We start from the raw sequence: 57,671 nt of genomic DNA, 5'->3' as shown, positions 1-57,671 counted from the left end.
GTCGAATCCGGTGGAGGCGAATTCGGTCAGGGTGGCCTGGAGTTCGGATTCGTCGATCGAGGCGACCGCGATGGCCAGGTTGATCTCGTCGTCGGGCACCACCTGCTGGTAGCCGCCGTCCCCGGATTCGGGGAAGACGGTGCGCAGCGATTCCTGGCGCGCCATCACATCGTCGAGCGCGGTCTTCAGCGCCGGGATGTCGACATGTCCGCGCAACCGCACCACGAACGGCAGGTTGTAGGTGGGCGCGGTCGGATCGAACTGGTTGATGAACCACATCCGCTGTTGCGCCAGCGACAGCGGCACCCGGGCGGGCAACTGCTGGGCGACCAGCGGCGGACGGGAACTGTCGGCGGGCGTCGCCTGCTCGGCGCGGGTCGCCAGGCCCGCGACGGTCGGCGTCTCGAACAGCGCGCGCACACCGATCTGGGTGCCGAACGCCGCGCCGATGCGCGACACGACCTGGGTGGCGACCAGCGAGTTACCGCCGAGATCGAAGAAGTTGTCGTCGATGCCGACCCGATCCTGGGACAGCACATCGGCGAAGATCCCCGCCACGATCTGCTCGGCCTGGGTGCGCGGCGCGCGGAAACCGGCCGCGTCCACGCTGAACACCGGCTCCGGCAGCGCCTTCCGGTCCAGCTTGCCGCTGGTGTTGAGCGGGAAACCATCCAGCACCATCACCGAGGCGGGCACCATGTAGCCGGGCAACTGCTCGGCGGCGAAACGCGTCAGCTCGACCGGATCGACGGACTGCCCCGGCGCGGAAACGACATAGGCCACCAATTGCTGACCGGTCGCGGTGTCGACCACGAGCACCGCGGACTGGCTCACCGACGGATGCGCCAGGGTGACGGTCTCGATCTCGCCCAACTCGATGCGCTGACCACGGAATTTCACCTGGAAATCGGTACGACCGATGTACTCGAGGACACCCGCCCCATTCCAGCGCACCAGGTCGCCCGTGCGGTACATGCGCTGCCCGCCGGTGCCGAACGGATTCGCGACGAACCGGTCCGAGGTCAGATCCTGGCGTCCGCGATACCCGCGCGCCAGCTGACGGCCGCCCAGATACAGCTCACCGGGAGCGCCGATCGCGGCCGGACGCAGCCGCGCGTCCAGCACGTAGACCTCGACATTCCACTCCGGAATACCGATCGGGACGGTGGCCGTGTCGGCGGCGGTGGCCTCCCAGTAGGTCACCGAGACCGCGGCCTCGGTCGGCCCGTACAGGTTGTGCAGACCGGCGGTGGAGATCGCGCGGAACCCCGCGGCGGTCTCCGGCGGCAACGCCTCGCCGATCACGAAGACCGCGCGCAACGTCGCGCACTGCGCTTCGGTGGCGTGGGTGACGAAAACCGTCAGCATGGACGGCACGAAATCGGTCACGGTCACGCCGTGCCGCTCGATCATGTCCGCCACGTACAGCGGATCGCGATGCCCGTCCGGGGCCGCGACGACGAGTTTCGCGCCCACCATCAACGGCAGGAAATATCCCCACAGCGACACGTCGAAGGTGGTGGCGGTCTTCTGTAGGTAGACGTCGTCCGCGCGCAACCGGTACTCGTCGAGCATCCACAGCTCTTGGTTGACGATCGCGTGATGGGTGACCGCGACACCCTTCGGGCGTCCGGTCGAGCCCGACGTGTAGATCACGTAGGCGGTGTTGTCCTCGCGCAGCGGCGCACCGCGCTGCGCGTCGGTGATCGGCGCGTCCGAGAACTCCGACACGTCGAGGGTGTCGATCTCCACCCGCCGCACCGACTCCGGCAGTTCCAGATCGTCGTGCGAGAGCGTCAGCACGCAGACCGGGTCCGCGGATTCGAGGATGTAGGCGGTGCGATCGGCCGGATGATCCGGATCGATCGGCACGTACGCGCCACCGGCCCGCAGCACCGCGTGCATGCCGACGACCAATTCCAGCGAACGCCGCATCCCCAGCGCGACCAGCGACTCCGGGCCGACCCCGTCGGCGATCAGGAACCGCGCCAGCCGGTTGACCCGCGCCCCGAACTCCGCGTACGTCAGCGTCGCGCCCTCGAAATCGAGCGCGATATTGTCCGGGGTCGCCTCGATCTGCGCGTCCAGCAGCGCGGGCAAGGTCGTGGTCGGAACAGCCTGCTCGGCGTCGTTCCACTCCAGCAGCGTCAGCTCGCGCTCGGCCTCGGTGGTGACCGGCAGATCCCACACCGCGATCCCGGCGTCGGCCGCCAGGAACCGCGCGAAGAATTCCATGAACCGCGCGTGATGGGTGCGCGCCTCGTCGTCGGTATAGAGGTTCGGGTTGGTCTCGAAATCGATGTGCGAGCCCGTGCCCGACTGGTAGAAGTTGACGCCGAGATCCTCGATGCTGCCGGTGGACAGCACGTTCAACCGGCCGACCATCGGGCCGAGCGTCATCTCGCTGTGGAACAGCATGATGTTGACCCAGGGGCCGAAGAACTCGGTGGTCACCACACCGTCGCCCGCGGCGTCGCGGCGGATGTCCTCGTGCCGGTACCGCTGATGACGCAGCGCCCCCGACACCTCGACCGTCACCGATTTCAGCAGGTCGGCGACAGTCGTGTCGTGCGCGACCGTCAAACGCAGCGGCACGATATTGGACACGACGCCACCCGAACGCCGCATCGCCGCGGTCGTGCGCGCGGTCACCGGCAGGCTCAGGATCACGTCCTGGGCGCCGGTGATCTGGGCCAGATACGCCGCGAAACCGGCGATCAGCAGACCGGCGGGCGAATTGTCGTGGCGTTCGACCGCGGCGCCGAGCAGATCGTTCTGCTCGGTCGACAGCGCGGCGCTGGCGATCCCGTTGACCGGCGACGGCGGCGCGGAACGCCCCTCGAGACTGGAACCCTCTTCCAGCCCCTCCACCCGCTCGGCCCAGTGCTGTCGGTCGGACACGAACCGCGAACTGTCGCGGTAGGCGATCTCCTGCTCGTAGAGCGTGCGCAGATCGGTGGCCTTGGCGGGTTTGGGCTCCTCGCCGTTCACCGCCGCCGTGTACAGCTCCGCGATCCGGTTCATGAAGGTCATGGCGCCGAAACCGTCGAGCACGATGTGATGCGCCCGCGAGTACCAGTACCAACGCGAATCGGCCAGGTGCAGCGCCGCCGCGCGGATCAGGCGATCACGGGAGATGTCGAGGGGTCGGCTGTACTCGGCCCGCATCCACTCGGCCGCCGCGGCCTCGGGATCGTCGGCCTCACGCAGGTCGACGTATTCCAGGGTCGAATCCAGCGACGGATCGATCGTCTGCACCGGTTCGCCGTCGCGTTCGACGATCTTCAGGAAGCCCGAACCGATGTCGGTCGCGGCATCGCGGCTCGCCTGTTCCAGCGCGCCTACGTCGAGATCACCGTCGATGTCGACATACTGTGCGATATTGATCGGCACCTGCGGATCGACGTGCTGGGCATACCAGATGCCCAGCTGCGCGGGCGACAGTGGGAAGTACTCGCCACCAGCTTCGCCGTTCCCGCCGAAATCCAGCCGGTCCAACCCAAACCTCGCTTCCGGAACACCACGCAAGCGCTCCCCGACGACACCCGGACAGGACGCTCACCGATCGAAAGGTGGCGCCTGCTCATCCAGGTTCAGTTCTCGTACAAATCAGGCAAAAATGTTCATTGGCACTATCTGTCCAAGACCGATCTTGTTACATGGGCCCGGCCGTGCCACTTACCCGCCGACCGGCCGAGCCGGGATCTTCAGTGCTGATCACCGGAACAATCTACCGTCGCCCCCCATGCCCGACCAACCAAGATCCATAGCTGTCCCACATTATGCCAGGCAGTAGACTCGAGGTCCGTTTGCTGGGATCCTGTCGGAGTTGTCACAGGGTGAATCCCGGGCGGTGCGTTCCTCGGGGGTGTAGAACGAGCCGACACCTCGCTCGCTCGGTGTCGACGTCCCCTTCGATCGCTCGACGTCGCCTCAGCCGAGCGGCATCATGGCCCGAGTAGCGCGAGAGGTACTACCGCCACACCGTCCGGGCGGCGGTAGGCATGCTGTCCGGTATAGACAACCATCGAATCGATCAGGTCGCTGCCGATACTGTCGCGCAGCCAATGCAGGTGCGTGACATCGACATCCGCGACACGGTTCGCGAGTTTTACTTCGATCGCGAGCAGTCTGCCGTCGGCCTGTTGCACGAGGAGATCCACCTCGTGATCGCCGTTGCGTGTGCGCAGGTGGCCGAGCCGAGCTTCGGCCGCCTCGGCATAGGTCGCGACGGACAGCGCGACAAGATGTTCGAACAGGGCTCCGAGGATCGTGCCCTCGAAGTGGCGGGTGCTGCCCGGCTTCGCCCTCAACAGTGCTTTCGAGTCCAATCCGAGCAGGCGAGCCGCCAGCGCCGGGTCGGCCAGTTGATGCTTGGGAGATTGCCCCAGACGTTCCAGATGGTTTCGGCTCGGGATCCAGGCGGGGATGGCGTCGAGCAACCACAGCGACGACAACGCGTCCCGGTAGGCGATCGTGGTTTCCTTGGCAGGCTTGTCGGTCTCCCCCGGCGTCGCCGCATGGAGGATCTTCGAGTAAGCCGTCGTTGTCGAAGTCGCGGCAGCGTAGGCGGCCAACCAGCCTCGCAGGATCTCGGGTTTGCGAACCGGATAGCCCTGCTCGGGGAACTCACGCTGGACGATATTCGCGAGGTAGGCATCGAGTTCGACCCGGCGGACCCGTGCGGGGAGCGGACGGATCGCGGGAAACCCCGAGGCGGTGATCTCCTCGACGTAATCGGCCAAGCCGAACGCCGTGGTACCTGCCACCTCCTGCTCGCCGTCCAGCAACGTCGACAGGCTGACAGTCGGAACTTCCAGGTCACGCTCGGCAAGACTCAAGGGCCGCATTCGCATGGGAACGATGCGGCCAGCCCCCGAGTGGACGACCGCACCGCGGGGTGCCGAACTACCCGCGATGATGAAATGGCCAGCCGGAGAGCCCGCGTCCACCGCGTTGCGGACGTAGTCCCAGACTTCGGGGAGCCGCTGCCATTCATCGATGAGGATCGGACCCGGCAACCGCGAGAATATCGAAGAGTCGGCCGATACCAGCTCGCGCTGCGACGGCAGGCTGAGATCGACGATCGAGCGGGCACGCTGCTGCGCGGTCGCCGTTTTTCCGACACCTTTCGGGCCGAATATCGCCAAGGCGCGAAGATGGGGCTGCAACTCATCAAGTGCCTGGTCAACGATACGACGACAGTACTGTGCCATGTATCCAGTCTACCGATCGCAGGCGTTCTACTCGACCATTCGCAGTCGATCTACTCGACCATTCGCAGGCGCTCACATGGTCTACCACCGCTGCGGGATCGGCGTATTCGAGACGATTCAGAGGGCTATCGGCCGGTACGCGAGCGCGGCGTCGACGATCTGCTCGGCGGTCGCGTCCCGCAGGTCTGCGGCTGGGTGATAGATCAGGTTTGTCGGGGCGGGGTGGGGCACGTTGGTCCGGAAGAGGAGCAGGTAGTAGTCGGCGTCCGGGCCTGCGGCGCGGATTCTGCGGACGATTTCGACGAGTTCGTCGCGGGTGACGTCGGGGACGCGTGGGTGGGCCGGACGGGCGGCTTCCTGAGCGAAGTCGAGCAGGTCGCGGTGGGAGCTGTATTCGGCGAAATCCGTGAAGTCGTAGTCCTGGCCGGTGTGCTGGTTGAACGCGGCGATGGCTTCGTCGGGGTCGCCGGTGACGATCAGTTGGGCGATGCGCTCTATTTCCCGGGCGAGGGCCGCGAGGTATTCGGGAGCGACGGAGGGCGGGAGTAGTTCCGGTCTGAGGTCCATGTGCTCTCCAGGTGCACCGAGGGTGGACGAATCAGCGTGGGACGGTGGAGGTTCCGCGGTCGCGGGCCGGGTCGTAGAGGTGCGAGGTGGTGCAGGTGATCGCGGGGGTGAGGGCGCGGCCGACGAGTATGACGGCGGCCTGACGCAGGGCGGCGGCCTCGACCTGATCGGCGATATCGGCGAGGGTGCCGCGCAGGATCAGTTGGTCGGGCTGGCTGGCCCGGTAGACGACGGCGACGGGACAGTCGGAGCCGTAGTCGGCGGCGAGTTCGTCGGCCAACGGGCGGACGCGGGTGATCGCCAAGTGGAGGACCAGGGTGGCGCCGGTGCGGGCGAAATTCGCCAGCTCCTCGGATTCGGGCATCGCCGTGGAGCGCGCCTGTGTACGCGTGAGGACCACCGATTGGACCACCTCGGGAACGGTCAGTTCGGTGCCGAGGAGGGCGGCGGCCGCGGCGTAGGCGGGCACGCCGGGGGTGATGTCCCACGGGACGCCGTGCGCGTCGAGACGGCGGGTCTGCTCGGTGAGGGCCGAATAGAGCGACGGGTCACCCGAGCACAGCCGGGCCACATCGCTGCCGGATTCGTGGGCCCGCACCAGATGGGCGGTGATCTGGTCGATGTCCAGGTGCTGGGTGTCGATCAGTTCGGCGTCCGGCGAGCAGTGCGCCAGGACTTCCGGGTCCAGGTAGGTGCCCGCGTAGAGGCAGACCGGGGAGGTCCGCAGAAGCTCGACCGCTCGTACGGTCAGCAGGTCCGCCGCTCCCGGCCCGGCCCCGATGAAGTGCACGGTCATGCGAGGGAGTCTAGGCGGCGGGTCGGCGACGATCGCCGACACCCGTGCGCCGTTGCCCCGCGACGGGCAGAACCCGAAGGCCTCACGCGGTGGCGTCGAAATGCGCGATGATCTTCGTGGGGTGCACGCGCACGACCAACTCCCCCGGTACGGCGTTGCGTTTGCCGAATTCCTCCGCGCGGTCCGCGCCCATGTACCGCCCACCGAGCGCGGTCGCGGTACGCAACAGTTCGTCGGAATCCTCGGACAGCGTGACCGTGCCCTGAATCTGCACGGAACCGTAGGGCGGTTCTTCCTGGTCGACGACGAGGGCGACGCGAGGATCCCTGGCGAAGGCCTTGCCCTTGCCGGTGTACTTGCCGGTGTTGAAGACGATCGTGTCGTCTTCGACGAGGAACCAGATCGGGGTGACCAGCGGTCGACCGTCGGCCGCGACGATGGCGACCTTGCCCGTTCGTGTTCCATGGGACAGGAATTCGCGCACCTGGGGATCGGACAGGGATGCCATATCCCCACACTAGGGTCCGTCCACACCCGCCCGCAGCAGCCGTGCCGCGTGTCCACATCCGGCGATCGGCTCGTGCACAGCTTTCTCCGGCAGCCTCGGTTCACATCCGCGTGCCGCGATCCCAACCCTCAGCCCAGCGCGGTCAGCGCCATCCGCCGCAGAATCGGCCGCGTGCGAGCCGCCGTCGCCGAGGTCGCGCTGTGCGGTGTCGAGTTGATCAGACCGAATGCCGCGTGCGCTTGAACGCGCGCGGTTTCCTCCGCGAGCCCCGGATGCAGTTGACGCAGGACCGATACCCAGATCTCGACGTATTGCCGCTGCATCCGGCGCAGATCCCGACGGGCGGAAGTGGGGACGTTGTCGAGGTCGCGGTCCTGGATGCGGATGAGTTCGGGTTCGCCGAGCGCGAAGTCGAGGTGGAAATCGACCAGGCCCGCGAGCGCGGCCTCGGGTGACGCGGTGTCGGCGGCGACGCGTTTGCCGCCGTCGAGCAGGCGCTGGCTGATGCCGAGGAGGAGTTCGGTGAGCAGCGCTTCCTTGCTCGGGAAGTGCCGGTAGACGGCGGGGCCGCTGATGCCGACGGCCGCGCCGAGGTCGTCGAGGCGCACGCCGAGGAAGCCGCGATCGGCGATGAGCCGGGCTCCGGCGTCGAGCAGTTGCCTGCGACGGTCTGCTTTGAGCTGCTCACGACGGGTGAGAGTGCCGGGTTCTGTGTCCGCCACCTGTGCCCCCTTTCCCGACTCTGGACAACTCGGTTAATCAAGATTAACCTGAATCTCAGTTATCGGCGACTAACTGGATGGCAGGACGGCGTGATGACGGTTACCCAAGAAGTCGACAATCGCAGTGCCCACCGGGTGCTGGTCGGCGACCTGCGGGATCGACTGGCAACGGCGGCGCTCGGCGGGCCCGCCAAGGCGCGTGAGCGGCATGTGGCGCGCGGCAAACTGCTTCCCAGGGAGCGGGTGGATCAACTTCTCGATCCGGGCAGCCCGTTCCTGGAGCTGTCCCCGCTGGCGGCGACCGGGATGTACGACGACGAATGTCCCGGCGCGGGGGTGATCACCGGGATCGGCCGGGTCTCGGGTCGCGAATGCGTGATCGTCGCCAACGACGCGACGGTCAAGGGCGGCACCTACTACCCGATGACGGTGAAGAAGCATCTGCGCGCCCAGGAAGTGGCGTTGCAGAACGAGCTGCCGTGCATCTACCTGGTCGACTCCGGCGGCGCGTTCCTGCCGCGCCAGGACGACGTGTTCCCGGACCGGGAGCATTTCGGGCGCATCTTCTTCAACCAGGCGACCATGAGCGCCAAGGGAATTCCGCAGATCGCGGCGGTCATGGGCTCGTGCACCGCGGGTGGCGCGTATGTGCCCGCCATGAGCGACGAGGCCGTGATCGTGCGCGATCAGGGCACGATCTTCCTCGGCGGACCGCCGCTGGTGAAGGCTGCGACGGGCGAGGTCGTCAGCGCGGAGGATCTCGGTGGCGGCGCTCTGCATTCGCGCACCTCCGGTGTCACCGACCATCTGGCCGACGACGACCGGGACGCGCTGCGCATCGTGCGACGCATCGTGGCCACGTTCGCCCCGCGCGCGGCGGTTCCGTGGGAGGTCCGGCCGAGCACGCCGCCCGCCGTGCCGGATTCCGATCTCTACGACGTGGTTCCCGTCGATCTGCGCACCCCCTACGACGTGCGCGAGGTCATCGCCCGCATCGTGGACGGCGGCGAGGGTTTCCACGAATTCAAGGCCGAGTACGGCAAGACCCTGGTGACCGGATTCGCGCGCATCCACGGTCATCCCGTCGGCATCATCGCCAACAACGGTGTCCTGTTCGGCGAATCCGCCATGAAGGGCGCGCATTTCATCGAACTGTGCGACAAGCGCAAGACACCGCTGCTGTTCTTGCAGAACATCACCGGATTCATGGTCGGGCGCGATTACGAAGCGGGCGGTATCGCCAAACACGGCGCGAAGATGGTGACGGCGGTCGCGTGCGCGCGGGTTCCGAAACTCACCGTCGTGATCGGCGGCTCCTACGGCGCGGGCAACTACTCCATGTGCGGGCGCGCGTATTCGCCGCGCTTCCTGTGGATGTGGCCCAATGCCAGGATCTCGGTGATGGGCGGTGAGCAGGCGGCCTCGGTGCTGTCGACCGTGCGCGGCGACCAGCTCGACAGCAGCGGCAACCCCTGGTCCGCCGAGGACGAGGAGGCGTTCAAGGCGCCGATCCGCGACCAGTACGAGCACCAGGGCAATCCGTATTACTCCACGGCGCGCCTGTGGGACGACGGCGTGATCGACCCCGCCGACACCAGAACCATTCTCGGCCTGTCCCTTTCGGTCTGCGCGCAAGCGCCGCTCGAACCCGTTTCCTACGGCGTCTTCCGGATGTGATCGCGATGCTGAGCTCACCCACCCCACAGGTTGCCCTCGCGGGCAACAAATCCCAGCCCGTCGAATTCGACACCGTGCTCGTCGCCAATCGCGGCGAGATCGCCGTGCGCGTCATTCGCACGTTGCGCGCCATGGGTATTCGGTCCGTCGCCGTCTACAGCGATGCCGACGCCCAGGCCCGCCACGTCCTGGAAGCCGACAGCGCGGTGCGCCTGGGCCCCGCGCCCGCGCGCGAGAGTTACCTCGACATCGCGAAGGTGGTCGACGCCGCGGTGCGCACCGGCGCGCAGGCGGTGCACCCGGGATACGGCTTCCTCTCCGAGAACGCCGCTTTCGCGACCGCGCTGGCCGAGGCCGGGATCGTCTTCCTCGGCCCGCCCGCCCGAGCGATCGAGGTGATGGGCGACAAGATCACCGCGAAGAACACCGTGTCGGCCTTCGATGTGCCGGTGGTGCCGGGTATCGCGAAGCCGGGACTGTCCGACGAGGATTTGATCGCCGCGGCCGTCGAGATCGGCTACCCGGTGCTGGTCAAGCCCTCCGCGGGCGGTGGCGGCAAGGGGATGCGCAGGGTCGAGGATCCGGCGCTGCTACCGGACGCGCTGGTCAGCGCCCGGCGCGAGGCGTCGGCCGCGTTCGGTGACGACACCCTGTTCCTGGAACGTTTCGTCACCAGGCCGCGCCATATCGAGGTGCAGATCCTGGCCGACCGGTTCGGCAATGTGGTGCACCTGGGCGAACGCGAGTGCAGTCTGCAACGCCGACACCAGAAGGTGATCGAGGAAGCTCCCTCGCCGCTGCTCGACGCGGAGACGCGGGCGCGGATCGGCGCGGCCGCCTGCAATACCGCGCGCAGCGTGAACTACGTCGGCGCGGGCACGGTGGAATTCATCGTCTCCGCGGATCGTCCGGACGAATTCTTCTTCATGGAGATGAACACCCGCCTACAGGTGGAACATCCGGTCACCGAGATGGTCACCGGGATCGACCTGGTGGAATGCCAGGTGCGGGTGGCGGCCGGGCAGAAGATCGGCGTGGCCCAGGACGATATCCGCATGGTCGGTCACGCCATCGAGGCCAGGGTGTACGCGGAGGATCCCGGTCGCGGCTTCTTGCCGACCGGCGGCACCGTGCTCGCGCTGAGCGAGCCCGACGGCTCCGGTGTCCGGGTGGATTCGGGACTGCGCGTGGGCACCGTCGTCGGCAGCGATTACGACCCGATGCTGTCCAAGGTCATCACCCATGCCGCCGACCGCACCGCCGCCATCGCGAAACTCGATCGGGCACTGGCCGATACGGTCTTGCTCGGCGTCACCAGCAATATCGAATTCCTGCGTTTCCTGCTCGCCGACACCGATGTCGCGGCCGGACGTCTCGACACCGCGCTGTTGGACCGCCGGGTCGCCGATTTCGTCCCCGCACCGGTGGGTGACGACGAATTCGTCGCCGCCGCCGCGTATCACTGGCTGCGGCGCTGGCCCGCGCCGTCGGGCGATCCGTGGGATATCCCGACCGGCTGGCGGCTCGGCGTGCCCGCGCCGACGGCCATCAGGCTGGCGGGCGGCGAGAAGATCCAGCACGTCTATCTGACCGGTTCGCCGGGTGCGGCGGTCGTTCGACTCGGCGACGACGAGAAGTCCGTCGCGGCAACGGAATCCACCCTGACGGCGTCCATCGACGACACCGGGACGCTCGTCGTCGCCCGTGACGGCGTGCGGCGGACCTATCGCGTGGCGGAATTCGACGGACAACTCTGGGTCGCCGGGCCGTCCGGCGTCTCGGTACTGCGCGAAGTCGCCGAGGTGAGTGTGCGCGGCGGCGCGGATCACGTGGGCGACGCCGAGATCCGCAGTCCCATGCCGGGTTCGGTGATCGCGGTCCCCGTCACCTCGGGCACCGTGGTCGCCGCGGGCGCGGCCGTGGTGGTGGTCGAGGCCATGAAGATGGAGCACACGCTCACCGCACCGGTGGCGGGCACGGTCGAGATCCTGGTCGAGGCGGGTGCGCAGGTCCGGCTGGATCAGCCGCTGGCCCGCATCGTCGCGGCCACCGAAATCACCGAACCAGCACCGAAATCCAGCGAGGAAGAAGGAACTCCCGCATGACCGACTATCTGTCCACCGGCACCCTGCCCGAGGATTATCGGGATCTCGCGCTGACGGTGCGGGATTTCGCGCAGACGGTCGTCGCCCCGGTGGCCGCCGAACACGACGCGAACCACACCTTCCCGTACAAGGTCGTCGCGGGCATGGCCGAGATGGGCCTGTTCGGACTGCCCTTCCCCGAGGAATTCGGCGGTATGGGCGGCGACTACTTCGCGCTGTGTCTCGCGCTGGAGGAACTCGGCAAGGTCGACCAGAGCGTGGCCATCACGCTGGAGGCGGGTGTCTCGCTCGGCGCCATGCCGATCTACCGTTTCGGCAATCGCAAGCAGCAGGAGGAATGGCTGCCGCAGCTGACCAGCGGCCGCTCGCTCGCCGCCTTCGGCCTCACCGAACCGGACGCGGGCAGCGACGCGGGCGGCACGCGGACCACCGCGACCGTCGACAGCGGTGAGTGGGTCGTCAACGGGCGCAAGCAGTTCATCACCAACTCCGGCACCGATATCACCACGCTGGTGACGGTGACCGCGGTGACGGGGCAGACGGGCACCAAGAAGGAGATCTCCACGATCCTCGTGCCCACCGAAACCCCCGGTTTCGTCGCCGAACCCGCCTACAACAAGGTCGGCTGGAATGCCTCCGACACCCATCCGCTGACGTTCACCGACGTCAGGGTGCCCGAGGAGAACCTGCTCGGCGAACGTGGGCGCGGCTACGCCAACTTCCTGCGGATCCTCGACGAGGGCCGCATCGCCATCGCGGCGCTGTCGGTCGGCGCGGCCCAGGGCTGCGTGGACGAGAGCGTCCGCTACGCCAAGGAGCGGCTGGCCTTCGGTCAGCCCATCGGCCGCAATCAGGCCATCGCGTTCAAGATCGCCAGGATGGAGGCGCGCGCCCACGCCGCGCGCACCGCCTACTACGACGCCGCCGCCCTCATGCTCTCGGGCAAACCGTTCAAGAAGGAAGCCTCCATCGCCAAGCTCGTGGCCAGCGAGGCCGCGATGGACAACTCCCGCGACGCCACCCAGATCTTCGGCGGCAACGGGTTCATGAACGAGTACGCGGTGGCGAGGCATTACCGTGACAGCAAGATCCTCGAAATCGGCGAGGGCACTACGGAGGTACAGCTGATGCTCATCGGTCGGGAGTTGGGACTGTGAAACGCGTTGTCCAGCGCGGACTCTGGTTCGAGGAGTTCGAGACCGATGTCGTGTACGAGCACCGGCCGGGACGCACCATCACCGAGGCCGACAACGTCCTGTTCACCACGCTGACGATGAATCCGCAGGCCCTGCACCTCGACGCCGCGTTCTCCGATCAGCAGCCGCCCTTCAACCAGCGCCTGGTGAATTCGATGTTCACCCTGTCCACGCTGATCGGGCTCTCGGTGGGACAGCTGACCCAGGGCACGCTGGTCGCCCAGCTCGGTTTCAGCGAGATCACCTTCCCGAAACCGCTGTTCCACGGTGACACCATGTACGTCGAGACGGTGGTCACCGAGAAGCGCGAATCCAAATCCCGCCCCGGCGAGGGCGTGGTGACACTGGCCCACACGGCCCGCAACCAACACGGCGATATCGTCGCGACCGCGACCCGCAACGCGCTGATCCGCAAGACACCGGAGGAATCATGAGTTGGGAGATCACCGGTCCGGGCTGGCTCTTCTGCCCCGCCGACCGTCCCGAGCGTTTCGAGAAGGCCGCCGCTGCCGCGGATGTCGTCATCCTCGACCTGGAGGACGGGGTCGCCGCGGGTGACAAACCCGCCGCTCGCGCCGCGATCGTCGAGACGCGCCTGGATCCCGAGACCACCGTCATCCGGGTCAACGCCGCGACCACCGACGATCACGCGCTCGACCTGGCCGCGCTCGCGCAGACCGGCTACCGCCGGATCATGCTGTCGAAGGCCGAATCCGCCGAGCAGGCGACCGCGCTCGCCGACTACGAGATCATCGCGCTGATCGAATCCCCGCTCGGCGCGGTCGCGGTGGAACGTATCGTGCAGGCGAGCAATGTGATCGGCGCCATGTGGGGCGCCGAGGATCTGGTCGCGGGTCTCGGCGGCAAGTCGAGCAGGCGCGCGGACGGCAGTTACCACGAGGTCGCCCGCCATCTCCAGTCCGCGACCCTGCTCGCGGCCAAGGCCTACGGCAAATTCGCCCTCGACGCGGTGTATCTGAACATCCGCGATCTCGACGGGCTGCGGGTCGAGACGGCCGATGCCGTCGCCGTCGGCTTCGACGCGAAGGTCGCCATCCACCCCAGCCAGGTCGCCGTGATCCGCGAGGGTTACGCGCCGTCCGAGGAGGAAGTCTCCTGGGCGCGCCGGGTACTGGCCGAAGTGCCCAACCACCGCGGCGTCTTCCAGTTCGAGGGTCGCATGGTCGACGGCCCCATCCTGCGCCAAGCCGAACAGATCGTGCGCAGGGCCGCCGTCACCGCGTAGTGACCGCCGCACCGTGACAGCGGATCCGACCGCTGTCACGGTGCCTGCGTCCTGCCGGAAGAGCTATTCCGGGTACGCCGCATCCCACGGATCGATGACCGTCACACCCGTCGGCTCGAAGTCGTTCACATTCCTGGTCACCACAGTCATACCGTGCTCTCCCGCCGTGGCGGCGATCATGGCATCGCGCTCGGGGCGAGGGTCGGGCACATGCCAGCGTGCCGCACGTCGTGCGACGGCGAGATCGATCGGGAGAATCCGTCCGTTGAACGCATCGAGCACGGTGTCCTCCAACCACGCTCGGAGTCGTTTGCCCTGGACCGAATCACGACGTTCGACCCGACCGATGCCGATATCGATCTCCATGATCGTGACAACGCTGAGATACAGCTCCGACGGTCGCCGCGCCGCGATCCACGCGCGCACCGAAGGATTCGCTGACCGCGACGATTTCCGCAGTTCGCTCAAGACATCCGTATCGAGGAGATAGCTCACAGCTCCGGGACCTTCAGATCGACAGCGAGCAGAGCCGGTTCGAAATCGATATCGTCACCATCGTCCATACTCAAACGGGCGACGAGATCTCGACTGTCGGCGCGTAGCCGTCGGTATTCCTCGATCGACAACAGCACGAATGCCTCCTCACCTCGGTCGGTGATCACCACCGGCCCCCGCAGCGCGGCACGTTTCGCCGCACTGACGTCACGGTTCAGCTCACGAGCGCTCATAGTCGACATGACATCCCCTCAAGGTAGGTACGTACCTACTATACCCCTCGATATCGGAGCGATGGCCACGCCGGAACAACGCGCACACCGCTGGGCCAGGACAAGAGAGCTGCCGGGGAAGCCCCCTTCCCCCTTGCCAGTACAGCGGGCGTTAGCGCGTTACTCCGAGGTTTACCCGCGTATGCGGTTGATCATGCTGCGCCACAGTAGTTTTCGTGCGCCGGATGCGGTTTCGGCGAGGGTTCCACCGGCGCGCAGGCCGCTCACCAGTCGCGCCTGATCGGCCAGTGCCGTCCGTCGTACGGCGGCGGTGGCCTTGGAGGGATGGCCGGAGTCGAACGGGGGGCGCGGGTCGTATTCGATATCGAGTTGGATGGCACGTGCGCGTTCGGGGCCCGCGGTTTCGCCGACGAGCCACAGCGCCATATCGATTCCGGCGGCGACACCGGCGGCGGTGACGATCTTGCCGGTGCGCACCACCCGCTCGTCGCGTCGGGGTCGGGCGCCGAGTAGGCCGAGGGCGCGCTGCGCGGCCCAGTGCGTCGTCGCGGGTTCGTCCTTCAGCAGGCCGGCCGCGGCCAGGACGAGGGCTCCGGTGCACACCGAGGTGGTCCAGTCGCTCGTTTCGTGCGCGGTACGCAGCCATGCGAGGACTTTCTCGTCGGCGGCGACGGCGGTCGCGGCGGGGCCGCCGGGGACCACGATGACGCTCGGGGCGGGCGTTTCGGCGAAGGTGTGCGTGACGCCGAGCGCCAGCACCCCGCTGTCGACGAGCACCGGACCGGGTTCGTGGCCGACGAATCGGATCCGCGCTCCGGGGACGAACCTCAGCACCTCGTACGGGCCGATGGCGTCGAGTGCCGTCATACCCGGATACAGGACGATCGCGATCTGACCGATGCCCACCGGTGAACCCCCTCCGTGAACCAGAACCGAAGTGAAAGATTATCACCGGCGAGCAAGCTTAAGTAATCAACAATTCTTTGGGTACTACTGCCTTTTCAGTGCCTCGTTACTACTGTAAGTTACCTCGTGTTCGGCGGAACCACGGATGATGTTCCCGGTGCCCTCCTACATCTTCCGTACCCGTACGCCGACATTCGGGCGCACCGGCGCGAGACAAACCCGCCTCGTCGTCACGCCGGTGCGTCCGGCCCCGTCACACCATCGGTGACGGACGAAACCGCGCGGCGCTCACCGCTGGTTACCATGTCGGATATGAGTGTCGACAATCGCCGAACGGCGCGTAAGGCGGTCACCGGCGACTCGGCACCCCGGGAGATCCGTCGGCGGCCGAAGAACCGTCGTGCCCAGATCGCCGCCGCGTCGGCGGCCGCCTTCGGGTCGCTGGGCTACCACGGCGTCAGCATGGAGGACATCGCCTCCGGACTCGGGATCAGTTCGGCCGCCCTCTACCGCCACTACCCCAGCAAATACGCGCTGTTCCGGGAGGAACTGCTGCGGGTCGGCCAGGCGATGACCGAATCGGTCGAGGTCGGTACCGAAGGCGAGCCGTCGGCGCCGCGCGAACGGTTGCGACAGGTCGTCGACGCCCTCGTCGGCGCGACCATCGAGAACCGCCCGAGCATCACCCTGGTCCGCTGGGAAGGCCGCTATCTCGACGAGGCGGATCGGCAGACCCTCGACGAACAGCAACTGAGTGTGCTCGACGCGCTCGGCGACCGGATCGGCGAACTGCGACCGGAACTGACCGAGAACGATCGCAGGGTACTGCGCGCCACGATGCTCAGCGTGATCACCAGCATCGCCGATCACCACGCCACGCTGCCGATCAAAGCGCTTGTCCGACTGCTCGGTTCGGCATGTCTCGCCATCGCCGACGCACCGCTGCCGCCCGCCGAGAAGACGGCCGAGGTGCCGATGGTGGTCGAGATTCCCGATTCGTTCAAACACGAACTGCTGCTCCGCAAAGCCGTCGAACTCTTCCACGATCGCGGGTATCCCAATGTGAGCGTGGAGGAGATCGCCACCGCCGCAGGGCTTTCCGCCGCGTCCGCGGTATACCGCTTCTACCGGGGCAAGAGTGATCTGCTCGCCGCCGCGTTCCGCCGGGCCGCCGAACGGGTGTCGGGCGCGATCGGGCCCGCGGTCGCCGCCGCGCCGACCCCCGAAGCGGCGCTGACCGACCTGATCAGCCACTATGTCGACGGCTCCTTCGCCGAACGCGCGCTGACCTTCGTGTATTACACCGAGTTCCAGCACGTTCCGGTCGAGGAGCGGACGGTGCTGCGCAATATCCAACGGCTCAGCGTCGAGGAATGGGCGCGCCTGCTGCGCGAGGTGCGCCCGGAACTCTCCCCCGCCGAGGCCAGGTTCCTCGTGCACGCGGCGTTCGCGCTCGTGGTCGATCTCGGGCGGTCCTTCGACTCGGCCCCCTTCGCCGCGCAGGCACGGGTGCGACTGCTGATGCAGGTGGTGCTCTTCGGGCGGCCCGCCGCCGAGTGAGCCATGCGGATCGAGAGACATTATGTTAGTAGATATTCTCCACCGTAATGGTTAGATCGCCCACGTTGATCGCAGTGTTACCGCATATTTGTGATCTTTCGTTCAAATAGTCTTCCGGGGCGCTGAACTCGGGTTTCCGGACGATGAGTCGGGTTACCATCGCTGGATGGATGCCCCGAAACGTCGCGCCCCGCGGCAGACGAAAACGGAGGACGGCACCGCCCAGCGTGTGGTCCGCCGTCGCCCGCGTGATCGCCGGGCGCAGATCGCGGCGGCCTCGGCCGAGGCGTTCGGCCTTTCGGGCTACCACGGCGTCAGCATGGAGGACATCGCCTCCCGTCTCGACATCAGCTCCACCGCGCTCTACCGCCACTACCCCAGCAAATACGCGCTGTTCCGAGAAGAGACGTTGCGCCTGAGCACACTCGGCGTCGAAACCGTGCGCATCCCCGACGAACTGGCGGGCACGCCCCCCGAACGACGGCTCGACTACGTCATCGACACCATGATCGCGCAATGCCTGGCCAATCGCCGCAGCGCCGCGCTGCTGCGCTGGCAGAGCCGCTACCTGGAACCCGAGGACAACCGCGTGCTCAGCGGCCAATTGATCCGGGTCCACACCGTGGTCCGGGATCTACTGGTCGAGTTGCGCCCGGAACTGCGGGGCGACGAGCGGGCGGTGCTGGCCGCCGCGGCACTGAGCGTCGTCGGCAGCGTGTCCGACCATCACGTGTCGGTGCCCGCGCGGGCGCTCACGACGCTGCTGCGGTCGGCGGGCCACGCGGTGATCGGCATGGATCTCCCCGGCCTCGACGCCGAAGCCGAGACTCCCGGCGCCACCGAGATTCCGCTCACCTTCAAACACGAACTGCTACTCAAACGGGCCATCGAACTCTTCCACGAGCACGGCTATCCCCAAGTGAGCGTGGAAGATATCGCGCACGCGGCCGGATTGCCCGCCTCCTCGGCGGTGTACCGGTTCTACCGAAGCAAGGGCGATATCCTGGCCGCCGCGTTCCGCCGTGCGGCGGAACGGGTCTCGGCCGCGATCGGGCCGGCGATCGCCGCCTCCGACGGCCCCGAGCAGGCGCTGACCACCCTCATCGAACTGTATGTGCGCGGCTCCTTCGCCGAGCGCGCGCTCACCTTCGTCTACTACGCCGAGATCAGCAATGTGCCGCCGGAGGATCGCACGGTCCTGCGCAATATCCAGCGGCTCAACGTCGAGGAATGGGCCAAGCTGGTCGGCGGGATCCGCCCCGAACTCTCCGCCGCCGAGGCCAGGGTGCTGGTGCACGCCGCGCTGGCACTGGTGGTCGACCTCGGCCGCTGGCACGGCGCGGACAATCCGATCTGCACACCCGCGCGCGTCATCCGGCTGATGCAGGTCATCCTGATCGGCAGGCCCGCCGCGGTGTGAGCGCGGGCCCGGCGGTCACTGCTGGGGTGTGGGAGCCAGCGGTGAATTCACCTTGTTGACGAGCCACTTGCCGTCCTTCTTCTCCATCCGCATCACCATCGACAGCTGACCGGGAGCCGGTTTGCCCTGCGTGCCGAGGCTGGTGATGGTCTGCCCGATGACCACGATCGCCTCGGCGGAGGTCTCGTCGCCGGATTTGATCGCGCACTGCACATCGTTGGCCTTCGAGACCACCTCCCCTTGGGAGAGGACCTCTTTCAGCTCACGACTGGTGTCGTCGAACTGCTTCTTCCAGTCGCCGGTCGCACCCGCGAGCACGGCGGTGAAGTAGCCGTCGAGGTTCTTGGCGTCGTAATTCGCGAGGACAGGGGCGTATTCGCACGCCGCGGCGCGCGCCTGCTCCTGGGCGGCCAGCAGTGCGTCTCCCTCGCGGTCCTGGAGGAAGAAGTAGACCGACGAGGCGAGGGAGGCGCCCAGCAGCACTGCCGCCGCCGCGCGCACCGCCACGGTGCCCCTCTTGCCCGGCCTGAGGCGGGCGAGCAGTCCGCCCGAACCCGACTCGGTATCGGCCGAAACACCGGTGTCCGGGTCTGCGGACGTGAGCACCGCCGCACCGGTGGCGCTCGTCATCCCAGCGGTCGTCGTCCCGGCGCTCGTCGTCTCAGCAGTCGTCCCCCCAGCGCTCGTCCCCCCAGCGCTCGTCCCGCCAGCAGCGGCCCCGCCTGCGGTACTCGGCACCGGTACGGGCTTTACTTCACCGTCCACGCTCGTCTGCGACGCGGCATCTGCAACTCCCGACGCGGTGGCCCGCGCGGCTTGCCCCTCGCCGACGACCGTGTCCCGTGCCGTATCGCTGTCCTTGTCGCTCATATCGTTCCTATCTGCCTGGTGCTGGTCGGGAGAGTTCGTCGCCGGTGACGCCGGGCGGCGGGCCGGAACCGTTGTCCGGGACGTTGGGCCGTGGCGCGTTCGCCGAGCCGCGCACCTGGAGCGCCGGATCGCTGGTGACGCAGTAGTTGTAGAGCCGGACCCTGGTATCGGTGGTTTCCAGCGTCGGGACCACGGGGATGGTGTCGTAGTCGCAGGTGGGCCGGGGCCAGGGGTCGACGAGGGTGTAGAAGGCACCGTCGTGGGCGGGGATGCCGATCGCCTCGACGCCCTCGCGCAGCGCGGGGAACAGCGCGGCGATCGCGGGGGCGCGCAGTTTCGCGGCCCTGGTGATGGCGACGAAATTGGTCACCAGGTTGGTGATGGGATCCGTTGTCTCCTGGACGAATCCACCGAGGGTGGCCAGCTGTCCCGGTGCGAGGTCGAGGAATCGACGCACCTCCTGGTCGGCGGCGGTCAACTGTTCGAACAGCACGCCCGCTCCGGTGGTGAGGGTGGTCAGGTCCGGCTGCGCGTGCGAGGTGGTCTCGGAGATCACGCCGAGGTTCTCGATGAGCTGACGGGTCTGCGGGAGCAGCCCTTCCAGACCGGCCATCGCTCTGCTGATACCGGAGATCATGTTGCGCAGGCGATCGGGACCGCCCGCCAGCGCCTTGTCCAGCTCGTCGATGATCACGGTGAGCCGTTGCGGATTCAGGCCCGCGATGAGTCCGCTGACATTGGTGAGCAGGGACTCGATCGTGACCGGAGCCTCGGTCCGCGCGCGCTCGACCACCGAGCCGTCGACCAGATACGGACCGGTGTCGGAATCGGGCCGGAAGTCCAGGTATTGCTCGCCCGCCGCCGAGAGTCTGCCGACGACGACCGTGCCGCCGACCGGAATCTTCGCGTCCGAGTCGATCTCGGCGACCGCGGTGATGCCGATCTCGTCCACTCGCACCTGGGCCACCTTGCCGACCCGGCTGCCACGGAAGGTCACGTCGTTATTCGACAGGAGCCCACCGGAGGTGGTGAGTTCGACGGTGACCCGGTAGGTGCTCGGCAGCAGATCGAGCCGAAGGACCGCGGCGCCGAGGTAGGCCGAGCCGAGTACCAGCACCACGATCAGGCCGAGATTCGCGACGGCGATCCGGCGCTCCACCAGGTAGTTCCACAACGGGATATTCATCGTCCGCCTCCCGGCCGCGGTGTCGACGGCGTGCTGTTCAATCGGCCGCCGACCTTCTCGATCACCTGTGTGAGGCTGCCGATGAAGGCGGGCACATCGCCGAGTTCGGGCGCCCTGCTGCCGTTCGGATCGGTCAGCGCGCCGATGCTCAGGAAGGAGATGGTCGCGGCGACGGCCAGCGTCGGACCCTCGAAGGACGCCATGACGTTCGGATACACCTGGTCGAAACGTTCCAGCGCCTGCCCGAGCTCATCCGATTGGGAGAAGCCGGACATGAGTTTCTGGACGCTGTCGAAGAGGCTGACGAATTCCGGCGAGGTGGTGTCGGTGAAATCACCGAGTGCGGCCATGGTCACCGAGACCTTCTGGATGAGTCCCGCGATATCCCTGTTGTTCTCCGCCACCAGCCCCAGCAGCCCGGGGAAGGTATCGGCGGCGACGCCGAGTTCGGCTTTGCGCCTGGCGAGTTCGCCGGTCAATACCGAGATGCCGTGCAACGTGCCGTCGATATCGGCGGTGCGCTGGTTGAGGGCCGCGATCGCACTCGACAATTCGTTGAGCACATGCGCCAATTGCGGTGCGCGCCCGGCGAACATGGAATCCATCTCGGAGGTGATCTTGGCCGCCTGGTTCAGGCCGCCGCCGTTGAGCAGCATGGAGATCGAGACCATCAACTGCTCGACGGACGCGCCCGCCGCGGTGTTCTCGACACCGATGGTGTCGCCCGGACCAAGCAGCTGCGCGTCGGGTGCGGCCGCGGGCAGGGTCATGGCGATGAAGATGTCGCCGAGCGGGGTGGCCTGACGTAATTCGGCCGTGGTGCCGCGCGGTAGTTGGATGTCGGTGCGGATCAGCATCTCGACATCGGCGATGAAATTGGTGGATTCGATCTCGGTCACCACACCGATATCGGTGCCGCCGATTTTCACGTGCGCGCGTTCGGGCAGGTTGAGCGCGTCGCGGAAGGCCGCGTGGATGACGTAGCCGTCACCGCCGATTCCCGGTTTGGGCATCGGCACGTTCTCCACCGTGATCGCGCAGCCGCTCGTCGCACCGGCGACGACCAGCGCCGCCAGCACGCGGGCCGCGTAATATCTTGTGCGCGCGCTCATTCGGTGATCCCGAGGAGTGCGGCGGTGAGACCGAAGTCGGGGCCCATGTCCTGAATCTTTCCGGTGCGACAGCCGTCGAGCCGCATCTGGACGCGTTCGCAGAACAGCGACAGCGCCTCGCCGTCGAGCACCGCCTTGTCCAGCAGGCCGTGCAGCCGCAGCGCACGGTGCTCGCGACTCACCGAGTTGGAGAAGTTCTGGAGGAAAAGTGGTGTCACATCGATGATTTCGGTCAGGCCGCGCGCGTTGGCGCGCATCTGCTCGGTGATGGTGACGAATCGGGTCAGCGCGCCTGCCAGCTGATCCCTGTTCTCCCCGACCACCATCGAGGTGTTGGCGACGAAGTCGTTGAGCTGGGAGAGGACCGCGTGCAGTCCGGGAGCCTGCTCACCCATCAGCTGCACCAATTCGGTCAGTCTGCCGCTGAAATCGCGCACGGTCTGATCGTTGGACGCGATCACCTGGGTGATGTCGTTGAGTTCGACGATGGTGTTGGCGATCTGGTCCTTGTTGGCCAGGGTCACCTCGAAGGCCGACGACAGCGAGTCCAGCGTCTGCCTGAGCCGGTCGCCGTTGCCGTCGAGCAGCGGGAACAACACCCGGCTCGCCATGGGGCCGCTCTCGTTGTCACCCGCGAGCGCCGCGCCGAGTTGGTCGAAATTCTCCAGGATCCGGTCGAGCTCGACCGGAGTTCTGGTGCGCGCCAGGGGGATATGGTCGCCGTCGGCCAAGGCCGGACCGTCGCCGGTGTAGGCGGGGGCCAGTTCGACGTGCCGATTGGTGATCAGCTGCGGGGAGATCAGCGCCGCCATCGCGTCGGCGGGGATCTTGACGTCCTTGTCGATCGACATGACGACTTCGACATAGCTGCCCCGCGCGGTCACCGTGTCCACCCGGCCGACCGGGACGCCGAGCACGGCGACCTCGTTACCCGCGTACAGACCGGCCACATTCTCGAAATCCGCGCTGACGCGCAGACGTTCGTCGAGGTATTCGCCCGGCAGCGAGGCGATGCTGTCCGGCAGCACCGAACACCCCGAGGCGAACGCCACGGCGGTGCACATCACCACGAGTTTCATCACCGTACGAATCTTCATCAGTTGCATCCCGGTACCGCCTGTGCGAAACAGAGCCAGTTGTCCGGCAGGATCCACGGCGCCCAGACGTCGCCGTACGGACCGTTGCCGAGCGCGTTGTTGAACTGCCGGAAAGCCACCGGCATGATCTCGTAGAGCCGATCCAGGTTCTCCCGGTTCTTCTCCAGCCCCTCGGTCATGGTGTTGAGATTCTCGATGAGCGGACCGAGCTGGCCGTTGTTCTCGATGCCCATCTGCTGGAGCAGCCCCGAGAGCGCGGCGACATTGTCGAGCAGGCTGCGCAGCATCGTCTGCCGCTGGGCCACGGCATTGCCGATCGCCTCGCCCCTGGTCAACAGCAACAGCACGCTGTTCTGGTTGTCCGCGACCAGTTCCGACACCTGATCCATGCTCTTCAGCAACGTGTCGACCTCGTCGCGACGCTCGTTGATGACCTTCGCCAGCGAACCGATGCTGTCCAGCGCCGCGACCGTCAGCTGCGGCGAATCCCCCATCTGGCGGTCGAGCAGGTCGAGCGATTGCCGCAATTTGTCGGGGTCGATGCGCTCGATCCGCTCGAACGAGGAGGTGTATTTCGGATCCTGGATCACCTTGGCCAGGTTGTAGGGCACCGCGGTGTTCTCCAGCCGGATGGTGTCGTCGGGCAGGGCGTCGCCCCGGCCCGGTGTCAACTCCACGTGCAATCTGCCGAGGATGGTCGACATCTTGATCGCCGCCCTGGCATTGCTGCCGAGCCGCAGGTCACCACGCACGCGCAGGTCGATGACGACCTTGTCCCCCACCAGGCGGACCGAACGGACCGCGCCGACCTCGATGCCGGAGACGTCCACGGTCGCGCCGGGACGCAACCCGGCGGCCTGCGCGAATTCGGCGTGGATCGTCTTGTCCGCCAGTCGCATCTCCGAGACCGCGCTCGACACGACCAGCAGCAGCGCGACCGCGGCCGCGGCCATCACACCGAGCCAGAGATATCGGTTCTTCGCATACCAGGACAGACGTGATGTCGTCATCGGCAGACCTCCGATTGCGAGTTGCCGCCGACCTGGGAGAACAGGCCGGGTGGCAGGAGCACGCCCCACAGCGAGACGTCGAGCCTGCAGATGTAGGCGTTGGCGTACCCGCCGTAGCTGGTGAAACGCGCCAGCCCGTTGAGCACCGTGGGGAACTGGACCGCGGCCCGGTCCAGTGCCGCGCCGTTGACCAGCAGCAGCGCGATACCGGTGGTCGCGTCGTTCTGCGCCCTGGCCAGATCGGGTCGCACCTGGGTGACGAGGCCGACGAGCGAGTCGGTCGCGGTCGCCACCTGATCGACCGAACTCTTGAGCGATTCGCCCTCCGCGTAGAGCGCTTCGACCAGCGAGCGGGCCTGGGTGATCAGGGTTTCGAGTTCGTGGCTGCGATTGGCCAGGCCGCCCAGCACACTGCTGAGGTTGGTGATGACATCGCCGAGGATCCGGTCGCGCTGGCCGAAGGTGCCCGCCAGTTCGGCGGCCTGGGTGATCAGCATGCTCAGCGAGACACCGTCCCCCTGCAAGGCCTGGATCAGCGTCTCCGACAGCGAATTCACCTGATCCGGTTGCAGAACCCCGAACAGCGGTTCGAATCCGGACAGCAGCGAGGAGACATCGAAGGAGGGCTCGGTGCGCTCGATCGGGATGTGAGCGCCGGGGCGCAGCACCTCGCCGTCGCCCTCGCCGGGAATCAACGCGATATAGCGCTGACCGATCAGGTTCTGGTAGCGGACGAGCGCTTTCGTCGTGGTGGTCAACCGCTGCCGGTCCTGGAGGCGGAATTCGATCTCGGCCATGTAGTCGTCGTCGAAGTCGATGCCGTCGACGCGACCGACCCGCACCCCCGCCATGCGGACGTCGTCGCCGACCCGCACCCCCATCACATCGGAGAAGGTCGCGGAGTAGGTCGCGGTATCGCCGGGCACCGAGCGTTGCAGTGTCGACCAGATGGTGTAGGTCAGCAGGATCGCCAGCACCGCGAAGAAGCTGAAGCCCGCGAGCGATTTACCGGATTTCACCGTCAGTTACCCCCTTCCTCGGTGTCGTACACGGTGACGGTTCCGCCCGCGATCAGCGGCGTGATCAGCAGCAACTGCGCGGCCGTCGGCGGACCACCGACCACGGCGGCGACGCCTGCGTATCCGCGTCCGGAGGCGATCGGCCGCGCACTCGGCGTCGCGCCGGTGTTGTTCGAGGCGGGCGCGGTGATTCCGGGAATCGCCGGAATACCGGGGATGCCGGGAAGTCCGGGGATCGCGGGAGTTCCGGCGGTCCCGGTGCCGGGCGCCCCCGGCACGATCGAGACCGGCGCGGGACCGGCGGCGTCGAGCCAGCGCGGCAGCATCTGGGGCGGATACACCTGTGCCGGAGCGACTTCGGGGATCGTCGGACCGCCGCAGCGCGGCCCGTACATGTCGCCGTAGCGCGGGCAGTCCGCGGCGGTGTACTGCTGGAACGGCGTGAGGCTCACATCCATCGCCCACACCATCTGGCGTTTCGGACCGAAGGTGAAGACCGAGCCGAGTTTGCCCAGCGTCGCGTTGAGGTTGCTCACGGTGAACGGGATCGCGTCCGGGTCGCGGGCGAGGTCGCCGAACACCTGATCGAGGCCAGGGACGAGTTCCTTCGCGGCATTCGGATTGGCCGCGAACAACGCGTTCACCGAGTCGATGGTGCTGCTCGCGTTCGCCAGCAGGGCGATCAGATTGTCGCGGCGTTCGGTGAGCGTGCGCGCCACCGTCACCGATTCGGTCAGCACGCCCACCAATTCGGGCGCGGACTTGCTCAATTCGGTGGTGGCGCGACCCAGGTCGCCGAGCAGATTCCCGATGCCGGGTGTCCCGTGGATCTGGGTCAGCCAGAGGTCGAGACGTTCGACGGTGGAACCGGGGGCGCGCGCACCGGGCTCGAGCGCCGCCGCCAGCGTCGCCAGCACCCGGCCGAGTTTCTCCGGCTGGATATTGTCGAGCACGTCGCGCAGCACGGTGAGGGTGGTCTGCAACTGCATGGCGCCCGCGCCGGTGTCCTCGGGAATGACCGCGCCCGCCGACAGCTTCGCGCCGCCCGATCCGCTGTCGACCAGTTCGATCGCGGTCACGCCGAACAGGTTGTTGGGTACCACCCGGGCCTTCACACCGGCCGGAATCGTATGGGCGACGTCGGGTTTCAAGCCGACATCGGCGCGCTGGCGCAAGCCCTTGCCGACCACCTCCACCTGTTCGACGGAACCGACGACCATGCCGCGGAATTTCACGTCGGCGTGGGAGGGTAGGCCGTCACCGGTGCTGGTGAGTTCGACCGTCACCGGCACCTTCTCCTCGAAATATCCGTTGTAGCGCAGCACGAGTAGTCCCGCCGCGACGGCGACGGCGACGATCATGGCGATGCCGGACACGGTGAGCTGACGGGCCGTCGGGCCGCGTCCGCTTGGATCGAGCAACATTCGCGGCCCCCTATCCCGAGATCCGGAATCCGGGGTCGATGCCCCAGATAGCGAGGGTCATGAACAGATTGGTGAAAACCATGACGACGATGACCATCTTGATCGCGCGGCCCGCCGCCACCCCGACCCCTTCGGGGCCGCCGGTCGCGGTGTAGCCGTAGTAGCACTGGATGAAGGTCGCGAGCAGTGTGAAGACCGCGACCTTGAGCAGGGAGTAGAAGACGTCGGGGCCGATGAGGAATTGGAAGAAGTAGTGGTCGTAGGTGCCGGCCGAGGTGCCGCCGAGGAACAGGACCGACAGTTTCGTGGCGAGGTAGGCGGTGGCCAGGCCGACCGTGTACAGCGGGATGATGGTCAGTGTCGACGCGATCATCCTGGTGGTGACCAGGTACGGCAGCGGGCGGATGGCGATGGATTCGAGTGCGTCGATCTCCTCGGAGATCCGCATCGAGCCGAGTTGCGCGGTGAAGCGGCAGCCCGCCTGGATGGCGAAGGCGAGAGTGGCCAGGATGGGCGCCAATTCCCTCGTGGTGGCGAAACCGGAGATGGCGCCGGTCAGCGGGCCCATCGTGAGCAGGTTCAGCGCCGAGTACGACTCCATGCCGACCGTGATGCCGCCGAAGGCGCACAGGATGATGACGACGCCGACCGTGCCGCCGCCGACCACCAGCGATCCGTTGCCCCAGCCGACGTCGGCGGTGAGCCGCAGCACCTCTTTGCGATAGTGCCGCATCGCCAGCGGAATCGCGGCTACCGCTTGGAAGAACGTGATGACCTGATGTCCGATGCGCTGATTCACCTGATACGGCACCGCCACCGCCGCGCCGACCGCGCGGAACGGTTTCAGCGCGGGTGGGGTGTATCGCGAGCCCACCTCAGATGACCTTCGTCGGGAACAGCGTGTTGTACAACTGCGTCAGGATGATGTTGGTCGCGAACAGCATCAGCGCCGAGGTGACCACGGCCGAGTTGACCGCGTTCGCGACACCGCCGGGTCCGCCCTTGGCGTGTAATCCGATGTCGCAGGCGATGATCGCGGTCAGCGCGCCGAATACCGCCGCCTTCACCAGCGCGATGCTCAGATCGTTGGCCACCGCGAAGGATGAGAACGAGCTGATGAACGAGCCGGGCGTCCCGGACTGGGCGTAGACGTTGAACATGTAGGCGGTCGCGAATCCGACGAAGACGACGAAACCGCACAGCAGCATGCTGACCAGCACCGCCGCCAGCAGTCTCGGCGCGACCAGCCGCCGCACCGGGTCGACGCCCATGACCATCATCGCGTCGATCTCCTCGCGAATGGTGCGTGAGCCGAGGTCGGCGCAGATCGCCGAGCCGACCGCGCCCGCGATCATCAACGAGGTGACCAGCGGTGCCCCTTGGCGGATGATCCCGAGGCCGGCGACCGCGCCGATGAAGGTGGTCGCGCCGACCTGATTCACCAAGGCGCCCACCTGGATCGACACCACGACCGCGATGGGGATCGCGACGAACACCGTCGGCGCGGCCGAGACGCTCGCCATGAACGCGCACTGCTTGATGAACTCGTGGTAGGGGAACCGGCGCGCGAAGAGGGCACGGAACAGCTCGATCACCGCGTCGCGGCCGAGCATCACTTGACGGCCGAGGGTTTCGAGCGAGCGCTGCGGATGCCGCTGCCACAGCCCTCTCAGGTCCTGTACCGCCGATTCCAGATCGCTCTGTCTCGGAGGTCTTTCGGTGGTGGTCACTGGTGCCCGAGTCCTTTCCCGGCTGTCCGTCGCTCACTCGCCGACCGATGTTCCGGTCTCCCCCGGCGAGGCGCGGAGCGTGTGCAGTGTCGCATGGATCCGACGTGAGACACAACACAGATGTGAATATGAATTCTCAGGATGAATGTTTGCCGATACGCGGCAGTATCGAGTCGCGTGGACGTAATTCACCAGTACTGCCGCCTAATTCGGGCAGCACTCATCGAATCAGCGACGGAAGATACCTCTTAAGTTTCCGTCGGATACTTCAGGTAATTGCGTTGTCCCGGACTAGGCCTGCTCGCTGAGCCGGTGTTGCAACAGCACCACGAGGTAGCCGAGGACACCGACGCCCGCCACGAGGGTGCTCAGCACCGCGAGCCACAGCCCATAACGCAGGACCGGATTAACCTTCGTCCGCCCACCGAGGATCTTGATACCGATCACCAGGATGTCGATGAGCCACACCAGCGCCATCATCAGGTCATGCACACATTCGAGAAGGTGAGCACCGGCCAGCACACGATGGAACCGAGGAAGGACATGACGACGTCGAGTCCGTGCATATCTTTCAGATGCGCGGTGTGCGTCAACGTCCAGATGAGACCGATCAGCCCATAAGGGATTCCGAGGATGATCAGGGTCCCGACGAACTCGGAAACCTTCATCTCGTAGCTGAATATTCGATCCAGCTTCTCGAGCATGTACGTGCGTCCTTTCCCGTGCCGGAACGAGTACCGAGGCGCCCCTGCCTCGACCCCGAGGGGATCGTCGCGACGCTGGAGCGAGCCCCACCGCGTGACCACCCGTCCGGTATGCGCCCATATGTTACGCACGATTCTCGAGTAAGTGGAAGCCCTACGAGCGAATCCGCCTCGCACTACCCGGATCTTCACGCGAAAAGGCCGAGTCAGCCCATCTCGCGGGATCTCTATGTTGCCATCAGTTCCGACAGTTGAGCGGGGGCGGACAGCGGGAATCCGCCAGGGACCGGACGACATCCGCGCCCCCGTCGCACGCGAGGGAACCCCGCGGAGTTGCCACCTATTCGATCACGAACCGGCCGATCTACCGATAACTACGCGCGAATCCGTCCCGCGCGGACACCGCGAGATACTCGAGGCGTGCGGTGTCTCATAATCCCCGTTTACGGCGTATTTATCGGGCGGCCATCACCTCACCGAGCCCCCGGATCGAATCCGGAACAAGCTCGCGAACTGATGAGAATATGCAGTAACATATTGCTGCGGGACCGACCCCGCGCCACCCGTCCGCCGGAGGTTCGATGACGTTTCACACGGTGCCGCACACCGCGGATATCGGGGTGCGCCGGATCCTCCGGAGTCCGGGTTCGGACGCGGGCAGCGGAACCGATGCTCACCGGCTTGTCGATGAACGAAAAATGAAGGTGCTCAACGGAATTCTCGGTACGGAAATGACGGTATTCGAATTCCTCGGCTGCCTGTTCCTCACCGCGGTTCTCGTCGCCACCGCACGGGCCGCCACGACGCTGTGCGTTCGTGCCGTCCGCAGCATCACGAAAGGAATGGCATGACCGCCGCCGCTCAGCCGAGAGATCACCGGGACACCACCGCCCCGAACGCGGACCGGACCCGCATTCACATCAGCACCGCGCATCGCCCGCTCACCAAGCGGCCGCTGAAACTGTCCGACGCCTTGGACTTCTGGTCCTTCGCGGGCGCGGCCGCCAATGTGGCGATGCAGATGGCGCGGCCAGGCGTCGGCTACGGGGTGGCCGAGAGCAAGGTCGAATCCGGATCCCTGATGAAACATCCGTGGAAGCGGGCCCGCACCACCACGCAGTACCTGGCCGTGGCCATCCTCGGGACGGACGAGGAGCGGGCGGCCTATCGCGAGGCCGTGAACGCGGTGCACCGGCACGTGCGCTCCCAGCCGGGCGCCCCGGTGAAGTACAACGCGTTCGACCGCGATCTCCAGATGTGGGTCGCCGCATGCCTCTACATCGGATTCGAGGACACCTACCAGCTGCTCCAGGGGCGCATGAGCGAGGAACAGGCCGAGGCCTTCTACGCGTCGTCGTCCACCCTCGGCACGACCCTCCAGGTCACCGAGGAGATGTGGCCCGCCACCCGCAAGGATTTCGACGAGTACTGGAACAAGGCCTGCGAGCAGGCGGTGCTGGACGACTACGTGCGTTCCTACGTCGATGATCTGCTCAATCTGCGAATGATCCACTGGTATCTACGGCTGCCGTTCCGGAAACTGTTGCAATTCCTCACGATCGGCTTCCTCGCGCCGCATTTCCGCGAGCAGATGCAGCTGAAATGGTCCGCGGCCGATCAGCGCCGTTTCGAGCACCTGTTCGTTTTCGTCGGATTCGTCAATCGCTTCATTCCGCGTCCGCTGCGCCACGGCGGCAGCCACGCGCTGATGGCCGATCTCCGGATTCGTCTGCGCAGGCAGAAGCAGTTGGTCTGAGGAAACGGCTCGGCCCGCCCGAAGGTTCGAAAACCCTCGGGCGGGCCGGTGTGCCGTTCGGTCGGGTCAGCCTTCGACCGTCTCGTCCATCACCTGATCGGCGGGGGGCGCGGTAGCCGGAGCGGCTTCGAGTGCGCGCGGCGGGGCGGCGAGAGCGGCGGTCATGCCCAAACCCGCGCCGATGCCCGCGCCGATCGCCGCGAGCGGGGCCGCCATCAGGCCGAAGCCGTAGGCCGCGCCGAGCGGAGCGGCGGCGAGACCGATCGGGGCGAACGGCAGACCGATGGCCAGCCCGATGCCGCCGCCGACGCCCGCGCCGATGAGCGCGAACGGACTCGCGAACGCGGCGCCCGCCGTGGCGCCGATCGCGGCGGAGCCGATGGTCTGGCTCGCGACCCGATCCGAGCGCGTCCGTTCCATACCGACCGAATCGAGGAACGTGGCGAGATTCGCCTCGGCCTGCGCCGACCCGTCGTTGATCTGGATGGCCTGTTCCCTCGGCAGCCATTCCGGCGATTCGACCTGGACATCACCGAAGCGCAGCATGCCCGGCGGCGGCGCGATCGGCGGCACCGGCGCGACCGCGACGGGTGCGTGCAGGGCTTCCAGCGGGGCCAGGTACTCGCCCTTCGGGATCGGGCGTGCCCACTGCAACGACGTCAACGTGTCTTCGGGAATCCGAGTGCCCTGGTAGGGCCGCACGTTGGGCACGTCGGCGGCAGGCCACTGCGGCGCCTCGTCCGCCACCGCGTCGGCGATCGCCGCGTCGCTCCGGCTCACGGGGACGAACTGCTCGGGCTCGGCATTCGCGGTACCGGTGCCCACCAGGGTCAGGACAACGGGGACCGCGCCCGCCACGACCATGGACCCTATTTTCTGTCGACGCGGGCTGGTCGCCCTGTGCTTGCCGGTGCCCATCTAACGCCTTTCATCCTGAAAGAACTTGTCGTTTCGCATTCGGACCCACGGGGACCACGGATTGCCGGACACGCGAAGTCAACCGCGAAAATATGCGGCCACCAGGTCTTTCAGAATTGTTCAGCCGACTTGATTGTCACCCTCGGCCACGCCGACGCGCGCGCCGAGGAACTCGCGAACCGCGTCGACGGCGAGCACCGCGCTCTCCGCGGCGGCTTCCATGGTCGACGGCAGGCCGGTGCGGGTCCAGTCCCCCGCGAGGAACAGTCCGTCGATCGGCGTGCGCTGCGGGAGCCGGAGCGCGTCGAAACCCGGCTGCGCCGAGAAGGTCGCCTGCGGCTGGTGGATGACGTGGGTGCGCAGCACCTGCGCGTCCCCGACCTCCGGATAGTGCTTCGCCAGCGATTCCAGTGCCGCCGCGGTGAATTCGGCGTTGGGCAGGTGCACCACATCCCAGGACGCGCTGACAGCGAGCGAATAGCAGTGCCCGGCCTCGGTCTCGACGCCGTGCATCCCGGTGGTGTCGAAAACCCACTCGATGGTGGTGTCGCGCAGATTCTCCGCGAGTCTGCGCATCCGCAGCGGACGGTCCAGCCACACGTACACGCTGGAAATCGGCGCGGGCTCGATCTTGCGCGCGGGCGAGAAATGGTCGTACTGCCCGAGGCGTCCGCGATCGAGCAGTGTCGTCAGCGACCAGGGCGGCAGCGTGAGCACCGCCGCGTCGACCTCGATCACCCGCCCGTCGGAGAGCCGGACACCGGTGAGTCCGTCGTCGGTGATCTCGATATCGGCGACACCGGTCCCGACCACCACCTCCGCACCGCGCGCCAGCAGGAAACGCTCGGCGGGCGCGACGAACAACTCGTGCAGACTCACCCGCGGCCAGACCGCGTCACCGGCACGCGGATTCCCCGAAAGCGCTCGCCCGCTGATGAATCGCAGCGTCTGGGCGAACATGTAGGCCGACACCCGGTCCGGCTTCTCGTTCAGCAGTCCGATGACGAATTGGTCGAGTACCAACGCGCGCAACGATTCCGGCACGCCGATCCGCCGGAACCAGCGGTCGACGGTCAGATCGTCGAGGGCGGGATCCGGACGACGCGCGGCGAGCGCGATCCTGGCCCAGCTGCGCACCGCGGCGGGCCGGTCGCGCAGCGGGATCGGCGGCCACGCCAGCCAGGACAGTCCGATCGCGCGGCGCAGTGTGTGCGGCAGCCACGCGGGGGCGCGCATCGTCAGCAGGCGATCCGGTCCGGTTCTGATCGCGAACGGTGGTGCGTCCCAGTGCAATCGATCGCGGGTGCCGATGGTGTCGACGTAGCGCAGCAGGGCGTCGTAGCAGCCCGCGAACAGATGCTGTCCGTTGTCGACCCTGCCCTCGATCCCCGGCACCTCGAAAGAGATCGTCCGCCCGCCGAGCCGCCCCCGCTTCTCCACCAACGTCACCCGGTGACCCGCCTCCGCGAGCCAGACCGCCGTGGCCAATCCGGCCAGGCCCGCGCCCGCCACCAGAATGTGCGCGGATTCCTGCTGCCTCATCGGCACCTCCGGTGTGCGTCGACTGAGCGATTGAATGAGAAGAAAACGCTGTCATCATCGCATCGCGGTGGCGGGTTGTATAGAGCGGAATCGGTGATCCCGAGCCGGGATCGGACATGGGGCCGCGGTGATCTCGCGTCAACCGACGAACTGCTGACCGCCATCGATGTCGTAGGTCGCACCGGTCAACGCGGTATTGGTCATCAGATGGACCGCGAGCGCGGCGACATCGGCGGGACCGACCACCCGCCCGATCGGAAGCGTGGCCTCCAGCTCGCGCCGACGCTCGTCGAGTCGATCCCCGAGCAGCGATGCCGACAGGGGCGTGTCCACGAATCCGGCGGCGATGAGGTTCACCCGCACGGGCGCGAGCTCCAGGGCGAGAGCCGCCGTGAACGGAGGCAGCGCGGCGGTGGCCGCCGAGACGATTCCGGCACTCTTGGATATGCGCCGTCCACCGGTGCCACCCATGAAAACCAACGAACCCCGGTCGTTCAGCTTGTTCGCCGCGTGGCGCGCCACCGCGAGATAGGTGGCCACATGACCGCTGAGAACCTCGCGCACCTGGGCCGAATCCATTTCCAGCAGCGGCGCGTAGCGGGGTCCGCCCGCGGTGACCATGACGTGGTCGATCTTCGCGGGCAGCTCACCGAAGAAGCCCGCCAGCGCGTCGTCGTCGGTGACATCGAACGCGGCGGTGCGCTGAGCTCCGACGTCGGCGGCGGCGCGCGTCAACCGATCGGGATCGCGGCCGGTGAGCACCACTTCCGCGCCTTCGGCACGTGCCCGCCTGGCTGTCTCCAACCCGATGCCCGCACTACCGCCGATCAGGACGACCGTGCGGCCGACCAGTTCCGATCCCGGTCGATTGGCTGTCGCGGTGGTCATATCGCTCATGGCTTCTCCGTGTATGTCGGGCGCGACCTACAGCTTACTTTCAGCAAATAGAATGCGCATCGGGAAATTCGCGCATTGCCCTCGGTATCGACACCGCTTTACAGTGGACGGCGACCCGGGTCGCCCCGAGATCGATATTGCTCGCCTACGGCCTCACCACCGGCAAGGGAGTATGCAGTCATGGCCACAGTTCTCTTCGTGATGACCGGCGCGGCGTATTGGACGTTGAAAGACGGCACCCGACATCCGACCGGCTATTGGGCCGAGGAATTCGCCGCGCCCTACAGCGCCCTCACCGGGGCCGACCACGATATCGTCGTCGCCACCCCCGGCGGCGTGATACCGCACGTCGACTCGATGAGCCTGCGGCCGTCGATGGCAGGCGGTGAGCGGATCGCTCTCGATCTGGAGGAAGTCCTACGCACCGCGGAGGAGTTGCGCCGACCGATCGAATTGGCCGCCGCTCGGCTCGCGGACTACGACGCCGTGTACTACCCCGGCGGCCACGGCCCCATGGAAGACCTGTGGAAGGACGCCGATTCCGGGAGGCTACTGACCGCCGCCCTCGCCTCAGGCAAACCACTCGCAATCGTGTGTCACGCGCCGGTGGCCATCCTGGCGACCAGACGCAACGGAGTGTCACCCTTCACCGGCTACCGCATGACGGCCTACACCAACGACGAGGAAGACGCCGTCGGGCTGCGTGAGAAGGCATTCTGGACCGTCGAGGACGGACTGGTCGAACTCGGCGTCGACTTCACCCGCGGGGAGATCTGGAAGCCCTACACCGTCGTCGACCGCAACCTGTTCACCGGCCAGAACCCCGCCTCGGCCGCGCCGCTCGCGGAACGGATTCTCGAAGTCCTCGGGTAGACCGTCGGCATCGCCGCCGCCGAAACTTGCGCCGCAGGCAGTGCAGGAACTGACAATCCCCCTCGGAATCCGCAACTCGGCGAAAACACGCTCGACCGGGGGATTCCGGTGTGTCGACGACTAGAAGATCGGTAGAGCACGATCATGAAGGAGTTGCTCATGCCGACCGATCAGATCCATGACGCCGTCACAGAGATGACGACTGAAACGACCCGATGCACCAGGTGCGGTTCACCGAATTGCCTTGCTCTCATACGAGCCGATATTCCGCCCGTCGGCCTTCTCGACTTCCTGGACCGCCAGTTCAAATTGGTGACGAGTGGGCACTGGGACTGGAGCACCGTTGGTTACTGCACAGCCCTGGTCGGGCTGATCCTCGCGGTGACAGCGCTGGTCGCGTCGACGGATTTCGTGGTGGTGGGACCGGCGCCCGGTGACACTGTCGGGATCGTTACCGGTATCGGTGTGCACGAGGCCGTCCGAGCATCGGAGGCTCATCGAGATCAAGCCGAATCCGCATGGTATTCAAGTGTGTCTCGACCTCTTCGGCAGGTAGTGGTCGTGCGATGAGGAATCCTTGGGCACGGTGGCAGCCGAGGGTGAGCAGGGTATGCGCGGCCGCCGTGGTTTCGACTCCTTCGCCGACGACTGCCAGTTCGAAGTCTCGCGCCAGGGTGATGATGGATTCGACGATGGCGCGGTTGTGTGGGTTGTCATCGAGGTATTTGACGAAGCTCCGATCGATCTTGACGATGTCCACCGGAAGCGCTTGGAGGTGGGTCAAAGTGTTGTAGCCGGTGCCGAAGTCATCGAGGGCGATCTGCACGCCCAGGCTTTTGAGTGCGCGCAGGGTCAGGTCGGTTCGGTTCAGATCCTGCACTGCCACATTCTCCGTGATCTCCAAACACACGGAATCGCCGGCGATTCCGTGCAGTTGCAGGGCTCGGGCGACGCGGTCGACGAAGTTCGGGTTGATCAGCTGCATCGGCGATGTGTTGATCCGCAGCACCACATCCGAGGCAAGGCCACGGCGATGCCAGTCGGAGAGCTGGGCACACGCGGCCCGGATCACCCAGTCGCCGAGTTCATCAGCGAGGTTGGAGGCTTCGGCTACTCCAATGAACGTGTCCGGCAGCAGCAGGCCTCTGGTGGGATGCTGCCAGCGGACGAGGGCCTCCACGGCGAGTACACGGCCGGTGCGCAGATCGACCTCGGGTTGGTAATGCAGCACCAGCGAATCGTCGGAAACGGCGCTGCGCAGATTCAGCGCGATGTCGTCTTCGAGTTCGAACCGCATACAGATGGTGTCGGTGTAGACAGCGACACCATTGCCGTCCTGTGTTTTCGCTGCCCGGAGGGCCAAGTCGGCCTGGCGTAGGACATCAGCGGCGTCCTCGCCGAGGACACCTACCGCGACCCCCACGCTTACACCGCAGCTTGTGGTTCCGTCATCGAGGATGGTCCTGCCGGTCAGTACCTGCTGGATGCGGCAGGCGAGAAGTTCCGCGGTGTAGGGGTCCATCGCCTTCTTCGGCACGATGACGAACTGATCCCCGCCGATCCGGGCGACCATGTCATCGTCTTCCAGTTGCTCCTCGAGTCGGCCGGCTGCGTTGCACAGCACTTGGTCACCAGCCTGGCGCCCGCGGTGGTGGTTGATCAGTTTCAGCCCGTCCAGGCTCACACACAACACCGCTACCGGGCCGGGCCGACTGCTACGAAGACGGCGCCCCATGAAGTCGAGTAGGGCGTGCTCGTTGGGCAGGCCGGTCAGCTTGTCGTGCGTCGACAGATACTCGGCCCTCGTCTCGGCGTCGACCCGTCTCTGCAGTTCGACCAGCAGAGAGGCGATCACCCTGAGCACGCCCACTTCTTGCTGGCTCCATACCCAGTCGCCGTGCTTGACGAAACTCAAAACTCCGATCGATTCACCGTCGCGCATCAACGGCACTACCGCGGAGGTCACCTGCTGACCGAAGTAGGAGTCCGCACAGGTGATCATCGGCTCGCTCACGTTCTCCACAGCGTGGAAAGGCGAGTACGCCTGGTCGAAATACACGACGCTGAGCGGATCCGGATCCGGCGCGGACCGACGCGGCCATTCGGCCACGAGAACAGTCGCTTTCCACTCACGATCGATACGTCGCAGGTGCGCGAAGTCGACATCCAAGTGCGCGATCAGATCGGCGAGCACACGTTCGACCGTGTCTCTCATCGTGGTCTCGTCGATCGCCGACTCGGATTCGAAACGGGTGAGGAAGGATTCGAGCAGCCCGGGTGACGTCGTCCGATCGCCGGCTACCGGCGGTGTGATCGGTTCGCCGTACCAGTCGTCGAAATGACGCGCCGAACCCTCGGAATCGGTGATTCTCGAGGACTGATCGAGCAGTGCGCGGATCTGGTTGATCTGTTTGCCAGAGGCTCGACGCCGCAGCAGACGAGGCCCCTCCGCACCGAGCGACGAACGCTCGAGAAGGTCGCGGGCATGGGCTGCCAGCCCCGCCGCGGTCGTGAAATCGTGTGAGTTCATCGGTACGTCCTCAGCTCGCGTGGCGCATTCTCACGGATCCGCCGTAGTCGGTGTTCGACAGCCTTGACAGTCACCGACGGGTCCAGGAACAGCTCCACGATCTCCTGCTGTTTATAGCCCTCAGCGACTTTCAACACGATGACCCGGTCTATATCCGACAGAGTCGCCAGATAGGCCTCGATCGCCAACCGCTCTGTCGCTACCGCGATCGGATCGCTGCCGGTCTGGTACCTCGACATAGCCTGAGCGTCCGCCAGTGCGGTGATTTCGTCGTACTCGGAGGCGAGTTGATGGGCACGCCGCCACCGCAGATCACTCTCGAAAACCGTCGGGAACACAAACAGACAGGTGTTGATGAAATACACCTTCAGCTGCAATCCCCGGCAAGGATCCCACCCCCTGCTCTCACGCATGCGCTCCTGAAATTTTTCCAGCGCCGCTACCACAGTCCGGTTGACGATCTCGATCCGGAAGCCCCGATCGACGGTCAAAGCCCGACGCTCGGCAGGACTGGCATTCAGTGTGAGATTCTTGCGGTGCAGTTGTTTGTAGATCTCGTTGGTCCAGATCCAGGGATTGAGGACCTGAGTGGCGTACTCGGCCAGCGTGGTAACCACACTGGCCCAGACCGGACCTTCGACGTTCTGAGCATGCAGCAACCTGAACAGATCACGCTCAGTGGCCGCCTCCAGGTCTTTGGCGTCCTGCTCGACAGGTCCGCGAGCCGAGAAGGCCGTGCATTTCGGACACTTCGTACAGGGTGAGGGCTCCGGCTGCGCCGCGCTGCCACCAACTACCGGAAGATCTTGCTGGAGCTGGTTGTCGCCTGGCGCCTTTCCGGAACTCTGCTCGGGATGACCGGTCCGATCACTGGGAGGGGGTCCAGCCCCCGGGCTCGATGTACTCATGCGGTTCCTCTCCGCCCACAAGCCATTCCCGGCAAATGGCCAGCGGCGTTCTTCCCCCAGCACGCAGGTCGCGCTGGTCATGAAGAGTTATAGGGCGGCGGACGCTACCTCCCCCGCAGCACGCGGAAATACTGGGAAACCGCACCGACGGCCCCTGCGATGCCGCAGGTTCCCAACCCGAGCAATGATCAGGAGCGGCGCATGAACGCCATTGTGTAGTAGACGTTCTCGATGTTGCGTTCGACCACGCTGACCAACTCCCACCCCTGGGATTCGAGCATCTCGATGCCGTTGACCAGGTGGACGACCGGCTCGAAGATCGCGCGCTGGTAGTCAGCCGCGCCGAAGATGAAACCGCCGGTCTGGGGTGAGCTGAGTACCAGGTTCCGGCGCGGATAGGACCTCAGGTCCACGACGCCGTTCAGGACGGCGAACACATCGAAAACCGGTCCGGGTACAGGAGGATTCATGTCCCCATCGTCGCGCACGCATGCCGCACCGCGACTACGTGACGTCGGACGCGATCCACCCCGGGTTCCGGGGCGATCGGCTCATAGGGAGTAGCGGTCGGCGCGGGCGTCGGGCACGATGCGTCCCGCTTCGACGAGGGCGCGGAACGCGGCGGCTTTGCGGGAGCAGTCGTCGGCGCGGCATCCGCAATGTGATTGCATCACGGTATGTGCTTGTTCGATGCTGAAAGGCGCTGCCGGTGAGTCGTGTTCGCGGGAGCCTTGGGTGCGGTCGAGCCAGCTGCCGACCACACCCGCCACGGCGACGAGCAGGCCGCATCCGAGCAGGATCGACCAGAGCGATCCCATGGGTTCAGTGGCCGGCGGCTTGCCGGGAACAGAAGGCCGACGCGGTTAGGTATTGGTGGCAGACGGCGCCGTGGCCCGCGTGCACCGAGAGGATGAATCGGGCACGGTCGTAGTCGAGGGATAATGGTTCCTGTGTGCAGTCACGGCTCTGAATCAGCCACAGTTCCCTGATATCCGAGTTCGGTACGTCCATCGTTCACCTCCGGGGTTCGTGTGCATCCGGCACCGGAAAGCGTCCCCGGATACCGCGCTCGAAGCGGCTGGATCGGACCGCTTCGGGACCGTGCGCCGGTAATTTTCCGGAGGGCGGACGCCTTCGAAAGGTCTGGGCACAACCCGGTGCCGGATGCACTTCCAGAGTGCGCGTTGCGATTCGGTGCATAACAGACCCGAAGACGGTAAATGCGAGTAATTTCCGATTGATCCAGCCTGGTGTAAGGAAGCAGGACCTATGCTCGAGATCGACTGGACGGGCGAGGACGTGATGGCCCTTCGCGCGGCGATGAGGCGAAGTCGCTACGAGTTCGCACGCTTGGTGGGCGTTACCCCGCGCACCGTGGTCTTGTGGGAGAAGGGCCGGACAACCCGGATGCATGCCGCAAGCCGGCGGCTACTCGACCGGGTGCTGTCCGAATCCGATTCAGTTGTCGTCGCCCGATTCGAACGGGCGATCTCGGCGGGCCACGACGCGGCCAGTGAAACCGGAGACGCGAGCTCGGTGCTCGTGCCGAACACCAAGCTCGGTAGGGATAACGCGCTGGAACACACGGCGATCCGTGCAGCGCCGATCGGGCTCGACAAGGAAGTCGAGGAAGACGACGTGAGACGTCGAGAGTTGCTGGCCTGCATCGGCGCGGGCCTGGCCGGCCAAGCGGCAGACCTCGTGGCGAACGAACCCGAGAAGATGCTGGCCACCCTGGACGCGGGTTCCATCAGCGAGCGCAGGCTCGGGTTGCTGGAAGAGGCCGCCGATACCCTCGGCAGCCAGGTGGTCCAGGTGCCGCCGCACGAATTGCTGCACACCACGCTGGAACAATTCCGCACCGTTCGTGGATGTCTCGCCGAAAGGCAGGCCACATTCCATCAGATTCGGCTGGTCCGCACCGCGGGACGGCTGGCGAATGTCGTCGGCGAAATACTCTTCAACGAAGGCCATTTCGGCCGGGCGCGGAACTGGTACACGACCGCGATTCACGCGGCGCAGGATATCGGCGATCGCTACTCCGAGGATATCGCCCTCGCGGGCCTGGCCTATCTGCCCACCTACAGCGACAAACCGCGGGAAGTGCTGGATCTGCTCACGCCGCGGCTGTCCGAGAACCCGCGCACGGGTGCGGCGGCGGCCTGGCTGTGGGGTATGGCGGCACGCGCGCACGCCGATCTCGGTGACGGTGACCAATTCGCGTACTGCATCGATCGATCGAGCGCGGCGCTCGACGGGCTGTCGAGCGCGGACCTCCCGGTCGGCATCTTCTCGTTCCGACCCGAGAAACTCGCCTTCTATCGGGCTATCGGCTATGCCAGGCTCGGCCGTCCCGACGAGACGGCGGCCGCCGCCGCGCACGCGATCTCGCTCTACGATCCGCGCGAGACGATGGAACCCGCGCTGGTCCGGTTCGAGCACGCCGCGGCGCTGCTCGGCTCGGGCGAGGTGGAGCAGGCGTGCGCGGTCGCGACCGCGGCCATCACCGACGGCCACACCTACGTGGGGCTGACGGTGACCAAACGCGCGAAACAGTTCGATTCCACCCTGTCCCGGTGGCAGGGGCGCGCGGTCTCGGACTGGCGTCAGCAGGCCCATCCGGTCATCGAATCGGCGCACGCCCGGGCCTGAGCCCGGCACCCGGGGCGGGACGCACCGGCCGGCAAGGGGGTTTTCACCGGTGCGTCCCGCGCATTCAGGTGGCTGGTGGGCTCATGGGGCTCATCGCGACGATGAGCCCTCCCGGCCCCGTCACGCGCGGTCCCAGACCGTGGTGAGGACGCGGCCGATGCGGGCCAGGGCGGAATCGGAGGTCATCCGCCAGTGGGTGGCCTGCACGGCGTGGTTGTGCACGGTTCCGTCGACGGCCTCCGACCAGCTCGTGGCTCCCGTCGCGCCGGAGACGTCGTCGAGCGCGGCGGTGAAATACACCAGGTCGCCCTTGTAGGGGCGCGGCCGGTAGCGACGCATGAGTTCGAGCGAACGCGTGCCCGCCGCGAGCAGGCGGGTCACTCGGTCGACGCCGAAGGAGGCGAAGGGTTCGGGCAGTTCCCCGATCCGGTCGGCCAGATGCTCGACGTCGAGTTCGACGTCGATATCGTCGGCTTGGTCACCGAGTAGGCCGCCGAGCAGATCGGCGATCGGCACGGTGGCCGATTCGCCGGGGTCGACGGTGCGCGGGCTGTCCATCATCGCCAGTACCGCCACGTGCTCGCCCTGTTCCTGGAGATGCACGGCGATGGCGTGCGCGAGTACGCCGCCCAGCGACCAGCCGAGCAGGTGGTACGGCCCCTCCGGCTGCACCGCGCGGATCTCCGTGACGTAGCGCAGGGCCCACTCCTCGATCGAATCCGGCAGCGGCGCCGTGGAATTCAGGACCGGTGACTGGAGTCCGTAGATGGCGCGGCCGGAGTCGATATGCGGGGCCAGTCCCGCGAAGGACCAGGCGACGCCGCCCGCCGGATGCACGCAGAACAGCGGATCGGCGCCGCCGCCGGTGCGCAGCGGCAGCAGGACGTCGAAGGCGGCCTCGGAGTCGACGTGGCCGTGGCCCGAACGCGACATCGCCAGCCGTTCGACCAGACCCGCCGGTGTCGGAGCCGAGAACAGCCACACCACCGGAATCCGCTCGGCCAGTTCGGCGCTCAGGTGGGTGGCGAGCCTGGTCGCGAGCATCGAGTTGCCGCCGTGGTCGAAGAAGCTGTCGTCCATGCCGACCCGTTCGACGCCGAGTATCTCGGCGAAGACCGCGCAGACGGTGCGTTCGAGCCCGGTCGCCGGTGCCACGAATTCCCGCGCGCGCGGTTCGGGACGCGGCAGTGCCGCGCGATCCACCTTGCCGTTGGCGTTGAGCGGTAGCGCGTCCATCGCGACCAGGGCCGCGGGCATCATGTAGCTCGGCAGCACCTGGGTCAGCGCCGTGCGCACGGCCTCGGTGTCCGGTGTCGCGTCGGTGGTGAAATAGCCGACGAGCATGGCGTTCTCGTCGTCGGCCCGGTAGGCGACGACGACGCCGTCGGTCACCGAGGGTGCCGAGCGCAGGGCGTGTTCGATCTCGGCGAGTTCGATGCGGTAGCCGCGCAACTTCACCTGGAAATCGCGGCGGCCGACGTAGTCGAGGGTGCCGTCGGCACTCCAGCGCACCATGTCTCCGGTGCGGTAGAGCCTGCTGCCCGCCGGGCCGAACGGGTCGGCGACGAAACGTTCGGCGCTGAGATCGGTTCGGCCGTGATAGCCGCGCGCGAGTTGCGCGCCGCCGAGATACAGCTCACCGGTGACACCGGCGGGTACCGGATGCAGACGGTCGTCGAGGACGTAGACCCGGTTGCCCGCCTCCACCCGGCCGATCGGCACCACCGAGCGCGTCCCGAGCGAATCCGCCTCGCCGACGCGGAAACTCGTCACCGAGACGGCAGCCTCGGTCGGCCCGTACAGATTGTCGACCCGCACGGTGTCGCCCGAACGGATGCGCGCGACCGTCGACGTGGGCAGCGGTTCACCGATGACGAGGCACCTGCGCAGCGAACGCGGCAGCCGACCGGCGCTGACCTCGGCCAGCATGGCCAGCAGCGAGGGCACCAGCGTGATCGTGGTGACCGAGGCCCGCCGGATCAGGTCGAGAACGCCCGCGGGATCGTGCTGGGCGTCGCGCGGTGCGAGCACCACCCTGGCTCCGGTGCGCAGCGCCCACCAGAATTCCCAGACCGAGAGGTCGAACGCGGCCGAGGTCATCAGCAGAGTGGCGTCGTCGCCGTCGAGCCGGTATTCGGATTGCATCCATTCCAATTGGTGGGTGACGGCCGCGTGCGACACGGCGACGCCCTTGGGCGCGCCGGTGGAACCCGAGGTGAAGATGACGTAGGCGGTATTGCCCGGCCGCAGCGGCGCACGCCGCTCGTCGTCACGGATCGGGGCGCTGTCGACGGTCGGGGCGATCGTCGAGATGTCGAGCAGCATGTCGTGAGCCGAACGCGTCGGCGGCAGCATCGGGACGCGCGCGGAGATCAGTACCAGCGCCGGATCGGCAGCGGCGAGGACGCCGGTGGTGCGTTCGAGCGGATGACTCGGGTCGAGCGGCACATACGCCCCGCCCGCCGCCGCCACCGCGTACATGGCGACGAGTAGATCGACGCTGCGCGGAATCGCCAGCGCCACCAGGGATTCCGGGCCGATACCGCGACCGGTGAGCACGCGCGCCAACCGATGGACGGCGGCGCCGAATTCGGCGTAGGACAGCGTGCGTTCCTCGTCGACGATCGCCACCGCGTCCGGGGTGCGGGCCAGCTGGGCCCGGAAACCGCTGTCGAGCGTGGTGTGGGCGAAGATCCGGTCGGCCCGGTTCCAGCCCTCGAGGATGCGGCGGGATTCGGTGGGGTCGAGCAGTGGAAGGTCGCCGACCGGGACCTGCGGGGTGGCGCACACGGCGGCGAGCAGTCGTCGCAACCGGTCCGCGAAACCCGCGACGGTGGATCGGTCGAACAGCGCTGTCGCGTAGGTGATCGACGCGGCGATGCCGAGGGGTTCGCCGTCGGCGTCGTAGCGGTCGGTGACCACCAGGTGCAGGTCGAACTGGGACACCTCGGACTCGAAATCGACGGCGGTGACCGTCAGGCCGTCCAGGTCGAATCGGGCCTCGGCCTGGTTGTGGAAGGAGAAACCGACCTGGAACAGCGGATGACGCGCGGTCGAGCGCGGCGGGTTCAGCACCTCCACCAGACGTTCGAAGGGCACGTCGGCGTGCGAGAACGCCGCGAGGTCGGCGTCGCGCACACGGTCGAGCAGTTCGCCGAAGGTGTCGTCGGCGACGACCTCGGTGCGCAGCACGAGGGTGTTGACGAACATGCCGACCACGTCGTCGAGCAGCGCGTCACCGCGTCCGGCGACCGGCGTGCCGACGGCGATATCGGTTCCGGCGGACAGTCTCGCCAGCAGCAGCGCGAAGGCGGCGTGCACGACCATGAACAGCGTCGCACCCGCCGAACGTCCCGTTTCGGCGAGCCCGGCGTGCAGTGCGGCGTCGACGGTGAAATCGACATGTCCGCCACGGGTGGAGGCGATGGCGGGCCGGACGCGGTCGGTGGGCAGATTCAGCTGGTCGGGCAGGCCCGCCAGGGTGCGGCTCCAGTAATCGGACTGCCGTGAGATCAGCGAATCCGGATCCTCCAGCGCGCCGAGCAGTTCGCGCTGCCACAGGCTGTAGTCGGTGTACTGCACGGGCAGTGGGAGCCAATTCGGCGCGTCGCCGCGGCTGCGGGCGGCGTAGGCGGCCATGACGTCGCGGGCCAGCGGCACCAGCGAGGTGCCGTCGGCGGCGATGTGATGCGCCACCACGACCAGGACGTGCTCCTGATCCGCCTGCCGCGCCGCGGCGGGGGCGAACAGGCGGGCACGCAGCGGCACCGTCTCGGTGACGTCGAAACCCGCGCCGACGAAATCGGCGACGGCGACGGCGAGATCATCGACCGGCACCGCGACGGGCGCGAGCACCGGCGTGCCCGCGGCGTCGGGGCTCAGCACCACCTGCACCGGACCGGATTCGCGCTGCGGATAGACGGTCCGCAGCACCTCGTGCCGCTGCACCACATCGGTGACGGCGGCGGCGAGCGCCGCGATATCGAGTGTGCCCGTCAGGCGCACCGCCAACGGGATGTTGTAGGCGGTGGACTGGTGATCGAGCTGGTTCAGGAACCACATGCGCTGCTGGGCCAGTGACAGCGGAACCGGACCGCCGTCGGCGTGCCTGACCAGCGCGGGACGGGCGGGGGCCGCGTCCTCGGTATCGAGTGCGGCGGCCAACGCGGCCACCGTCGAATTCTCGAAGACCGTGCGCACACCGACCGTGACGCCGAGCACGGCGCCCAAGCGGGCTCCCACCTGGATCGCGGTCAGGGAGTTCCCGCCGAGCGCGAAGAAATCGTCGGCGCGGCCGATCCGGTCGGCGCGGCCGAGTACCTCGGCGACGATCTGCGCTACCCGCTGTTCGAGTTCGGTCGCGGGCGCTTCGAAGGCGGCGGTGCGGAATTCCGGTGCGGGCAGCGCCTTTCGATCGAGTTTGCCGGTCGGGGTCAGCGGGATGTGGTCGAGCACGGTGATGGCGGCGGGCACCATGTAGACCGCGAGCGAGCGACCGGCGAAGGCCGCGAGTTCACCGGGGTCGATGGTGCGGCCGGTCGCGGCGATCACGTAGGACACGAGGCAGACGGTGTCGTCGGCGTCGGAATGTCCGAGGGTGACGGCGAATTCGACGGATTCGTGGGCGGTGAGTACCGCGTCGATCTCGCCGAGTTCTATGCGCAGGCCGCGCACCTTCACCTGGTGATCGGCACGGCCGACGTACTCGATCGCACCGGAGTCGTTCCAGCGCACCAGATCTCCGGTGCGGTATAGCCGTCCGCCCGCGACGCCGTGCGGGTCGGCGACGAACCGGTCCGCCGAAAGTCCCGGCCTGGCGTGGTATCCCCTGGCCAGTCCCGGGCCGCGCAGGTACAACTCACCGGTCACACCGACCGGGACCGGCTGCAATCGCCCGTCGAGCACGACGGCCGACATGCCGTGGATCGGCGTGCCGATGTCGAAACCGCCGTCGGGGTCCAGCGGGGCGCTGATCGTGGCGATGACGGTGGTCTCGGTCGGGCCGTAGGTGTTGTGGAAGGAACGCGCCGATACCCCCGATACCCCCGATACCCACTGCCGCACCAGATCCTGGCCGTAGGCTTCACCGCCGACGGTCAGGTGCGCGAGTTCGGGCAGTTCGTTCGGGTCGAGCGTGCGCAGCACCGCCGGGGTGAGGAAGGCATGGCTGACGTGCTGATCCCTGACGAGTGCCGTCAACGCGTGACCGCCGTAGACATCCGACGGCGCGACCACGAGCGCGGCTCCCGCGCCGACGGCGAGCAGGAATTCGAGCATGGAGGCGTCGAAACTCGGCGAGGCGACGTGCAGCACCCTGGAATCCGCGCCGACGACGTACCGATCACGTTGGGCGCGAGCGATTCCCGCGAGTCCGGCGTGGGTGGCGACGACACCCTTCGGTGTCCCGGTGGAGCCGGAGGTGTAGATCGTCCAGGCCGCGTGGTCGCCGCGCACCGGACAGAGGAGTTCCCCGACGCCGATCGTGGCCGCGCTGGTGTGGCGCATCCGTGCCGCGGTGGCTGTCGAATCGAGTACCAGCCACTCGGTGTCGTCGGGCAGCGCCGCGCGCTCGGAGGTGATCGTCAGGCCGACCGTCGCGCCGGAATCGGTGAGCATGTGCGCGATGCGATCGGCCGGGTAGTCGGGGTCGACGGGGACGAAGGCCGCGCCGGTCTTGGCGACGGCCCACACCGCGAGCACCGATTCCACCGAACGCGGGATCGCGACCGCGACCATGTCGTCGGGGCCGATATCGTGTCCGATCAGCATTCTGGCCAGCCGCGACGACTGTTCGTCCATCGCCAGGTAGGTGTGCGACACCGTGCCGTGGACCACGGCCGGACCGTCCGGATTCAGCGCGACGGCCTCGGCGATCAACTCCGCCAGCGTGCGCTGGGGCACGGGGGCGGGCCCACTGTGGGCCAGCAGTGCGGCGCGTTCGGCGGGGGCGAGCAGATCCACCGCGCCCACCGGGCGGTGCGGATCGGCGGTGAGCGTGCCGAGCACCCGGCCGAAACGGCGCAGCAGACCGGCGGCGGTCGCCGCGTCGAACAGATCGGTCGCGTAGGTCAGTTCGACGCCGAGGTGCCCGTGCTCGTCGGGTTCGGCCGCGACGGTGAATTGCAGGTCGAAACGTGCCACCGGCTCATCGAATTCGACAGGCGACAGGTCCAGTCCCGGTAGCGCGAAAGTGCGCGCGCCCGCGTCGAGGTAGCTCAGTGCCACGGTGAACAGGGGGTGGCGGGACTGATTCGACTCGACGCCGAGTTCCTCCGCCACCCGTTCGAAGGGGACGGTGGCGTTGCCGAACGCGGCCAGGTCGACCGTTCGCGTCTGCGCGAGCAGTTCGGCGAAAGTGCGACCCGGTTCCGGGGTGGTGCGCAGGACCAGCGTGTTCACGAACATGCCGACGAGATCGTCGAGCGCCGCCGCGCCGCGACCGGCCACCGGGGTCCCGACGGCGATATCGGTCGTCCCGGACAGCCGCGCCAGCAGTACCGACAGCGCGGCGTGCACGACCATGAACGGGGTCGCGCCGTGAGCGGCGGCGAGCGACCGCACCCCGGCCGCGATCTCGCCGCCGATCCTCGCGCGCACATTGCCGCCGCGTTTGGTGGCGACGGCCGGACGGCGACGGTCGGTGGGCAGCGCGAGTTCCTCGGGCAGATCGCGCAACGCCTCGCGCCAGTACGCGAGTTGCGCCACGGCCGCGGATTCGACCGTCTCGGCCTGCCACAGCGCGTAATCGGCGTACTGGGCGGCCAGTTCCGGCCAGACCGGCGCGGTGCCGACCGCGCGGGTCAGGTAGGCCGAGAGCAGGTCGCGCAGCAACGGGGTCATCGAGTAGCCGTCGGCGGCGATGTGGTGCACGACGGCGACCAGAACGTGGCTGTCGGGGGCCTCGCGCAGCAGGACCGCGCGCAACGGCACCTCGGAGGTGATATCGAAACCGGCGCGCAGGAATTCGGCGATCCGCTCGTCGAGCGTGGTGGCGTCGAGCGATTCCACCGTGAGCCGGACCGGGGCCGGGTCGGCGGGCAGGATCACCTGGTGTCCCGAGCCGTCGGCTCCGGTCGGGTAGACGGTGCGCAAGGTCTCGTGCCTGGCGACCACGTCGGCGAAGGCCGCGGCCAGCGCCACCTCGTCCAGTTCGCCCGTGAGCCGCAGCGCGACCGGGATGTTGTGCGCGGGCGAGGCCGGGTCGAGCCGGTTGAGCAGCCACATACCGCGTTGCACCGGTGCCAGCGGCACGATATCGGGCCGAGGGCCCGCGATCAGGGGAAGCACCCGTTCGCCCGCCTCGGCGTCCGCGGTGATCGCGGCGGCGAGCGCGCGCACGGTCGGTGTCTCGAACAGCATCCGGACCGGGACGCGGCGTCCGAGCCGCTCACCGAGTCGGGCGAGCACACGGGTGGCGTTGAGCGAGTTGCCGCCGAGGTCGAAGAAATTGTCGTCCGCGCCGATCCGGCCCGCCTCCAGTACCGCTTCGTAGGCCTCGGCGACCAGCCGCTCGGCCGGGGTGACCGGGGGCAGGTAGGCGACGCGGTCGAAGACCGGATCGGGCAGTGCGGCGCGGTCGAGCTTGCCGGAACTGTTGAGCGGGAACGTATCCAGGGTGACCAGTGCCGACGGCAGCATGTAGGACGGCAGCGCCGCCGCGGCCGTGCGCAGCACCTCGGCATCGGACACCCGCGCGCCCGGTGTCGGGGTCAGGTAGCCGACCAGATGGTCGCCGGTGGCCGTGTGGACCACCCGCGCGGCGGCCTGCGCGACGCCGGACACGGCAGCGAGCGCGGACTCGACTTCGCCGAGTTCGATGCGCTGACCGCGGAATTTGACCTGGAAGTCGGTGCGGCCCAGGTAGACCAGCTCGGCGACGGACCCGCCGGTCTCCCAGCGGACCAGGTCACCGGTGCGATACATACGCTCGCCCGGCTGCCCGAAGGGGTTGGCGACGAACCGGTCCGCGGTCAGGTCGGGACGGGCCTGATAGCCGCGCGCGAGCTGGGTGCCCGCGAGATACAGCTCTCCCGCCACCCCTGGCAGGGTCGGGCGCAGACGCGAATCCAGCACGTAGACCTTGCTGTTCCATTCGGGGTTGCCGATCGGCATGACGGTCCGCTCGGCCTCGCCGGTGACGTCGCGGAAGGTGATGCTGACCGCGGCCTCGGTGGGTCCGTAGAGATTGTGCACCCGCGCGTCGCTCACCGCGCCGAACGCGCGGACGGTCCGGGCGGGCAGCGCCTCGCCGATGACGAACACCGTGTGCAGTGCGGCCAGCGCGGCGCGCGCGCCGGTCGATTCGACGTGCCCGGCGAAGACCGACAGCATCGAGGGCACGAAATCGGTGACGGTGACGCCGTATTCGCCGATCACCTCGGTCAGGTAGCCGGGGTCGCGATGACCGTCCTTGGCCGCGAGCACCAGCGTCGCGCCGACGCGCAGCGGCAGGAAGTAGCCCCACAGCGACACGTCGAAGGTGGTCGCGGTCTTCTGGAGGTACACGTCCTCGGCCCGCAACCCGTATTGCGCCTGCATCCACGTCATCTGGTTGACGATCGCGGCGTGGGAGATGCTGACGCCCTTCGGTTTTCCGGTCGAGCCGGAGGTGAAGATCACGTACGCCGGATGATCGGGGTGCACCGGTCCCGGGCGCTCGTGCACCGCGATCGGATCGTCGGCGTAGTCGTCGTAGGCCACCGAATCCAGGCGGATGACGGGTCCGGCGAAACCGAATTCGTCACCGGCGCCCGCCGTGAGCAGGGCGGCGGGACGCGCGGTCTCCAGAATGTGGGTGATGCGCCTGGCCGGGTGGTCGGGGTCGATCGGGACGTACGCGCCGCCCGCCTTGAGCACGGCGTACATCGCGACGACAAGGTCGATCGAGCGGCGGATCGCCAGGGCCACCAGCGATTCCGCGCCGACACCGGTGTCGATGAGATGGCGGGCGAGTTGGTTGGTGCGGCGATCGAGTTCACCGTAGGTCAGCACGGTGGCCGCGGTGTCGTCGTCGGGGACGTGGATCAGCGCCGGATCGTCGGGGGTCGCGGCGGCCTGGGCCTCGAATTCGTCGATCAGTAGTTCGGCGACGAACGCGGTATGGGCCGAATCGTTCCATTCGGTCACCACCCGGTGCAGTTCCCCCGCGCCGAACAGGTCGATATCGCCGATGGTCCTGGTCGGGTCGGCGGTGATCGCGGCGAGCAGCCGGATGAACCGGTCGCCGAAACCCGCGACGGTCGATTCGTCGAACAGATCGGTGGCGTAGGTGAAACGCAACGCGTCGTCGGAGACGGTCAGTTGCAGGTCGAATCGACTGGTCTCGTGGGCGACGTCGTATTCGGCGATGGTGACCCCGGCGATCTCCATGCCGGTGGGCGCCAGGTTCTGGAAGTACAGCGCCACCTGGAACAGCGGATGACGCGCCTGCGAGCGCGGCGGGTCGAGCACCTCGACCAGACGCTCGAACGGGACGTCGGCGTGGGCGAAGGCGTCGAGATCGGCGTCGCGGACCCGGCCGAGCACCGCGTCGAACCGGTCCGAACCCGGCACCCGGGTACGCAGCACCAGGGTGTTGACGAACATGCCGACCAGGTCGTCGAGCGCGGCCGCGCCGCGACCGGCCACCGGCGCGCCGACCGCGATATCGGTGGTGCCGGTGAGCCGGGCCAGCAGTACCGCGAAAGCGGCGTGCACGACCATGAACGCTGTCGCCTCGTACCGGGCGGCGACCGCGTCGACGGCACGGCGTAGTTCGGGGTCCAGCGGCAGCGTGGTCGCGGCCGCGGCGTGGGTGGCGACAGCCGGTCGCGGGCGGTCGGCGGGCAGGTCGAGCTGCGCGGGCAGCCCGCGCAGTGTGCGCTCCCAGAAACTCACCTGACGTGCGGCGACGGATTCCGGATCGTCCTGCGCGCCGAGTGTCTCGCGTTGCCACAGCGTGTAGTCGGCGTACTGGACGGCGAGTTCCGACCAGTCGGGCGCCACGCCGGTGGCCCGTGCCGCGTAGGCGGTGGCGATATCGCGGGCCAGCGGGCCCATCGAATAGCCGTCGGCGGCGATGTGGTGCACCACCAGCGCGAGCAGGTGTTCGTCCTCGGCGACCCGGGCCAGCCCGACGCGCAGCGGCACCTCGGCGGTCACGTCGAAGGGGGTGGCGACGACATCTATCAGGGCTTGCTCGAGCGAGGCCGGATCGAGCGGGGTCAGGGGCCGCGGTGCTCGCGGCTCCAGGATCCGCTGGTAGCCGGTGCCGTCGAGTTCCGGGTACACGGTGCGCAGGGTTTCGTGACGGGCGATCACATCGGCGACCGCGGCGGTGAGCGCCGCGACGTCGAGCGCACCGGTGAGCCGGATGACGACGGGAATGTTGTTGACGGTCTCCTGCGGGTCGAATCGGTTCAGGAACCACATGCGCCGCTGGGCCGGTGAGAGCGGGATCCGCTCGGGACGCGGCATCGGCGTCGGCGTCGACTGCGGTCCGGTGTCCGCGAGGCTCGCCAGCTGGGCGGCGAGTCCGGCGACGGTCGGCGTTTCGAAGAGCATCCGCACCGGGATCTCGGTGCCGAAGTCGACACCGAGACGGGCCACGAGGCGGGTGGCGATCAGCGAGTTGCCGCCGAGCGCGAAGAAATCATCGGCCGCGCCGAGATCATCGATGCCGAGCAGTTCGCCCATGATCCGCGCCACGCTCTGTTCGTCCTCCGATTCGGGGGCACGGTAGACGGCGGTCTCGGGCGCGGGGGCGGGCAGCGCCCGCCGGTCCACCTTGCCCGAGGCGTTGACCGGGAATTCCTCCAGCACCGCGAAGGCCGAGGGCACCATGTAGGTCGGCAGCGCGGCGGCCAGTGCGGTCCGGACGTCGTCCAGGTCGATCGGGTCGCCGATCAGGTAGGCGACGAGGCGGTCGCCTAGCCGGTCGTCGGTGTGGACGACCACCACCGCCTGATCCACGGTGTCGATGCCGGTCAGCGCGGCCTCGATCTCGCCGAGTTCGATGCGCAGGCCGCGCAGTTTCACCTGGAAATCGGTGCGGCCCAGATATTCCAGTTCGCCGTGCGCGGTCCAGACGACCAGGTCGCCGGTGCGGTATATCCGCGCGCCCGGCTCGCCGTACGGGTCGGCGACGAAACGGTCGGCGGTGAGGTCGGGCCTGCGCGCGTAGCCGAGCGCCAATTGCGCTCCCGCCAGGTACAACTCGCCGGGCACACCGACCGGAACCGGGCGCAGCCGCGCGTCGAGGACGAGCAGGCGGGTGTTGAACACCGGCCTGCCGATCGGGACGGTGACGGTGTCCGCGTCGGTGACCTCGTGGAAGGTGACGTCGACCGCGGCCTCGGTCGGGCCGTACAGGTTGTGCACCAGCGCGCCGGTGAGTCGGCGCGCGCGCTGTGCCGCCGCGGCGGGCAGTGCTTCCCCGGAGGCGAAGATACGTCGCAGTGTGCGGCATTCGGCGGCGCGCGGCTCGCTCAGGAAGACGGCGAGCATCGCGGGCACGAAATGCACGGTGGTGACGGATTCGGCGGTGATCACCTCGGCGAGGTAGGCCGGGTCACGGTGCCCGTCGTGCCGGGCGAGGACGAGTTTGGCTCCGGTCTGCAAGGGCCAGAACAGCTCCCAGACCGAGACGTCGAAGGTCGCCGGTGTCTTCTGGAGCACCACGTCGGTCCGGCGCAGCCGGTAGCGGTCCTGCATCCACTGCAACCGGTTCACGATCGCCGCGTGCGAGACGACGACGCCCTTGGGTTTGCCGGTGGAGCCGGAGGTGAACAGCACGTACGCCGGATGTCCCGGTGTCAGCACACCGTTGCGATCCACCGAGCTCAACGGGCCGGGCGGGTATCCGGTGAGATCGAGCAGGTCGAGGCGCACCTGACGGGTCGCGGTGCTCTCCAGTTCGAATCCGGAGGTGAGCACGCAGACCGGTTGCACCGTCCGCAGCATGTAGTCGACCCGATCGGTCGGGTGGTCGGGGTCCAGCGGCAGATACGCCCCGCCCGCCATGACGACGGCGTACATGCCGACGACCAGATCCAGCGAACGCCGCATACCCAGTGCCACATAGGAATCCGGTCCGACGCCCTGCTGGACCAGCCAGCGCGCGAGTTGGTGGGTGCGGCCTGCGAATTCGGCGTAGGACAGACTCGTCCCCTCGAAATCGACGGCCACCGCGTCCGGTGTGGTCGCGGCCTGCTGTTCGAACAGCGAGACCAGCGTGTGCCCGGAGGGCAGCAGCCGGGAGGTGTCGTTCCAGCGGCGCAGGACCAGGGTCCGCTCGGCCGCGTCGAGCAGTTCGATATCGCCGACCCGGACCGTGGTGTCGGTGGTGACGGCCTTGAGGATCCGCAGGAACCGGGTCGCCAGCGATTGCGCGGTGGCGTCGTCGAACAGATCGGTCGCGTAGCGCAGCACCGCGCGTATCGCGGTCGCGCCCGCCTCGTTGCCGTATTCGGCGAGTTCGAGCGCGAGATCGAATTGCGCGATGCCGTTGTCGATCGGGTAGGCGCGTACCTCGAGACCGGGCAGCCGCAGCACGGCGTCGTCACGGTGTTCGAAGGTGAGCAGTGTCTGCACGATCGGGGAATGTGCCCGGGAGCGGACCGGATTCAGCTCTTCCACCAGTCGCTCGAACGGCAGATCGGCGCTGGCGAAGGCCCTGACATCGGTTTTGCGCACCGAGGCGAGCAGCGCGGCGAACGACGCGTTCGCCGGGACGCCGGTGCGCAGCACCAGGGTGTTGACGAACATGCCGACCAGGTCGTCCAGCGCGGCGTCCGAGCGGCCTGCGACGGGGGTGCCGATCGCGACGTCCTCGGTGCGCGCCAGGCGCGCGAGCAGGGTCGCGTAGACCGCGTGCACCACCATGAACAGCGAGACACCGTGCACCCGTGCCACATTCGCCGCCGCGGCGGTGAGTTCGGCCGAGACGGTGAACTCGTAGGCCGCGCCGCGACCGGAGGCGACGGCGGGACGCGGGCGGTCGGTGGGCAGTTCGAGGACCGGGGCCAGGCCCGCGAGTTCGTCACGCCAGTGCGTGATCTGACGCGACAACACCGATTCGGGGTCGTCGGCGGTGCCGAGTCGTTCGCGCTGCCACAGCGCGAAGTCGGGGTACTGGACAGGCAGCGGGGTGAATCGCGGCAGCGCGCCGGTGCTACGCGCCCGGTAGGCGAGCATCAGATCGCGGGCCAGCGGCGCGGTCGAGACACCGTCGGCGGCGATGTGGTGCACCACGACGACCAGGACGTGATCGGTGGCGCCCACCCGGAACAGCCGGGCGCGCACGGGAATACCCGCGCGCAGGTCGAAGCCGATCGCGACGACGTCGAGAACGGCGTCCATCAGCCCGCGCTCGGCGATCTCGACCGGCTCCGACGCGAGCGCGGGGACCTGGGCGACGGGTAGCACGACCTGGTACGGACCCGCGTCGTCGGACGGGAAGACGGTGCGCAGGGATTCGTGCCGGACGATCACGTCGTCGAGCGCGGCGCGCAACGCCTGTTCGTCCAGCGCGCCGGTCAATCGGAGGGTGATCGGGATGTTGTAGACCACCGACTCCGGTTCGAGCCGGTTGAGCAGCCACATCCTGGTCTGCGCCATCGACAGCGGGATGCGCTCCGGACGCAGACGCGCCACCAGCGGAAGGGTTTCGCTTCCCACGCCGGATCGGGCAGACTGTTTGACCCGGCCCGCGAGTTCGGCGACGGTCGGCGCTTCGAAGATCTCGCGCACGGTCAGCGCCGAGCCGAACGTGGTGTTGACACGCGCCACCAGGCGCATGGCCAGCAACGAGTTACCGCCGCGCGCGAAGAAATCGTCGTCGGCCCCGAACGGCGTCTTCGCGCCGACGAGATCGGTGATCAGGGTCGCGAGCACGGATTCGATACCTTCGCGCGGCGCGCGGAATTCCACTGCCGTTCCGGCGAATTCGACCGTAGGCAGGGCGGATCTGTCCAGTTTGCCGACCGTGGTGAGCGGCATGTCGTCGAGCACGACCAGGTGCGCGGGGACCATGTAGGCGGGTAGCCGGTCTCGCACATCGGCCAGCACGGCGTCCGCGCTCAGGGCCGCGCCGCTGACGTAGCCGACCAGGCATTCGTGACCCGAGATGTCCTCGGCGACGACCACGGCGGCGTTGCTCACGCCCGCGACCGAGGCGAGCGCGGATTCGATCTCGCCGAGTTCGATCCGCTGCCCGCGCAGTTTCACCTGGAAATCGTTGCGGCCCAGATAGACCAGGTCACCGACCCGGTTCCACTTGGCCAGGTCGCCGGTCCGGTACATGACCCGGCCCGGCACGCCGAACGGGTCGGCGACGAAACGTTCGGCGGTCAGTCCGCCGCGCCCGTGATAGCCGCGCGCCAGCTGGTCGCCCGCGAGATAGAGCTCACCCGTCACCCCGATGGGCACCGGCCGCAATCGTGCGTCGAGCACGTAGGCGCGGGTGTTCCAGCAGGGCCTGCCGATCGCGACATCCTGACCGGCGACAGCGATGTCGGCGTCGGTGAATTCGTGGTAGACCGCCGAGATCGCGGCCTCGGTGGGGCCGTAGGCGTTGTGCACGATCCCGTCGAAACTGCCGCGCAGGGCGGCGAGCAGATCCGGGGTCAGCGCCTCGCCGCCGCAGTGCAGGTGGCGCAGGGAGGCGAGGGCGTCGCCCATGCCTTCGGCGATGAGCGCCGCGAGGATCGACGGCACATATTCGGCGATGGTGACGCGGTGCTCGCGCAGCAGATCGGCGAAGTAGGCGAGATCGAGATGGCCGCCGGGTCGCGCGATCACCAGGGGCGCGCCGACCGCGACGGGCAGGAAGCACTCCCAGACCGAGACGTCGAAGGTCAGCGGCGCGCGTTGCAGGATCCGATCCTCGCCGGTCACGCCGTAGCGGAATTCGAGCCAGCGCAACTGGTTCATGATGGCGCGGTGACTGACCGCGACGCCCTTGGGGCGGCCGGTCGAGCCGGAGGTGAACAGCACGTAGGCCGTATTGGCCGGACGCAGCACGCCGGTGCGGTCCGCGTCGGTCAGCGGCGCGTCGGCGAATCCGGTCGTATCCAGCGACGCGAGGTCGACCACGGGTACCGCGATCGGCTCGGGCAGTTCCGCGCCGCCGACCGTCAGCACCAGCGCGGGCGCGGCCGATTCGATCAGCCGCGCGACGCGATCGGCGGGATGGGCCGGATCGATCGGCAGGTACGCGCCGCCCGCGCGCACGATCGCGTACATCGCCACCAGCATGTCCAGGCTGCGCAGGGCCCCGAGACCGACGATGGTCTCCGGTCCGACGCCGCGCGTGACGAGCCAGCGGGCGAGTCGGTTCACCCGTGCGGCGAACGCCGCGTAGGTGATTTCCTCGCCCTCGAAACGGGCGGCGACACCGGCGGGGTCGGCGGTCGCGCGCGCGGTGAGCAGGTCGTCCAGGGTTTCGGCGGGCAGCGGATGGGCGGTGGCATTGCGGTCCGACAGCAGCATGCCGCGTTCGGCGACCGACATCAGCTGGACCGCGCCCACCTCGGTGCCGAGATCGCGGACCATGGCCCGCAGCACCCGCTCGAAACCCGCGAGGAATCCGTCCACCGTCTGCGCGTCGAACAGGTCGACGGCGTAGTGCAGATGCAGGTCGATGCCGTCGGGTTCGCCCTCGGCGTCGTAGCGGTCGGTCAGCGTCCAGTCCAGGTCGAGCTGGATGGGCGCGGGGCCTACGTCGAGGGCGGAGAAGGATAGCCGTTGCAACCGGAAATCCGGTTTGGTCTGGTTCTGCAAGGTCAGCGCCACCTGGTACAGCGGCGAATGCGCTTGCGAGCGCACCGGATTGACGACTTCGACCAGCTGCTCGAACGGCACGACGGCGTGGTCGAAGGCCGCCAGGTCGGTGGCGCGGACCGAACCGAGCAGATCGGCCAGGGTCGCGCCAGGCCCCACCTCGGTGCGCAGCACGAGGGTGTTGACGAACATGCCGACCAGGTCGTCGAGCGCCTCGTCACCGCGTCCGGCCACCGGGGTGCCGAGTACGACGTCGGCGGTCGCGCCGAGGCGACTCAGCAGTACCGCGAGGGCGGTGTGCAGCACCATGAACGGGGTGGCGCGGTGCGCCGCCGCCAACTGGTGGATATCGCGATGCAGCGCGGCGTCCAGATGACCGGTGCGCGCGCCGCCCCGATTACTCGCGACGGCGGGTCGCGGGCGGTCCGCGGGCAGGGTCGTCACCTCGGGCAGACCGTCCAGCCGTGCCGTCCAGTAGCCCAATTGCCGTGCCAGGACCGAATTCTCGTCGTCGGCCCGGCCGAGCGCGGCGCGCTGCCACAGCGCGAAATCGGCGTACTGCACCGGCAGTTCGCCCCAGTTCGGCGCGAGATTCGCGCAGCGCGCGACATAGGCGGCGGCGAGGTCACGGGTCAGCGGGGCGAAGGACCAGCCGTCGGCGGCGATGTGATGGACGACGAACAGCAGGATGTGGGTCTGCTGTTTCACGGGTTCGGCGTCCTCGACGCGCAGCAGGCGCACGCGCAGCGGCACCTCGCTCGTGACGTCGAATCCGGTGCGCGCGGCGGCGGCGAGCAGTTCGAGAACCTCGTCCTCGCGAACGGTTCGCGCCACCAGTTCGACCAGTTTGGTGCCCGCGGGCAACACCACCTGGGTGGCGTCGCCGTCGCGTTCGGGGTAGATGGTCCGCAGGGTCTCGTGCCTGGCGATGACGTCGGCGATCGCCGATTCCAGCGCGCTCACGTTCAGCGTTCCGGTCAGGCGCAGCGCGAACGGGATGTTGTAACCACCGCTCGCGCTGTCGAAGCGGTTGAGGA

At 67.6% G+C, this 57,671-nt stretch carries 39 protein-coding genes (2 of these 39 cut by a window edge); 11 read left to right on the top strand and 28 right to left on the bottom strand.

The genetic code is table 11. The features are described 5' to 3' along the window. The 6 genes from JZ792_RS07810 to JZ792_RS07785 all read right to left on the bottom strand — a co-directional run. A protein-coding gene (locus JZ792_RS07810) for a non-ribosomal peptide synthase/polyketide synthase (protein ID WP_216908312.1) crosses the window boundary here: on the bottom strand, positions 1–3,498 show its start. Its footprint begins 33,669 nt before the window's first position; the window shows 3,498 of its 37,167 coding nt (coding positions 1–3,498); its start codon is at positions 3,496–3,498; the stop codon falls past the left edge of the window. Positions 3,499–3,947: 449 nt separating this feature from the next. Further along, positions 3,948–5,216, bottom strand: coding sequence for an ATP-binding protein (locus JZ792_RS07805; RefSeq protein WP_216908310.1), 1,269 nt, complete (start codon positions 5,214–5,216; stop codon positions 3,948–3,950). A 117-nt stretch (positions 5,217–5,333) separates the two neighbouring features. Further along, positions 5,334–5,783 carry a bacteriocin immunity protein gene (locus JZ792_RS07800; RefSeq protein ID WP_216908308.1) on the bottom strand — a complete coding sequence of 150 codons (450 nt, stop codon included), beginning with the start codon at positions 5,781–5,783 and terminating at the stop codon, positions 5,334–5,336. Positions 5,784–5,814: 31 nt separating this feature from the next. Next, the gene (gene cobM / locus JZ792_RS07795) at positions 5,815–6,579 is read right to left on the bottom strand and encodes a precorrin-4 C(11)-methyltransferase (protein ID WP_216908306.1); all 765 of its coding nucleotides are present in this window, start codon (positions 6,577–6,579) and stop codon (positions 5,815–5,817) included. 82 nt (positions 6,580–6,661) lie between these two features. Continuing rightward, positions 6,662–7,087, bottom strand: a complete 426-nt coding sequence (locus JZ792_RS07790; protein ID WP_216908304.1) for a PPOX class F420-dependent oxidoreductase — start codon at positions 7,085–7,087, stop codon at positions 6,662–6,664. Between the two features lie 128 nt (positions 7,088–7,215). Then, positions 7,216–7,809, bottom strand: a complete 594-nt coding sequence (locus tag JZ792_RS07785) for an SACE_7040 family transcriptional regulator (RefSeq protein ID WP_216908302.1) — start codon at positions 7,807–7,809, stop codon at positions 7,216–7,218. A gap of 93 nt (positions 7,810–7,902) precedes the next feature. On the opposite strand from JZ792_RS07785, the gene JZ792_RS07780 reads away from it, so the two are divergent. The 5 genes from JZ792_RS07780 to JZ792_RS07760 are packed head-to-tail and all read left to right on the top strand — an operon-like array spanning position 7,903 to position 14,033. Continuing rightward, positions 7,903–9,486 carry a carboxyl transferase domain-containing protein gene (locus JZ792_RS07780; protein WP_216908300.1) on the top strand — a complete coding sequence of 528 codons (1,584 nt, stop codon included), beginning with the start codon at positions 7,903–7,905 and terminating at the stop codon, positions 9,484–9,486. 5 nt (positions 9,487–9,491) lie between these two features. Next, entirely contained in the window at positions 9,492–11,591 is a 2,100-nt protein-coding gene (locus JZ792_RS07775) for an acetyl/propionyl/methylcrotonyl-CoA carboxylase subunit alpha (protein WP_216908298.1), read from the top strand. After that, on the top strand, positions 11,588–12,748 hold the full coding sequence (locus JZ792_RS07770) for an acyl-CoA dehydrogenase family protein (RefSeq protein WP_216908296.1): 1,161 nt from the start codon (positions 11,588–11,590) through the stop codon (positions 12,746–12,748). The genes JZ792_RS07775 and JZ792_RS07770 overlap by 4 nt, the downstream gene beginning before the upstream one ends. Continuing rightward, positions 12,745–13,221 carry a MaoC family dehydratase gene (locus JZ792_RS07765; RefSeq protein ID WP_109528762.1) on the top strand — a complete coding sequence of 159 codons (477 nt, stop codon included), beginning with the start codon at positions 12,745–12,747 and terminating at the stop codon, positions 13,219–13,221. Before JZ792_RS07770 ends, JZ792_RS07765 begins: the two co-directional genes overlap by 4 nt. Then, a complete protein-coding gene (locus JZ792_RS07760; protein ID WP_216908294.1) occupies positions 13,218–14,033 on the top strand; it encodes an HpcH/HpaI aldolase/citrate lyase family protein in 816 nt (271 codons plus the stop codon). Before JZ792_RS07765 ends, JZ792_RS07760 begins: the two co-directional genes overlap by 4 nt. Before the next feature lie 63 nt (positions 14,034–14,096). Here JZ792_RS07760 and JZ792_RS07755 read toward each other — a convergent pair whose 3' ends face one another. From JZ792_RS07755 to JZ792_RS07745, 3 genes are all read right to left on the bottom strand, one after another. Beyond that, positions 14,097–14,528, bottom strand: a complete 432-nt coding sequence (locus JZ792_RS07755) for a type II toxin-antitoxin system VapC family toxin (RefSeq protein ID WP_216908292.1) — start codon at positions 14,526–14,528, stop codon at positions 14,097–14,099. Continuing rightward, positions 14,525–14,770 carry a type II toxin-antitoxin system prevent-host-death family antitoxin gene (locus tag JZ792_RS07750; protein WP_216908290.1) on the bottom strand — a complete coding sequence of 82 codons (246 nt, stop codon included), beginning with the start codon at positions 14,768–14,770 and terminating at the stop codon, positions 14,525–14,527. Before JZ792_RS07750 ends, JZ792_RS07755 begins: the two co-directional genes overlap by 4 nt. A gap of 162 nt (positions 14,771–14,932) precedes the next feature. After that, positions 14,933–15,661 carry a DJ-1/PfpI family protein gene (locus JZ792_RS07745; protein ID WP_216908332.1) on the bottom strand — a complete coding sequence of 243 codons (729 nt, stop codon included), beginning with the start codon at positions 15,659–15,661 and terminating at the stop codon, positions 14,933–14,935. 318 nt (positions 15,662–15,979) lie between these two features. On the opposite strand from JZ792_RS07745, the gene JZ792_RS07740 reads away from it, so the two are divergent. Continuing rightward, positions 15,980–17,227 carry a TetR/AcrR family transcriptional regulator gene (locus tag JZ792_RS07740; protein WP_216908288.1) on the top strand — a complete coding sequence of 416 codons (1,248 nt, stop codon included), beginning with the start codon at positions 15,980–15,982 and terminating at the stop codon, positions 17,225–17,227. Positions 17,228–17,393: 166 nt separating this feature from the next. Then, positions 17,394–18,647 carry a TetR/AcrR family transcriptional regulator gene (locus tag JZ792_RS07735; RefSeq protein WP_216908286.1) on the top strand — a complete coding sequence of 418 codons (1,254 nt, stop codon included), beginning with the start codon at positions 17,394–17,396 and terminating at the stop codon, positions 18,645–18,647. A 15-nt stretch (positions 18,648–18,662) separates the two neighbouring features. Here JZ792_RS07735 and JZ792_RS07730 read toward each other — a convergent pair whose 3' ends face one another. The 11 genes from JZ792_RS07730 to JZ792_RS07680 all read right to left on the bottom strand — a co-directional run bounded on the left by JZ792_RS07730 (position 18,663) and on the right by JZ792_RS07680 (position 28,799). Further along, the gene (locus JZ792_RS07730; RefSeq protein WP_254189466.1) at positions 18,663–19,277 is read right to left on the bottom strand and encodes an Rv1363c family protein; all 615 of its coding nucleotides are present in this window, start codon (positions 19,275–19,277) and stop codon (positions 18,663–18,665) included. Positions 19,278–19,524: 247 nt separating this feature from the next. Next, on the bottom strand, positions 19,525–20,703 hold the full coding sequence (locus JZ792_RS07725; RefSeq protein ID WP_216908284.1) for an MCE family protein: 1,179 nt from the start codon (positions 20,701–20,703) through the stop codon (positions 19,525–19,527). After that, positions 20,700–21,815, bottom strand: a complete 1,116-nt coding sequence (locus JZ792_RS07720) for an MCE family protein (RefSeq protein WP_216908282.1) — start codon at positions 21,813–21,815, stop codon at positions 20,700–20,702. Before JZ792_RS07720 ends, JZ792_RS07725 begins: the two co-directional genes overlap by 4 nt. Next, entirely contained in the window at positions 21,812–22,912 is a 1,101-nt protein-coding gene (locus tag JZ792_RS07715; RefSeq protein ID WP_216908280.1) for an MCE family protein, read from the bottom strand. The genes JZ792_RS07720 and JZ792_RS07715 overlap by 4 nt, the downstream gene beginning before the upstream one ends. After that, complete coding sequence (locus JZ792_RS07710) at positions 22,912–23,922, bottom strand: MCE family protein (protein ID WP_109529106.1); 1,011 nt, start codon at positions 23,920–23,922, stop codon at positions 22,912–22,914. The genes JZ792_RS07715 and JZ792_RS07710 overlap by 1 nt, the downstream gene beginning before the upstream one ends. After that, entirely contained in the window at positions 23,919–24,941 is a 1,023-nt protein-coding gene (locus JZ792_RS07705) for an MCE family protein (protein ID WP_109528769.1), read from the bottom strand. The genes JZ792_RS07710 and JZ792_RS07705 overlap by 4 nt, the downstream gene beginning before the upstream one ends. A gap of 2 nt (positions 24,942–24,943) precedes the next feature. Continuing rightward, positions 24,944–26,365 (bottom strand): MlaD family protein, encoded by a 1,422-nt coding sequence (locus JZ792_RS07700; RefSeq protein ID WP_216908278.1) that lies wholly within the window; start codon positions 26,363–26,365, stop codon positions 24,944–24,946. A gap of 10 nt (positions 26,366–26,375) precedes the next feature. Then, the gene (locus JZ792_RS07695) at positions 26,376–27,239 is read right to left on the bottom strand and encodes an ABC transporter permease (protein WP_216908276.1); all 864 of its coding nucleotides are present in this window, start codon (positions 27,237–27,239) and stop codon (positions 26,376–26,378) included. A 1-nt stretch (position 27,240) separates the two neighbouring features. Continuing rightward, positions 27,241–28,095, bottom strand: a complete 855-nt coding sequence (locus JZ792_RS07690; RefSeq protein ID WP_109528772.1) for an MlaE family ABC transporter permease — start codon at positions 28,093–28,095, stop codon at positions 27,241–27,243. Positions 28,096–28,386: 291 nt separating this feature from the next. Next, a complete protein-coding gene (locus tag JZ792_RS07685) occupies positions 28,387–28,587 on the bottom strand; it encodes a hypothetical protein (protein ID WP_438804303.1) in 201 nt (66 codons plus the stop codon). After that, positions 28,575–28,799, bottom strand: a complete 225-nt coding sequence (locus tag JZ792_RS07680) for a hypothetical protein (RefSeq protein ID WP_109528774.1) — start codon at positions 28,797–28,799, stop codon at positions 28,575–28,577. Before JZ792_RS07680 ends, JZ792_RS07685 begins: the two co-directional genes overlap by 13 nt. A 581-nt stretch (positions 28,800–29,380) precedes the next feature. On the opposite strand from JZ792_RS07680, the gene JZ792_RS07675 reads away from it, so the two are divergent. Then, complete coding sequence (locus JZ792_RS07675) at positions 29,381–29,650, top strand: hypothetical protein (protein ID WP_216908274.1); 270 nt, start codon at positions 29,381–29,383, stop codon at positions 29,648–29,650. Next, positions 29,647–30,555, top strand: coding sequence for an oxygenase MpaB family protein (locus tag JZ792_RS07670; protein WP_216908272.1), 909 nt, complete (start codon positions 29,647–29,649; stop codon positions 30,553–30,555). The genes JZ792_RS07675 and JZ792_RS07670 overlap by 4 nt, the downstream gene beginning before the upstream one ends. A gap of 66 nt (positions 30,556–30,621) precedes the next feature. Here JZ792_RS07670 and JZ792_RS07665 read toward each other — a convergent pair whose 3' ends face one another. The 3 genes from JZ792_RS07665 to JZ792_RS07655 form a co-directional block, all read right to left on the bottom strand. Beyond that, positions 30,622–31,419 (bottom strand): hypothetical protein, encoded by a 798-nt coding sequence (locus JZ792_RS07665; RefSeq protein ID WP_254189465.1) that lies wholly within the window; start codon positions 31,417–31,419, stop codon positions 30,622–30,624. A gap of 174 nt (positions 31,420–31,593) precedes the next feature. Further along, positions 31,594–33,015 (bottom strand): hydroxysqualene dehydroxylase HpnE, encoded by a 1,422-nt coding sequence (hpnE, locus tag JZ792_RS07660; RefSeq protein ID WP_216908268.1) that lies wholly within the window; start codon positions 33,013–33,015, stop codon positions 31,594–31,596. A gap of 138 nt (positions 33,016–33,153) precedes the next feature. Further along, complete coding sequence (locus JZ792_RS07655; protein ID WP_216908266.1) at positions 33,154–33,912, bottom strand: SDR family oxidoreductase; 759 nt, start codon at positions 33,910–33,912, stop codon at positions 33,154–33,156. Between the two features lie 180 nt (positions 33,913–34,092). Between JZ792_RS07655 and JZ792_RS07650 the strand changes: the two genes are divergently transcribed. Continuing rightward, positions 34,093–34,785, top strand: coding sequence for a type 1 glutamine amidotransferase domain-containing protein (locus JZ792_RS07650; protein ID WP_216908264.1), 693 nt, complete (start codon positions 34,093–34,095; stop codon positions 34,783–34,785). 451 nt (positions 34,786–35,236) lie between these two features. Here JZ792_RS07650 and JZ792_RS07645 read toward each other — a convergent pair whose 3' ends face one another. The 4 genes from JZ792_RS07645 to JZ792_RS07630 form a co-directional block, all read right to left on the bottom strand. Then, positions 35,237–37,000, bottom strand: coding sequence for a putative bifunctional diguanylate cyclase/phosphodiesterase (locus JZ792_RS07645; protein WP_216908328.1), 1,764 nt, complete (start codon positions 36,998–37,000; stop codon positions 35,237–35,239). 311 nt (positions 37,001–37,311) lie between these two features. Continuing rightward, positions 37,312–38,304 carry a sigma-70 region 4 domain-containing protein gene (locus tag JZ792_RS07640; RefSeq protein WP_216908262.1) on the bottom strand — a complete coding sequence of 331 codons (993 nt, stop codon included), beginning with the start codon at positions 38,302–38,304 and terminating at the stop codon, positions 37,312–37,314. 107 nt (positions 38,305–38,411) lie between these two features. Then, complete coding sequence (locus JZ792_RS07635) at positions 38,412–38,693, bottom strand: hypothetical protein (RefSeq protein ID WP_216908260.1); 282 nt, start codon at positions 38,691–38,693, stop codon at positions 38,412–38,414. An 81-nt stretch (positions 38,694–38,774) separates the two neighbouring features. Beyond that, entirely contained in the window at positions 38,775–39,041 is a 267-nt protein-coding gene (locus JZ792_RS07630; protein WP_216908258.1) for a hypothetical protein, read from the bottom strand. A gap of 451 nt (positions 39,042–39,492) precedes the next feature. Here JZ792_RS07630 and JZ792_RS07625 point away from each other — a divergent pair, with 451 nt between their 5' ends. Further along, positions 39,493–40,875 (top strand): helix-turn-helix domain-containing protein, encoded by a 1,383-nt coding sequence (locus JZ792_RS07625; protein WP_405178347.1) that lies wholly within the window; start codon positions 39,493–39,495, stop codon positions 40,873–40,875. Between the two features lie 120 nt (positions 40,876–40,995). On the opposite strand, the gene JZ792_RS07620 is transcribed toward JZ792_RS07625, so the two are convergent. After that, positions 40,996–57,671, bottom strand: partial view of a non-ribosomal peptide synthetase gene (locus tag JZ792_RS07620; protein ID WP_216908254.1) — the 3' portion only. The gene runs 8,653 nt beyond the window's last position; only the last 16,676 of its 25,329 coding nucleotides appear in the window; its start codon lies off the right edge, out of view; the stop codon is at positions 40,996–40,998.

Source organism: Nocardia noduli, assembly GCF_019038455.1.
Classification (GTDB): domain Bacteria; phylum Actinomycetota; class Actinomycetes; order Mycobacteriales; family Mycobacteriaceae; genus Nocardia; species Nocardia noduli.
This window is presented reverse-complemented; position numbering and strand designations above follow the sequence as displayed.

Bases quoted from the DNA above. Each gene is read 5' to 3' on its own strand.
- JZ792_RS07805 (WP_216908310.1), bottom strand. From the start codon at position 5,216: ATGGCACAGTACTGTCGTCGTATCGTTGACCAGGCACTTGATGAGTTG.
- JZ792_RS07800 (WP_216908308.1), bottom strand. From the start codon at position 5,783: ATGGACCTCAGACCGGAACTACTCCCGCCCTCCGTCGCTCCCGAATAC.
- cobM (WP_216908306.1), bottom strand. From the start codon at position 6,579: ATGACCGTGCACTTCATCGGGGCCGGGCCGGGAGCGGCGGACCTGCTG.
- JZ792_RS07790 (WP_216908304.1), bottom strand. From the start codon at position 7,087: ATGGCATCCCTGTCCGATCCCCAGGTGCGCGAATTCCTGTCCCATGGA.
- JZ792_RS07780 (WP_216908300.1), top strand. From the start codon at position 7,903: ATGACGGTTACCCAAGAAGTCGACAATCGCAGTGCCCACCGGGTGCTG.
- JZ792_RS07775 (WP_216908298.1), top strand. From the start codon at position 9,492: ATGCTGAGCTCACCCACCCCACAGGTTGCCCTCGCGGGCAACAAATCC.
- JZ792_RS07770 (WP_216908296.1), top strand. From the start codon at position 11,588: ATGACCGACTATCTGTCCACCGGCACCCTGCCCGAGGATTATCGGGAT.
- JZ792_RS07760 (WP_216908294.1), top strand. From the start codon at position 13,218: ATGAGTTGGGAGATCACCGGTCCGGGCTGGCTCTTCTGCCCCGCCGAC.
- JZ792_RS07750 (WP_216908290.1), bottom strand. From the start codon at position 14,770: ATGTCGACTATGAGCGCTCGTGAGCTGAACCGTGACGTCAGTGCGGCG.
- JZ792_RS07740 (WP_216908288.1), top strand. From the start codon at position 15,980: ATGAGTGTCGACAATCGCCGAACGGCGCGTAAGGCGGTCACCGGCGAC.
- JZ792_RS07735 (WP_216908286.1), top strand. From the start codon at position 17,394: ATGGATGCCCCGAAACGTCGCGCCCCGCGGCAGACGAAAACGGAGGAC.
- JZ792_RS07730 (WP_254189466.1), bottom strand. From the start codon at position 19,277: ATGACGAGCGCCACCGGTGCGGCGGTGCTCACGTCCGCAGACCCGGAC.
- JZ792_RS07725 (WP_216908284.1), bottom strand. From the start codon at position 20,703: ATGAATATCCCGTTGTGGAACTACCTGGTGGAGCGCCGGATCGCCGTC.
- JZ792_RS07720 (WP_216908282.1), bottom strand. From the start codon at position 21,815: ATGAGCGCGCGCACAAGATATTACGCGGCCCGCGTGCTGGCGGCGCTG.
- JZ792_RS07715 (WP_216908280.1), bottom strand. From the start codon at position 22,912: ATGAAGATTCGTACGGTGATGAAACTCGTGGTGATGTGCACCGCCGTG.
- JZ792_RS07710 (WP_109529106.1), bottom strand. From the start codon at position 23,922: ATGACGACATCACGTCTGTCCTGGTATGCGAAGAACCGATATCTCTGG.
- JZ792_RS07700 (WP_216908278.1), bottom strand. From the start codon at position 26,365: ATGTTGCTCGATCCAAGCGGACGCGGCCCGACGGCCCGTCAGCTCACC.
- JZ792_RS07680 (WP_109528774.1), bottom strand. From the start codon at position 28,799: ATGCTCGAGAAGCTGGATCGAATATTCAGCTACGAGATGAAGGTTTCC.
- JZ792_RS07675 (WP_216908274.1), top strand. From the start codon at position 29,381: ATGACGTTTCACACGGTGCCGCACACCGCGGATATCGGGGTGCGCCGG.
- JZ792_RS07670 (WP_216908272.1), top strand. From the start codon at position 29,647: ATGACCGCCGCCGCTCAGCCGAGAGATCACCGGGACACCACCGCCCCG.
- JZ792_RS07665 (WP_254189465.1), bottom strand. From the start codon at position 31,419: ATGGTCGTGGCGGGCGCGGTCCCCGTTGTCCTGACCCTGGTGGGCACC.
- hpnE (WP_216908268.1), bottom strand. From the start codon at position 33,015: ATGAGGCAGCAGGAATCCGCGCACATTCTGGTGGCGGGCGCGGGCCTG.
- JZ792_RS07655 (WP_216908266.1), bottom strand. From the start codon at position 33,912: ATGAGCGATATGACCACCGCGACAGCCAATCGACCGGGATCGGAACTG.
- JZ792_RS07650 (WP_216908264.1), top strand. From the start codon at position 34,093: ATGGCCACAGTTCTCTTCGTGATGACCGGCGCGGCGTATTGGACGTTG.
- JZ792_RS07645 (WP_216908328.1), bottom strand. From the start codon at position 37,000: ATGAGAGACACGGTCGAACGTGTGCTCGCCGATCTGATCGCGCACTTG.
- JZ792_RS07640 (WP_216908262.1), bottom strand. From the start codon at position 38,304: ATGACCAGCGCGACCTGCGTGCTGGGGGAAGAACGCCGCTGGCCATTT.
- JZ792_RS07635 (WP_216908260.1), bottom strand. From the start codon at position 38,693: ATGAATCCTCCTGTACCCGGACCGGTTTTCGATGTGTTCGCCGTCCTG.
- JZ792_RS07630 (WP_216908258.1), bottom strand. From the start codon at position 39,041: ATGGGATCGCTCTGGTCGATCCTGCTCGGATGCGGCCTGCTCGTCGCC.
- JZ792_RS07625 (WP_405178347.1), top strand. From the start codon at position 39,493: ATGCTCGAGATCGACTGGACGGGCGAGGACGTGATGGCCCTTCGCGCG.